The sequence below is a fragment of the Mycobacterium sp. ABE4_509 genome, from assembly GCF_056160785.1.
On the sequence record NZ_JBSWXU010000025.1, the window covers coordinates 1 to 48,416 of the forward strand.

50 protein-coding genes and 1 pseudogene are annotated in these 48,416 nt (G+C 68.6%); 28 read left to right on the forward strand and 23 right to left on the reverse strand.

Annotated features, from left to right (window positions below; genetic code table 11):
• Positions 1-87: 87 nt before the first annotated feature.
• Genes ACXAID_RS08125 through ddaH form a run of 4 tightly spaced genes read right to left on the reverse strand, consistent with a single transcriptional unit; the run spans position 88 to position 4,566 of the window.
• Positions 88-969, reverse strand: a complete 882-nt coding sequence (locus ACXAID_RS08125; protein WP_475021689.1) for a universal stress protein — start codon at positions 967-969, stop codon at positions 88-90.
• Entirely contained in the window at positions 966-2,435 is a 1,470-nt protein-coding gene (locus tag ACXAID_RS08130) for an amino acid permease (protein ID WP_475021690.1), read from the reverse strand. Before ACXAID_RS08130 ends, ACXAID_RS08125 begins: the two co-directional genes overlap by 4 nt.
• A gap of 35 nt (positions 2,436-2,470) precedes the next feature.
• A complete protein-coding gene (rocD, locus tag ACXAID_RS08135) occupies positions 2,471-3,730 on the reverse strand; it encodes an ornithine--oxo-acid transaminase (protein ID WP_475021691.1) in 1,260 nt (419 codons plus the stop codon).
• Positions 3,703-4,566: a dimethylargininase gene (gene ddaH, locus ACXAID_RS08140; RefSeq protein WP_475021692.1), complete on the reverse strand. Its 864-nt coding sequence runs from the start codon at positions 4,564-4,566 to the stop codon at positions 3,703-3,705. The genes rocD and ddaH overlap by 28 nt, the downstream gene beginning before the upstream one ends.
• A 114-nt stretch (positions 4,567-4,680) precedes the next feature.
• On the opposite strand from ddaH, the gene ACXAID_RS08145 reads away from it, so the two are divergent.
• The gene (locus ACXAID_RS08145) at positions 4,681-5,127 is read left to right on the forward strand and encodes an Lrp/AsnC family transcriptional regulator (protein ID WP_475021693.1); all 447 of its coding nucleotides are present in this window, start codon (positions 4,681-4,683) and stop codon (positions 5,125-5,127) included.
• Positions 5,128-5,195: 68 nt separating this feature from the next.
• Complete coding sequence (locus ACXAID_RS08150; RefSeq protein ID WP_475021694.1) at positions 5,196-6,380, forward strand: NAD(P)/FAD-dependent oxidoreductase; 1,185 nt, start codon at positions 5,196-5,198, stop codon at positions 6,378-6,380.
• Positions 6,381-6,544: 164 nt separating this feature from the next.
• On the opposite strand, the gene ACXAID_RS08155 is transcribed toward ACXAID_RS08150, so the two are convergent.
• The 3 genes from ACXAID_RS08155 to mftR form a co-directional block, all read right to left on the reverse strand.
• Entirely contained in the window at positions 6,545-7,855 is a 1,311-nt protein-coding gene (locus tag ACXAID_RS08155; protein WP_475021695.1) for a VOC family protein, read from the reverse strand.
• Positions 7,852-8,373: an RNA polymerase sigma factor gene (locus ACXAID_RS08160; protein ID WP_475021696.1), complete on the reverse strand. Its 522-nt coding sequence runs from the start codon at positions 8,371-8,373 to the stop codon at positions 7,852-7,854. The genes ACXAID_RS08155 and ACXAID_RS08160 overlap by 4 nt, the downstream gene beginning before the upstream one ends.
• 78 nt (positions 8,374-8,451) lie before the next feature.
• Positions 8,452-9,030: a mycofactocin system transcriptional regulator gene (gene mftR, locus ACXAID_RS08165; RefSeq protein ID WP_475021697.1), complete on the reverse strand. Its 579-nt coding sequence runs from the start codon at positions 9,028-9,030 to the stop codon at positions 8,452-8,454.
• An 83-nt stretch (positions 9,031-9,113) separates the two neighbouring features.
• Between mftR and mftA the strand changes: the two genes are divergently transcribed.
• The 7 genes from mftA to mftG all read left to right on the forward strand — a co-directional run bounded on the left by mftA (position 9,114) and on the right by mftG (position 15,626).
• Entirely contained in the window at positions 9,114-9,206 is a 93-nt protein-coding gene (mftA, locus tag ACXAID_RS08170; RefSeq protein WP_475021698.1) for a mycofactocin precursor MftA, read from the forward strand.
• Positions 9,207-9,220: 14 nt separating this feature from the next.
• On the forward strand, positions 9,221-9,520 hold the full coding sequence (gene mftB / locus ACXAID_RS08175) for a mycofactocin biosynthesis chaperone MftB (protein ID WP_475021735.1): 300 nt from the start codon (positions 9,221-9,223) through the stop codon (positions 9,518-9,520).
• The gene (gene mftC, locus ACXAID_RS08180; RefSeq protein WP_475021699.1) at positions 9,517-10,704 is read left to right on the forward strand and encodes a mycofactocin radical SAM maturase; all 1,188 of its coding nucleotides are present in this window, start codon (positions 9,517-9,519) and stop codon (positions 10,702-10,704) included. The genes mftB and mftC overlap by 4 nt, the downstream gene beginning before the upstream one ends.
• A gap of 14 nt (positions 10,705-10,718) precedes the next feature.
• On the forward strand, positions 10,719-11,894 hold the full coding sequence (gene mftD / locus ACXAID_RS08185; RefSeq protein WP_475021700.1) for a pre-mycofactocin synthase MftD: 1,176 nt from the start codon (positions 10,719-10,721) through the stop codon (positions 11,892-11,894).
• Positions 11,895-11,997: 103 nt separating this feature from the next.
• Positions 11,998-12,753: a mycofactocin biosynthesis peptidyl-dipeptidase MftE gene (gene mftE, locus ACXAID_RS08190; RefSeq protein WP_475021736.1), complete on the forward strand. Its 756-nt coding sequence runs from the start codon at positions 11,998-12,000 to the stop codon at positions 12,751-12,753.
• Entirely contained in the window at positions 12,750-14,162 is a 1,413-nt protein-coding gene (mftF, locus tag ACXAID_RS08195) for a mycofactocin biosynthesis glycosyltransferase MftF (RefSeq protein ID WP_475021701.1), read from the forward strand. The genes mftE and mftF overlap by 4 nt, the downstream gene beginning before the upstream one ends.
• Positions 14,163-14,171: 9 nt before the next feature.
• Positions 14,172-15,626 (forward strand): mycofactocin dehydrogenase MftG, encoded by a 1,455-nt coding sequence (gene mftG / locus ACXAID_RS08200; RefSeq protein WP_475021702.1) that lies wholly within the window; start codon positions 14,172-14,174, stop codon positions 15,624-15,626.
• Here the strand turns inward: mftG and ACXAID_RS08205 are convergent.
• A complete protein-coding gene (locus ACXAID_RS08205) occupies positions 15,619-16,278 on the reverse strand; it encodes an aspartate/glutamate racemase family protein (protein WP_475021703.1) in 660 nt (219 codons plus the stop codon). The two genes, mftG and ACXAID_RS08205, sit on opposite strands and share 8 nt — an antisense overlap.
• A 62-nt stretch (positions 16,279-16,340) precedes the next feature.
• Positions 16,341-17,618, reverse strand: coding sequence for a cytochrome P450 (locus tag ACXAID_RS08210; protein WP_475021704.1), 1,278 nt, complete (start codon positions 17,616-17,618; stop codon positions 16,341-16,343).
• A 119-nt stretch (positions 17,619-17,737) separates the two neighbouring features.
• On the opposite strand from ACXAID_RS08210, the gene ACXAID_RS08215 reads away from it, so the two are divergent.
• A complete protein-coding gene (locus ACXAID_RS08215; RefSeq protein ID WP_475021705.1) occupies positions 17,738-19,339 on the forward strand; it encodes a carboxylesterase/lipase family protein in 1,602 nt (533 codons plus the stop codon).
• A gap of 3 nt (positions 19,340-19,342) precedes the next feature.
• On the opposite strand, the gene ACXAID_RS08220 is transcribed toward ACXAID_RS08215, so the two are convergent.
• The 8 genes from ACXAID_RS08220 to ACXAID_RS08255 form a co-directional block, all read right to left on the reverse strand.
• The gene (locus tag ACXAID_RS08220) at positions 19,343-20,818 is read right to left on the reverse strand and encodes an amidohydrolase family protein (RefSeq protein WP_475021706.1); all 1,476 of its coding nucleotides are present in this window, start codon (positions 20,816-20,818) and stop codon (positions 19,343-19,345) included.
• Positions 20,818-21,585 carry an ABC transporter permease gene (locus ACXAID_RS08225; protein ID WP_475021707.1) on the reverse strand — a complete coding sequence of 256 codons (768 nt, stop codon included), beginning with the start codon at positions 21,583-21,585 and terminating at the stop codon, positions 20,818-20,820. Before ACXAID_RS08225 ends, ACXAID_RS08220 begins: the two co-directional genes overlap by 1 nt.
• Complete coding sequence (locus ACXAID_RS08230) at positions 21,575-22,408, reverse strand: ABC transporter ATP-binding protein (RefSeq protein WP_475021708.1); 834 nt, start codon at positions 22,406-22,408, stop codon at positions 21,575-21,577. The genes ACXAID_RS08225 and ACXAID_RS08230 overlap by 11 nt, the downstream gene beginning before the upstream one ends.
• A complete protein-coding gene (locus ACXAID_RS08235; RefSeq protein WP_475021709.1) occupies positions 22,405-23,493 on the reverse strand; it encodes an ABC transporter substrate-binding protein in 1,089 nt (362 codons plus the stop codon). The genes ACXAID_RS08230 and ACXAID_RS08235 overlap by 4 nt, the downstream gene beginning before the upstream one ends.
• Before the next feature lie 66 nt (positions 23,494-23,559).
• Positions 23,560-24,411 carry an ABC transporter permease gene (locus tag ACXAID_RS08240; protein WP_475021710.1) on the reverse strand — a complete coding sequence of 284 codons (852 nt, stop codon included), beginning with the start codon at positions 24,409-24,411 and terminating at the stop codon, positions 23,560-23,562.
• Positions 24,408-25,631 (reverse strand): aromatic ring-hydroxylating oxygenase subunit alpha, encoded by a 1,224-nt coding sequence (locus ACXAID_RS08245; RefSeq protein WP_475021711.1) that lies wholly within the window; start codon positions 25,629-25,631, stop codon positions 24,408-24,410. The genes ACXAID_RS08240 and ACXAID_RS08245 overlap by 4 nt, the downstream gene beginning before the upstream one ends.
• An 11-nt stretch (positions 25,632-25,642) precedes the next feature.
• On the reverse strand, positions 25,643-26,068 hold the full coding sequence (locus ACXAID_RS08250) for a cupin domain-containing protein (protein WP_475021712.1): 426 nt from the start codon (positions 26,066-26,068) through the stop codon (positions 25,643-25,645).
• The gene (locus ACXAID_RS08255; protein ID WP_475021713.1) at positions 26,052-26,618 is read right to left on the reverse strand and encodes a nuclear transport factor 2 family protein; all 567 of its coding nucleotides are present in this window, start codon (positions 26,616-26,618) and stop codon (positions 26,052-26,054) included. The genes ACXAID_RS08250 and ACXAID_RS08255 overlap by 17 nt, the downstream gene beginning before the upstream one ends.
• 301 nt (positions 26,619-26,919) lie before the next feature.
• Between ACXAID_RS08255 and ACXAID_RS08260 the strand changes: the two genes are divergently transcribed.
• The 16 genes and pseudogenes from ACXAID_RS08260 (at position 26,920) to ACXAID_RS08335 (ending at position 38,982) form a co-directional block, all read left to right on the forward strand.
• Complete coding sequence (locus ACXAID_RS08260) at positions 26,920-27,957, forward strand: hypothetical protein (RefSeq protein WP_475021714.1); 1,038 nt, start codon at positions 26,920-26,922, stop codon at positions 27,955-27,957.
• Between the two features lie 42 nt (positions 27,958-27,999).
• A complete protein-coding gene (locus tag ACXAID_RS08265; RefSeq protein ID WP_475021715.1) occupies positions 28,000-28,704 on the forward strand; it encodes a GntR family transcriptional regulator in 705 nt (234 codons plus the stop codon).
• A gap of 765 nt (positions 28,705-29,469) precedes the next feature.
• Positions 29,470-29,775 (forward strand): 30S ribosomal protein S10, encoded by a 306-nt coding sequence (gene rpsJ, locus ACXAID_RS08270; protein WP_003883485.1) that lies wholly within the window; start codon positions 29,470-29,472, stop codon positions 29,773-29,775.
• A gap of 13 nt (positions 29,776-29,788) precedes the next feature.
• A complete protein-coding gene (gene rplC, locus ACXAID_RS08275) occupies positions 29,789-30,442 on the forward strand; it encodes a 50S ribosomal protein L3 (protein ID WP_475021716.1) in 654 nt (217 codons plus the stop codon).
• Positions 30,443-30,444: 2 nt separating this feature from the next.
• Positions 30,445-31,092 (forward strand): 50S ribosomal protein L4, encoded by a 648-nt coding sequence (gene rplD, locus ACXAID_RS08280; protein WP_475021717.1) that lies wholly within the window; start codon positions 30,445-30,447, stop codon positions 31,090-31,092.
• Positions 31,092-31,394, forward strand: coding sequence for a 50S ribosomal protein L23 (gene rplW, locus ACXAID_RS08285; protein WP_475021718.1), 303 nt, complete (start codon positions 31,092-31,094; stop codon positions 31,392-31,394). Before rplD ends, rplW begins: the two co-directional genes overlap by 1 nt.
• Positions 31,395-31,419: 25 nt before the next feature.
• On the forward strand, positions 31,420-32,256 hold the full coding sequence (rplB, locus tag ACXAID_RS08290) for a 50S ribosomal protein L2 (RefSeq protein WP_475021719.1): 837 nt from the start codon (positions 31,420-31,422) through the stop codon (positions 32,254-32,256).
• 21 nt (positions 32,257-32,277) lie between these two features.
• Positions 32,278-32,559 carry a 30S ribosomal protein S19 gene (gene rpsS, locus ACXAID_RS08295; RefSeq protein ID WP_450022333.1) on the forward strand — a complete coding sequence of 94 codons (282 nt, stop codon included), beginning with the start codon at positions 32,278-32,280 and terminating at the stop codon, positions 32,557-32,559.
• Positions 32,560-32,593: 34 nt separating this feature from the next.
• Positions 32,594-33,058 (forward strand): annotated as a pseudogene (rplV, locus tag ACXAID_RS08300) (50S ribosomal protein L22); the annotation flags it as partial.
• A gap of 14 nt (positions 33,059-33,072) precedes the next feature.
• Positions 33,073-33,921 (forward strand): 30S ribosomal protein S3, encoded by an 849-nt coding sequence (rpsC, locus tag ACXAID_RS08305; protein WP_475021720.1) that lies wholly within the window; start codon positions 33,073-33,075, stop codon positions 33,919-33,921.
• A gap of 2 nt (positions 33,922-33,923) precedes the next feature.
• On the forward strand, positions 33,924-34,340 hold the full coding sequence (rplP, locus tag ACXAID_RS08310; RefSeq protein WP_475021721.1) for a 50S ribosomal protein L16: 417 nt from the start codon (positions 33,924-33,926) through the stop codon (positions 34,338-34,340).
• Positions 34,340-34,573 carry a 50S ribosomal protein L29 gene (gene rpmC, locus ACXAID_RS08315; protein WP_475021722.1) on the forward strand — a complete coding sequence of 78 codons (234 nt, stop codon included), beginning with the start codon at positions 34,340-34,342 and terminating at the stop codon, positions 34,571-34,573. The genes rplP and rpmC overlap by 1 nt, the downstream gene beginning before the upstream one ends.
• A complete protein-coding gene (rpsQ, locus tag ACXAID_RS08320; RefSeq protein ID WP_475021723.1) occupies positions 34,573-34,875 on the forward strand; it encodes a 30S ribosomal protein S17 in 303 nt (100 codons plus the stop codon). Before rpmC ends, rpsQ begins: the two co-directional genes overlap by 1 nt.
• Positions 34,876-35,048: 173 nt before the next feature.
• Entirely contained in the window at positions 35,049-37,400 is a 2,352-nt protein-coding gene (locus ACXAID_RS08325; protein ID WP_475021724.1) for a sulfatase-like hydrolase/transferase, read from the forward strand.
• Positions 37,401-37,406: 6 nt separating this feature from the next.
• Complete coding sequence (locus tag ACXAID_RS08330; RefSeq protein WP_475021725.1) at positions 37,407-38,105, forward strand: hypothetical protein; 699 nt, start codon at positions 37,407-37,409, stop codon at positions 38,103-38,105.
• 4 nt (positions 38,106-38,109) lie between these two features.
• Positions 38,110-38,982 (forward strand): formylglycine-generating enzyme family protein, encoded by an 873-nt coding sequence (locus tag ACXAID_RS08335; protein ID WP_475021726.1) that lies wholly within the window; start codon positions 38,110-38,112, stop codon positions 38,980-38,982.
• Between the two features lie 6 nt (positions 38,983-38,988).
• On the opposite strand, the gene ACXAID_RS08340 is transcribed toward ACXAID_RS08335, so the two are convergent.
• Positions 38,989-39,702, reverse strand: a complete 714-nt coding sequence (locus tag ACXAID_RS08340) for a YoaK family protein (protein WP_475021727.1) — start codon at positions 39,700-39,702, stop codon at positions 38,989-38,991.
• Between the two features lie 8 nt (positions 39,703-39,710).
• Positions 39,711-41,285, reverse strand: a complete 1,575-nt coding sequence (locus tag ACXAID_RS08345) for a transporter permease (RefSeq protein WP_475021728.1) — start codon at positions 41,283-41,285, stop codon at positions 39,711-39,713.
• Between the two features lie 307 nt (positions 41,286-41,592).
• Between ACXAID_RS08345 and ACXAID_RS08350 the strand changes: the two genes are divergently transcribed.
• On the forward strand, positions 41,593-42,957 hold the full coding sequence (locus tag ACXAID_RS08350; protein WP_475021729.1) for an MFS transporter: 1,365 nt from the start codon (positions 41,593-41,595) through the stop codon (positions 42,955-42,957).
• 1 nt (position 42,958) lies between these two features.
• Here ACXAID_RS08350 and ACXAID_RS08355 read toward each other — a convergent pair whose 3' ends face one another.
• The 3 genes from ACXAID_RS08355 to ACXAID_RS08365 all read right to left on the reverse strand — a co-directional run bounded on the left by ACXAID_RS08355 (position 42,959) and on the right by ACXAID_RS08365 (position 46,738).
• Complete coding sequence (locus ACXAID_RS08355; RefSeq protein ID WP_475021730.1) at positions 42,959-44,386, reverse strand: aldehyde dehydrogenase family protein; 1,428 nt, start codon at positions 44,384-44,386, stop codon at positions 42,959-42,961.
• Complete coding sequence (locus ACXAID_RS08360; RefSeq protein WP_475021731.1) at positions 44,383-45,123, reverse strand: SDR family NAD(P)-dependent oxidoreductase; 741 nt, start codon at positions 45,121-45,123, stop codon at positions 44,383-44,385. The genes ACXAID_RS08355 and ACXAID_RS08360 overlap by 4 nt, the downstream gene beginning before the upstream one ends.
• Before the next feature lie 112 nt (positions 45,124-45,235).
• Positions 45,236-46,738, reverse strand: a complete 1,503-nt coding sequence (locus tag ACXAID_RS08365; protein WP_475021732.1) for a permease — start codon at positions 46,736-46,738, stop codon at positions 45,236-45,238.
• Positions 46,739-47,320: 582 nt separating this feature from the next.
• Here ACXAID_RS08365 and ACXAID_RS08370 point away from each other — a divergent pair.
• Positions 47,321-47,956: a helix-turn-helix transcriptional regulator gene (locus ACXAID_RS08370; protein WP_475021733.1), complete on the forward strand. Its 636-nt coding sequence runs from the start codon at positions 47,321-47,323 to the stop codon at positions 47,954-47,956.
• Positions 47,957-47,964: 8 nt separating this feature from the next.
• Here ACXAID_RS08370 and ACXAID_RS08375 read toward each other — a convergent pair.
• Positions 47,965-48,416, reverse strand: a 452-nt coding sequence (locus ACXAID_RS08375) for a PucR family transcriptional regulator (RefSeq protein WP_475021734.1), incomplete at its 5' end; no start/stop codon positions are given.

The following is a 48,416-nucleotide window of genomic DNA, read 5'->3' on the forward strand; positions in this document are numbered from 1 at the left end:
CATCTGGAAGGCCCCCGCCCAAGACATCATCACCAAAGTCCAACGCGGCCGCGCCACCCTCCACCAGATCAAAACGCAGACGGACCACTAGCTCGGCAACACCAGCACCGGCACCGGGCTGTGCCGGATGATCTTGGCGCCGTGCGCTCCGAGGAACACTCCCTTGATGCTGCGTCGTGACGTCGTGCCCAGCGCCAGCAGATCCCCGTCGTCCCACTCGGTGGAATCGAGTGCGCGGTCCCAGCCGTTGCCCGCGATCACCTGCAACTCGGCCGCTTCGCCGACGATTCCGTCGGTTCGGAGCTTCGCCATCATCTCGCGAAGCTGCTCGGCCCACGCGTCGAGCACCGTGTCCTCGGCGTGCAGCCCCACTTCGGGCGGGAACATGGTCCGGCCCCGGATCGCGTAGCTGACCACCCGCAGCGGGACCCCGAGCCGGTCGGTCAGCGCCGCGACCCGTTCGACCACCCGCACCGACTCCGGCGTCCCGGAGTAGGCGCAGGTGATCCGCCGCACGACCCCGGCGCGTGAACCGCGGTAGCCGCGCGGGCTCACCGCCACCGGGATCGGGGACGCGTGCAGCAGCCAGTCCGTCGTCGAACCCAGCACCACCTGGCCGAACGCCCCGTCGGAGGACGACCCCACGACGAGAACCTCGGCACCGGTCCGGGCGACGGCGTCCATGAGTCCGTCACCGGCAGTTCGGCTGGCCACCTGCAGGCAGTCGACCGGGATCTCGGGGGCCTGGGCTTCGAGGTACCGACGTGCCTCCTGGCCCGACTCCGAGCCCAATTGATCGGCATAGGCGGCGAACTCGGCGTCCACCCGGGCCGGCGACGGAGTCATCCAGGGCTGCGGCACCACGGCGGCGACGGTCAGCGAGGTGCCCAGCGACTTCGCCGCCTCGACGGCCAGGTTCAGCGGCGCATGACCGCACTTGCCCGCCAGGTACCCGACCAGGACGGTCACTTCACCTCCTCGAGTTCGGAGCCGGCGGACCCGCCGGCGTCGTTGAGGGCACTGTGGTGCCGACTCCAGAAGAAGTAGAACAGCAGCACCGCGCCCACCCACAGGGTGAACCACAGCCAGGTCAGGGGAGGCAGGCCGATCAGGATGAACACGCAGGCCGCCACCGACAGGATCGGGGTGACCGGATAGCCGGGAACCTTGAAGGAGCGGGGCAGGTCTGGTTCGCGCACCCGCAGGATGATCACCCCGATCGACACGGTGATGAACGCGACCAGGGTGCCGATCGACACCAGGTCCCACAGGTAGTCCAGCGGGACGAAGCCCGACAAGGTGCCCGTGATGACGGCCACCACCACCGTGTTGTTCACCGGGGTCATGGTGCGAGGATTGACTTTTGCGAACCGTGACGGCAGCAGCCCGTCGCGGCCCATCGCGAACAGGATGCGGGTCTGCCCGTACATCACCACCAGGGTCACCGAGAAGATCGAGATCACCGCACCGGCGGCCAGGATGTTGCTGGCCCAGGTCTGGCCGTTGAGGATGTTGCGCAGCATCACCGACAGACCGGCTTCGGCCTGCTCGGGTGAGGCGAACTCGTCGGCGGACTGGGTGCCCAGGCCGGCGAAGGCGACCAGGATGTAGATGCTGGTGACGGCGATCAGTGCGCCGATGATGGCCCGCGGCATGGTCTTCTGGGGGTCCTTCACCTCGTCGCCGGCGGTGGACACCGCGTCCAGGCCGATGAACGTGAAGAAGATCGTGGCGGCACCGGCGGTGATCCCGGCGAAACCCTTGTCCCAGAAGCCGGCGAAGTGGTCGGTGGTGAACGCGGTGAACGCGATCGCCACGAACAGCGCCAGCACCCCGAGCTTGATGACCACCATGATCGCGTTGACCCGCGCCGACTCGCTCGCTCCGCGGATCAGCAGCACCGCGCACATCGCGATCAACAGCATGGCCGGCAGGTTCACGATCCCGGGGTTCTCACCGAACGGGGCGGCGGTCAGCGCATGCGGTATCCGGACCCCGAACACGTTGTTGAGCAGCTCGTTGAGGTAACCGCTCCACCCGATCGAGGTGGCCGACATGGACACCCCGTACTCCAGCAGCAGGCAGGCGGCCACCCCCATGGCGACCATCTCGCCCATGGTGGTGTAGGCGTAGGAGTAGGTGGAGCCCGAAACCGGTACCGAGGAAGCCATCTCGGCGTAGCAGACGGCCGACAGTCCGGCGGCGATCCCCGCGAGCACGAAGGACACCAGCACCGCGGGGCCGGCTTCGGGCACCGCTTCCTGCAACACGATGAAGATACCGGTGCCCACGGTGGCGCCGACCCCGAACATCATCAGCTGGAAGGTCCCGATGCTGCGGTGGAGACTCTCCGATGCCCCGTGTGCTGTCGGCGCACCGATCACCGGCCGGCGCCGCAGCATCTGCTCGGTCAGGCCTAGCGCTGGGGCGGGCATCGTGCCTCCTGGTCGTCCGGCTCGAGGGTGTCGGTCTAGTGTGACCCCGATTCGGCCAGAACGTGCGCTAAGCAATCAACGGCCCAGTCGATTTCGTCGGCGGTGATCACCAACGGCGGCGCGAAGCGCAGCGTCGATCCGTGGGTGTCCTTGACCAGCACGCCACGTTCGGCCAGCCGCAGGCTGATCTGTTTCCCGGTGCCGTGAACGGGGTCGATGTCGACGCCGGCCCACAATCCCCTGCCCCGTACGGCGAGGACGCCTCCGCCGATCAGCGAGTGCAGCCGCCGGTGTAGATGTGCTCCGAGTTCGGTTGAGCGGTACTGGAACTCGCCGCGGTTGAGGATGTCCACCACGGTCGATCCGACGGCGGCGGCCAGCGGGTTGCCGCCGAACGTCGAGCCGTGTTCCCCGGGGTTGAGGACGCCGAGGACGTCCCGGTCGGCGACCACCGCGGACAGCGGGATCACCCCGCCGCCGAGTGCCTTGCCGAGCAGGTAGACGTCGGGAACGACATCCCAGTGGTCGCAGGCGAAGGTGCGCCCGGTGCGTGCGAGCCCGGACTGGATCTCGTCGGCGATCATCAGGATGTTGCGCTGGGTGCACAGCGCGCGTACCTGTGGCAGGTAGTCGTCGGGCGGCACGATGATGCCCGCCTCGCCCTGGATCGGCTCGAGCAGGACCGCGACGGTGTGTTCGTCGATCGCGCCGGCCAGCGCGGCGGCGTCGCCGAATGGGACGGCGCGGAATCCCGGTGTGTAGGGGCCGAACCCGCGGCGCGCGGTCGCGTCGTCGGAGAAGCTGATGATGGTCGTGGTTCGGCCGTGGAAGTTGTTGTGCGCTACGACGATATTGCCCCGGTCGGCGGGAATACCCTTGACGTCGACACCCCACTTGCGGGCGACCTTGATGGCGCTCTCGACCGCTTCGGCGCCGCTGTTCATCGGCAGCACCATGTCCTTGCCGCACAGCCCGGCCAGCGCCGCGCAGAACGGGGCCAGCCGATCGGAGTGAAACGCGCGGCTGACCAGGGTGACCGCCTCGAGCTGCGCGTGGGCGGTCGCGATCACCTCCGGGTTGCGGTGGCCGAAGTTGACCGCCGAGTAGGCGGCCAGGCAGTCGAGATAGCGGCGGCCCTCGACGTCGGTGATCCAGGCGCCCTGCGCGCCGGCGGCCACCACCGGCAACGGCGAGTAGTTGTGCGCGACGTAGCGGTTGTCGAGCTCGATCGCCTGGTCGGTGCGGCTGGTCATGACGTTCAGGATCGTCACGGATGCACCTCCAGCGTGCAGCATTTGACGGATCCGCCGCCTTTGAGCAGTTCGGATAGGTCGACGCCGATCGGGCGGAACCCGGCGGCCCGCAGCTGGTCGGCGAAGCCCGTCGCCGCCGCGGGCAGCACGACGTTGTGGCCGTCGGACACCGCGTTGAGGCCCAGCACGTAGGCATCGGCGCTGGCCACTTCGATCGCGTCGGGGAACAGCTGGTTCAGCAACTGACGGGAGTGTGCGGCGAACGCCGGCGGATAGTAGGCCACCGTGGTGTCGTCGAGTACCGCCAGCGCGGTGTCGAGATGGTAGAAGCGCGGGTCGACGAGTTCGAGGCCGACGACGGGCAGCCCGATGTGGGCGGCGATCTCGTCGTGGGCGCGGCGGTCGGTGCGGAACCCGTAGCCGGCCAGCACCACCGCGCCGACGACCAGCAGGTCGCCCTGGCCCTCGTTGACGTGCCGGGTCTCGGCCGGCAGATAGCTGTTGGCGGTCATCCAGTCGGCGTGGGCGATCGACTCGGCGGAGCGCTCGGCGTGTGCGAAGCGGGCGACCACCGCCCGGTCGTTGACGATCAGTCCGCCGTTGGCGGCGTAGACCATGTCGGGCAGGCCCGCCACCGGCTCCACCAGATCAACGGTGTGGCCGAGTGCGAGGTAGGCCTGGCGCAGCGCCTCCCATTGGTGCAGCGCGAGCTCGGCGTCGACCGGGGTGGTGGTGTCCATCCACGGATTGATGACGTACTCGACGGCGAAGTACCTCGGAGCGCTCATGACATAGCGGCGGGGGCGGGCGGACCTGGGGCGGGCGTCGGGGAGCGAGGTCTCGGCCGCAGCCGAGGTCGAGGCGTCGGTCAACGTCATGGATTCAACGATATTTCCTGGTTGCTGTGCAATCAATCGACGAATATTGCGTGATGAGGCATGATTTATTGCAGCAATGCGCTCTTTTGCGCGTTTTGTTGCACAGGAGGAACGATGGAGCGCCTGGACGAGACCGACGAACGCATCCTGGCCGAGCTGGCCGAGCATGCGCGCGCCACGTTCGCCGAGATCGGTGCGCGGGTGAACCTGTCGGCACCCGCGGTGAAGCGGCGCGTCGACCGGATGCTCGACGCCGGCGTCATCCGGGGGTTCACCACGGTCGTCGACCGCAACGCGCTCGGTTGGACCACCGAGGCGTATGTACAGGTGTACTGCCAGGGCACCATCGCTCCGCACGAGCTGCGTGCGGCGTGGCGCGACATCCCCGAGGTGGTCAGCGCGGCGACGGTCACCGGGACCTCCGATGCGATGCTGCACGTGCTGGCCCGCGACATGCGGCACCTCGAAGATGCGCTGGAGCGGATTCGCTCGGCCGCCAGCATCGAGCGCAGCGAGAGCATCGTGGTGCTGTCCAACCTGATCGAGCGGGTGCGCGGCTGACCCGCACTCCGCGGCGCAACCTGTGGGGTGACGCACATCAGTTCGGCGCCATCGTGTAAAACCAGCACGTGACCACATCGCAGCAGCAGGGCGGAATCGTGATCGTCGGTGGAGGGCTGGCGGCCGCACGCACCGCCGAGCAGTTGCGCCGTTCGGAGTTCGCCGGCGCCATCACGATCGTCAGCGACGAGAACCATCTGCCGTACGACCGGCCGCCACTGTCGAAGGAAGTGCTGCGCGCCGAAACCGACGATGTGACGCTCAAGCCGGCCGAGTTCTACGCCGACAACGACATCACCGTGTTGCTCGGCAACGGGGCGAAGTCGGTGGACACCGTCGCCAAGAAACTGACCTTGGCCGACGGCGCCGAGCTGGGCTACGACGAGCTGGTGATCGCGACGGGGCTGGTGCCCAAACGTGTTCCCTCGTTCCCGGATCTGGCCGGCATCCACGTGCTGCGCTCCCTCGACGAGAGCCGCGCACTGCGCACCGAGGCGGGCAGCGCGTCGCGCGCGGTGGTGGTGGGGGCCGGGTTCATCGGCTGCGAGGTGGCGGCCAGCCTGCGCGCGCTGGGTGTGGACGTGGTGCTGGTCGAACCCCAGCCCGCCCCGCTGGCGTCGGTGCTCGGCGAGCAGATCGGTGCGTTGATCACCCGGCTGCACCGGGCCGAGGGTGTCGACGTGCGCTGCGGTGTGGGTGTCGAGCGGGTCGGCGGTACGGAGCGGGTCGAGACGGTCACGCTGAGCGACGGCACCGAGCTCGCCGCCGATCTGGTGGTGGTCGGAATCGGGTCCCACCCGGCCACCGACTGGCTGCGCGACAGCGGCATCACCGTCGAGAACGGCGTCGTCTGCGACGAGGTGGGCCGCACGACCGCACCCCACGTCTGGGCGATCGGCGATGTGGCATCCTGGCTGGACGTCGTCGCCGGTCAAGTGCGCGTGGAACATTGGAGCAACGTCGCCGATCAGGCACGGGCGATGGTGCCGGCCATGCTCGGCCAGGACGCGTCTTCGGTGGCCACCGTGCCCTACTTCTGGAGCGACCAGTACGACGTCAAGATCCAATGCCTGGGCGAGCCGGAGGCCACCGACACGGTGCACATCGTGGCGGACGACGGCCGCAAGTTCCTGGCCTACTACGAGCGCGACGGCGTCGTGGTGGGCGTGGTCGGCGGCGGTATGCCGGGCAAGGTGATGAAGACCCGCGGCAAGATCGCCTCGGGCGCTCCGATCGCCGACGTCCTGGGCTGAGGTCCGCCAGCCGGGCCCGGCCCGCGGCGTTCGGGAGCCGTACCGCCACGTTGGTGGTGCTCTGCGGCCCCTGGCAGCGAAATCGACCTCATGGTTGTGGGTCGACCCGTTGGGGCGCCGAACCGCAGCCACGACGTCGATCTCGCCCGCAGCATCGGAAAATGTCAGATCTCGCCCAGATAGAACCGGCTGCCCTGATCGTCGGCGCACAGTGCTGAGGTTCCGTACGGCTGCCGGGAGGGCCCGTCGATGACCGACCCGCCCGCCTCCCGGACCCGGTCGACGGCGGCGTCGATGTCGTCCACGGTCCACATCGGCACCGTGGTCGCTGTGTCGCTGCCGCCGGCAACCCCGGCCATCGGATGGCTCTGGGTGATCTGCCAGCCGTCGTCGACGCGCCCGGGCTCGAAGCCCCAGAACAGCACGCGACTGTAGAAGGCCTTGAACGCGGACGAATCCGGCACCTGGTGGGTGATGTAGGACAGCTCGCCCGGGCCGGTGCCGTTGCGCGCCGGACGTACAAGCCCGGCTGCGGGCCGGAACACGGCGAATGCGCCGCCCTGCGGATCGGTGGCGTCCAGGACCGTCCCGAAGTCGAACTCGTGAGCTTCGGCGACGTTGCCGCCGCCGGCCATGATGCTCTCCCGCGCCCCGTCGAGGTCGGTCACCGCGTAGCAGCAGAACAGAGTGGGCGGGCCGGGGACGGAGAAGACGCCGATGTGCTGGTCGGTGTTGGTGACCTGGTGGGTCGCCGGGTCATAGATCCAGCCCAGCACGTGGCCGTAGAACGCGGCCGCCCGGTCTGCGTCGGGCACCCACACCGACACGTAGCCCACGTCGCCGTGCTGGATCGGTGTCGGTGCGCCGGTGACCGGTCCGGTGAGCATCCAGCGGTGGCCGAACGGGTCCACGATGGTGGCGTTGCGGCTGCCGTGCGCCTCCCGGATCTCGGTGTGCACCCGGGCGCCGTGGTCGCGGGCACGCTGCACCGTGGTGTCGGTGTCGGGTACGGACAGCATCAGGCTCACCGAAGACTGTTGCGGAGAAGGGGCTTTCACGCCGATCTCCGGGTACTCGTCGGCCAGGTAGAACACTCCGCCGGACAGGGACAACTCGGCGTGCCCGATCCGGCCGTCGTCCATCTCGACCGGATCGCCGACCAGGGCGGCGCCGAAATTCTCGATGTACCAGGTGATTGCGGCGCGGGCGCCGGCGACGGCGAGGTAGGGGACCGCGGCGGGCCGCGGAGTGGATGTGGCGGCGGGCCGCGGGGACGATGTGTTGAGTTCGGCGATGGCAGTGTCGGTGCCGCTCATGATGACTCCTTCGGTTCGATCCGGTTGCTGCTCGAAGACTGTGGCCGCCGCCTCGAGGCGGGACCGGAGCCGGGCTGCGAAATCCGGTTCCGGCGCGACCGGGAGGTCGCCGCCGCGCAGCACGTTCAGCGGATCCGGTGCGTCCTCGTGGTCGTTCACGGCGTGCCTCCTTCCGGCTGGGGGTACTGCGCCCGGAACGCGCGGCGCGCGCGCACCAGTAGGGCCTCGGTCGCCCGGACGGTGCGGCCGATCAGTTCCGCACACTCCGGCACCGAGCAGTCGTCCATGTAGCGCAGCGCCAGCACGGTGCGGTGCTGTTCGGACAGGCCTGCCAGCACCTGCTCGGCCACGATGCGGTCGACATGGGCTTGCCAGATGTCGGCGGGTTCGGTCTGCTCGGGCGGATCGGCCACCGGTACCGAGTGCCGGTCGTGGCGCCGGCGGTAGTGGTCGGCGAGTTTGTGGCGTGCGACCCCGACCAGCCACGGAACCGTGATCGACGGCCCCGCCTGCTTGCGGGCAGCATCCATCGCCGCCAGGAAGGTGTCCGACGTCAGGTCTTCGGCCGTTCCGCGGTCACCGCAGCGCCTGACGAAGTACCCGTAGATGACCGGTAGGGCTTCGTCGTAGAGCGCGAGCAGTGCGCGCGGACCGTGGTCATCCGGTTCGACGCTCACACCCCTATCGTCGCGCCGGGGCCGGCAACTCCGACGCCCCGATCGCAGATTTTTTCGGTGAGCGTGCGTGGCGGCGGCTCAGAGTCCGTCGGCGAGGGTGTCGAACGCATCGCCGAGCGCGGCCGCCAGCGCGACCGATTCGTCGGCCAGCCAGTTCTCGTAGGCGGCCAGCGCGACACCGAGCATCGTCCAGGCCACCGTCTGCGGAACCAGATCAGCGGCCCCGCGGTCGAGCCGGGCGGCCACGAAGGCCGCCACCACGGCCCGCCAGCCCGCGTACATCGTCATCGAGTAGGCCTGCAACGTCTCGGTTTCCAGAATGAGCCGCATCCGCTCGCGGTGCCGTTCGGTGTCGTCGAACTCGTTGAACGCCAACAACGCGGTACGCAGTGCCTCGCGGATCGGCACGCTGGGGTCCAGCTCGGCGAGCAGTTCGCGCATGTGCTCCAGATGCGCGTCGAAGTCGCCCCAGGGCAGGGCGCTCTTCGACGGGTAGTAGCGGAACAGGGTCCGGCGGGCGATGCCGGCCGCCGCGGCCACGTCGTCGACGCTGACCTCGTCGAACCCCTGGGTCATGAACAGATCGATCGCGACGTCGCTGATGTGTTCCCAGCTCGTCGACCTCCGGCGGCCCACGCGCGCCTTTGCAGCGGGCATCGGACATCCACCCTTCCGTTTCGGCACCCGATGCCATATTATTGCGACCTGCATCACAAATGTCGAGAAGAAAGGCCGGATCGATGGAGCAGAATCAGCACGGCGAAACCGATGAACTGGTCGCCGAGAGCCTGGTCGAGGAAGTGTCGATCGACGGGATGTGCGGGGTCTACTGAGCGTGAGCGCGCCGATGGTGAACACCGGATCCCAGACAGGTTCGTTCGACCCGGACCGGCGCTGGCGGTTGCACCCGCAGGTGGCCGTCCGGCCCGAGCCGTTCGGTGCGCTGCTCTACCACTTCGGGACCCGCAAGCTCTCGTTCCTGAAGAACCGGACGATCGTCGAGGTGGTCAACGCTCTGGCTGACCACCCCGACGTTCGCTCCGCCTGTCGCGCCGCCGGAGTGGACGACGATGCGCAGGCGCCCTACCTCCATGCGCTGGGTGTACTCGCCCAGTCCAACATGCTTGTCGCAGAAGAGGATCAATGACTGTCGCTGTACCCGTACCACGTCTGGTCGACCAGTTCGAGAAAGGGCTGGACGCCCCGATCTGCCTGACGTGGGAACTGACCTACGCCTGCAACCTGTCGTGCGTGCACTGCCTGTCGTCCTCGGGGAAGCGTGATCCCCGTGAGCTGACCACCAGGCAGTGCAAGGACATCATCGACGAGCTCGAACGCATGCAGGTGTTCTACGTCAACATCGGCGGCGGTGAGCCCACCGTGCGGTCGGACTTCTGGGAGCTGGTCGACTACGCGACCGCCCACCACGTGGGCGTGAAGTTCTCCACCAACGGGGTGCGTATCACCCCCGAGGTGGCCGCCAAGCTGGCCGCGAGCGACTACGTCGACGTGCAGATCTCGCTGGACGGCGCCACGGCCGAGGTGAACGACGAGGTGCGCGGTCCCGGATCGTTCGCGATGGCGGTGCGCGCGCTGGAGAACCTGCGCGAGGCCGGTTTCCGCGATGCCAAGATCTCGGTGGTGGTGACGCGCCACAACGTCGACCAGCTCGACGACTTCAAGGCGCTGGCCGACCGGTACGGCGCCACGCTGCGCATCACCCGGCTGCGCCCGTCGGGCCGCGGCGCCGACGTATGGGACGAACTGCACCCCACCCAGGCCCAGCAGGTGCAGCTCTACGACTGGCTGGTCGCCCACGGCGAGGGGGTGCTCACCGGCGACTCGTTCTTCCACCTGTCCGGGCTGGGCGAACCCGGCGCGCTGGCCGGGCTGAACCTGTGCGGCGCCGGCCGGGTGGTCTGTCTCATCGACCCCGTCGGTGACGTCTACGCCTGCCCGTTCGCCATCCATGACAACTTCCTTGCCGGAAACATTCTTTCCGACAACGGATTCCAGAACATCTGGCAGAACTCCTCGCTGTTCCGGGAGCTGCGTGAGCCGCAGTCCGCCGGCGCGTGCGGCAGTTGTGGTCACTACGACAGTTGTCGCGGTGGGTGCATGGCCGCCAAGTTCTTCACCGGGCTTCCGATGGACGGCCCCGACCCGGAGTGCGTCCAGGGTTACGGCGAGCCGGCCCTGGCCCGCGAGCGCGACAAGCCGAAGCCCAGCGTGGATCATTCGCGCTCCGGTGGGCGCAAGGCCTCCGGGCCGGTTCCGCTCACGCTGCTGAGCGCTCCGCCCAAGAAATTCTGCAATGAAAGCCCGGTCTAGGACGGAGTTGTTCCATGGCACGTGACACCTGGTTCGAAACCGTCGCCATAGCCCAGCAGCGAGCGAAGAAGAGGCTTCCGAAGTCTGCCTACTCGTCGCTGATCTCGGCCTCGGAGAAAGGGGTGACGGTCGCCGACAACGTCGAGTCGTTCGGCGAGCTCGGCTTCGCCCCACACGTCATCGGTGGCACCGAGAAGCGCGATATGGCGACAACTGTTATGGGGCAGGATATTTCACTGCCCGTCATTATCTCGCCGACCGGTGTGCAGGCAGTGCACCCCGAGGGCGAGGTCGCCGTCGCGCGGGCGGCCGCCGCGCGGGGCACCGCCATGGGCCTGTCGTCGTTCGCCAGTAAGCCGATGGAGGAGGTGGTCGCGGTCAACGACCGGATCTTCTTCCAGATCTACTGGCTGGGCACCCGCGACGAGATCCTCGCACGGATGGAGCGGGCCAGGGCTGCCGGCGCCAAGGGGCTGATCCTGACCACCGACTGGAGCTTCTCGCACGGGCGGGACTGGGGCAGCCCCAAGATCCCCGAGCGGATGGATCTCAAGACCATGATCACGATGGCTCCGGAGGTGATCACCAAGCCCGGCTGGCTGTGGAGTTTCGGCAAGCATCTGCGCCCGCCGGACCTGCGGGTACCCAACCAGGGCGCGCGCGGCGAGGCGGGCCCCACCTTCTTCGAGGCATATGGTCAGTGGATGGGCACACCGCCCCCGACCTGGGAAGACGTGGCGTGGCTGCGCGAGCAGTGGGGTGGACCGTTCCTGCTCAAAGGAACCGTGCGGGTGGACGACGCCAAACGTGCTGTGGATGCCGGTGTTTCGGCCATCACGGTGTCCAATCACGGCGGCAACAACCTGGACGGCACGCCGGCGGCGATTCGCTGTCTGCCGGCCATCGCGGATGCGGTCGGCGACCAGGTCGAGGTTTTGCTGGACGGTGGTGTTCGGCGCGGCAGTGATGTCGTCAAGGCCGTTGCTCTGGGGGCCCGCGCGGTGATGATCGGCAGGGCCTATCTGTGGGGCCTGGCGGCCAACGGGCAGGCCGGTGTGGAGAACGTCCTCGACATCCTGCGCGGTGGCGTCGACTCGGCGCTGTTGGGTCTGGGCAAGTCCTCGATCCATGAACTGTCCCGTGCGGATGTCCTGATCCCGGACGGCTTCACCCGCACCCTGGGAGTCTGATACGGGCGTGGCGCAGGGGGCTGGCGTGAATTGGACTCCGGCCGCCTCGGCCGGTGCCGGGAAATCAATCCCCACGCATGCACCAACATCTGGCGCACGGCAGGTGAATTCGGCCTACCATCGTCGCGTGGCTATCCCCCGCGAGCTCGGGATCTCAACGACGAGGCAGCTGCAGAACACATCATCTCCGCTGATGCCCGCGCTGATCGTCCCGGTAGGTTCCACCGAGCAGCACGGACCTCACCTGCCGCTGGACACCGACACCCGCATCGCGGTGGCCGTGGCCGACGCGCTCGTGGGGCGCCTGGCCGCCGACGGTGGCACGACATGGTTGGTCGCACCCGCCATCGCCTACGGAGCCAGCGGTGAGCACGAGGGTTTCCCCGGCACCGTCTCGATTGGCACACCTGCACTGGCGAAACTCGTTGTGGAATTCGCCCGTTCCGCGTGTCGGTGGGCGTCGCGGGTACTGTTCGTCAACGGGCACGGGGGCAACGTCCCTGCGCTGCGTGAGGCGGTCGCGCTGCTGCGGTACGAGGGCCGCGACGCCGGCTGGTGTTCCTGCACGGCCCGGGATTCGGACGCCCACGCTGGCCATACCGAAACTTCTGTATTGCTACATATTTCGCCAGAGGCCGTCAGGCAGGATGAAATGGTGCCGGGAAACCGCGCCCCGCTGTCGGAGCTGATGCCTGCGATGCGACGCGGCGGAGTGGCCGCCGTCAGTTCGCTGGGGGTGCTCGGAGACCCCATGGCCGCGACGCCGGAAGAGGGGGGCAGAATCTTTGCTGAGATGGTGGACAGGTGCGCCGACGGCATCGGTCGATGGACACCTGACGGGGAGGGGATGTTGAGATGAGCGGGCCACGGCTACCCGACGGGTTCGCCGTCCAGGTGGACCGACGCGTACGCGTCCTGGGCGAGGGCGCCGCGCTGCTCGGAGGTTCACCGACCCGGCTGCTGCGGTTGGCGCCGGCCGCTCAGACCATGCTCAACGGCGGCAGGCTGGAGGTCCACGACGCGGTCAGCGCTCAACTGGCCCGGACCCTGCTGGATGCCACCGTCGCCCATCCGCGTCCGCTCAGCGGCCCGTCTCATCGTGATGTCACCGTCGTGATCCCTGTGCGCGACAACATGTCTGGAGTGACACGACTGATCTCGGCGGTACGCGGGGTGCGCGTCGTCGTCGTCGACGACGGCTCTGCGGTGCCGGTCAACGCATCGGACTTCGCGGCGGTGCACGGCGACGTGCGGGTGCTGCGCCATGCCCGCAGCAAGGGGCCCGCCGCGGCACGCAACACCGGCCTGGCGGTGTGTGACACCGACTTCGTGGCGTTCCTCGACTCCGACGTGTTGCCGCGGCGAGGCTGGCTGGAGGCGCTGCTCGGACACTTCTGCGACCCCGCCGTCGCGCTGGTGGCGCCGCGGATCGTCGCCCTGAACCCGTCGGACAGCGTCGTGGCCCGCTACGAGGCGGTGCGGTCCTCGCTGGACCTCGGGCTGCGGGAGGCGCCGGTGGTGCCCTTCGGGACGGTCTCGTACGTGCCGAGCGCGGCGATCATCTGCCGGCGCTCCGCGCTGACCGACGTCGGCGGATTCGACGAGTCGCTGGTTTCCGGCGAGGACGTCGACCTGTGCTGGCGGCTCAACGAGGCGGGCGCCCGGCTGCGCTATGAACCCATCGCCACCGTCGCCCACGACCATCGCACCGACCTGCGAAAGTGGTTCGTACGCAAGTCGTTCTACGGCGCCTCTGCGGCTCCACTGGCAATACGGCACCCGGGTAAGACCGCTCCGCTGGTGATCTCGGGGTGGACGCTGGTGGTCTGGATGCTGGTGGCCATCGGCTCGGGTATCGGCTACCTGGCCTCGATGGCCGTGGCCGCGATCACCGGCCAGCGCATCGCCAAGTCGCTGTCGTGCGTGCCCACCGAGCCCATGGAGGTGGCCGCCGTGGCCGCGCAGGGACTGTGGTCTGCGGCCCTGCAGCTGTCCTCGGCGATCTGCCGGCACTACTGGCCGGTTGCGCTGGTCAGCGCCGTGCTGTCGCGACGGTGCCGGCGCGTCGTGGTGGTCGCGGCCGTGCTCGACGGGGTGTTCGACTGGGTGACCCGCAACGGCAACGCCGACGAGGACACCAAACGGGTGGGGCTGGTGACCTACATCCTGCTCAAGCGACTCGACGACATCGCCTACGGCCTCGGGCTGTGGAGCGGCGTCGTCCGGGAGCGCAACGTCGGCGCGCTCAAACCCGAGATCCGCACCTGAAGCGGCACCTTGCCCGATAGTGCCGCAGCGCAGCGCAGCGCCGGCGACGTCCTCGTCGTCGGCGCGGGTAGTGCAGGATCGGTGCTGGCCGAGCGGCTTTCCGCGGACGAGCGATGCCGGGTCACCGTGGTCGAGGCTGGCCCGGGACCCGACGATCCCCGGGTGGGCACTCAGCTCACCGACGGTCTGCGGCTGCCGATCGGGGTGGCCAGCTCGGTGGTGCGGCGCTATGCGACCACGCTGACCGAGCACCCCGAACGGTCCGCCCAGATCATGCGCGGCGCTGTCGTCGGTGGTTCCGGCGCGGTCAACGGCGGATACTTCTGCCGGGCGCTGCCCGCGGACATGGACGGCTGGGACCTCGATGGCTGGCGGTGGGCCGACGTGCTGCCCCACTTCAAGGCGATCGAGACCGACCTGGACTTCGACACCGAACCGCACGGCTCGCACGGACCGATCAGGGTGCAGCGGGTCAGCGAGTTCAACGGCTGCACCGCCTTGTTCGTCGCGGGCTGCGGCGCCGCCGGCTTCGGTTGGATCGACGATCTGAACGGTTCGACGCGCGAGCACCCGCTGTCCGGGGGTGTCGGGGCGGTCCCGCTGAACATCGAGCGCGGCACCCGGGTCGGCCCGGGCGGCGCGTTCCTGCAGCCCGCGCTGCGGCGAGCCAATCTGGAGCTGCTCACCGACACCCGGGTACACCGGATCCGGCTGCGCGGTGGCCGTGCGGTCGGGGTCGACTGTGTCGGGCCGGGCGGCGCGACGACGCTGACGGCGGACCGGATCGTGCTGTCGGCCGGTGCGATCGGCTCGGCCCAGTTGCTGTTGCTGTCGGGTATCGGACCCGAAGCGGTGCTGCGCGGCGCGGAACTGGTTGTGGCGCAAGACCTTCCGGTCGGGGTGGACACCGTCGACCATCCGGAGTGGGTGCTGCCCGTCGCCTGGGTGCCGACCCACGGAGTGCCGCCGCTGGAAGCGGTGTTGAGCACGCCCGAGGGGCTGGAGATCAGGCCGTACACGGCAGGGTTCGGCGCGATGATGACCGGCAGGCACGACGATCCGACCGACCGGCCGCACCTCGGTGTGACGCTGATGCGTCCGCGATCACGGGGTCGGCTCACCGTCGCCTCCTCCGATCCGGAGGCCGCCCCCGTCATCGAGCACCGCTACGACAGCTCCGCCGAGGACGTCGAACTGCTGCGCGACGGCACTCGGTTGGCTCGTGAAATCGCTTCTGCCACAGCTGCTGACGAGGCATTCTGGGCGACTTCGCAACACCTGTGCGGAACCGCGCGGATGGGCTCCGACGGTGACGGCGTCGCCGTGGTGGACAGCCGGTGCAGGGTGTTCGGCGTCGACGGGCTGTGGGTGATCGACGGCTCGATCCTGCCCGTGATCCCCAGCCGCGGCCCCCACGCCACCATCGTGATGGCCGCCCATCGGGCGGCCGAATTCGTCAGCTGATCGCGGTGAGCGCCTCGGCGAGGGCCGTCGCCGCGACCACCCCGTCGATCACCGGCACGCCGAGCCGGCGGGTCAGCGGCGCGGCGAAGGGTGCCATTGCCGCGCAGCCCAGCACTATCGCACGGCTGGTGTCGGCTTCGAGGGCGCGACGGCACAGCTCGCCGATCGGTTCGATGCTGGTCGGGTCGGAGCCGATCTGCAGCACCGGGATGTCGCAGGCGTACACGCCGGCGCACTGGTTCGGGGTGTAGGTCTTGGCCAGCTGCCAGGCCCGCGAGATCGTCGGCGACATCGATGTGACGACCGAAAAGGTGCCGGCGGCCAGCGCCGCGGCATGCATCGCGGCCTGGGCGATTCCCAGCACCGGCGCGTCCAGCATCGTGCGGGCCTGCTCGAGTCCGGGATCGCCGAAGCATGCGATCACACAGGCGTCGGGCCGCTGCCCGCCGGGCCGCCGCGCAACCTCGGCGAGCACCTCGAGAAGGCCTGGCACGCTGCGTTGTTCGTCCTCATCGCTTTCGATGCTGGGTGGGCCGGACGCAGGGTTGAGTGCCTCGACGACAGTGCCCGGGCGTGCGACGGACGACGCGCTGGCCGCGATCGCCGCGGTCATCGATGATGTCGTGTTCGGGTTGACGAGCAGAAGGCGCACGCCTGGCGAGCTTACGTGCCTGCCGCCGACATCGCTGTGCACGGCGCCGGCGGCGGGGGCGTTCAGCGAATCGAGTACCGGATCGGCAGGTGTTTGAGCCCGCCGACGAAGGTGGTGGCCGACAGCTCCGGGCGCCCGGCGAACTCGATCGACTCCAATCGGGGGATGAGCTCGGTGAAGAAGCTGTTCATCTCCATCCGGGCCAGCGCGGCGCCCAGGCAGAAGTGCACACCGTAGCCGAATGCGAGGTGCTTGTTGGGGTCGCGTCCGACGTCGAACCGGAACGGGTCGGTGAAGATCTCCTCGTCCCGGTTGGCCGACACGTAGGCGAGGTAGACCGACTGCCCCTCGGCGATCGGGACGCCGCGGATCTCGGTGTCGGCGGTGGCGGTCCGCATGAACTCCTTGACCGGAGTGGCCCACCGGATCATCTCCTCGACAGCGGCGCCCATCAGGCCCATGTCCCCGCGTAGCCGGTCGAGCTGATCCGGGTTGGCGATCAACGCGTGCAGCCCACCCGAGATCGCGTCCTTGGTGGTGTCGTGTCCGGCGCTGGCCACGATGACGTAGTAGGAGACGGTGTCCATGTCCGACAGCGGCTCGCCGTCGATGGTGCCGTTGGCGATGGCCGAGGCCAGGTCGCCGGTGGGGTTCTCCCGACGCGAGGCGGTCAGCGCGGAAAAGTAGGTGAAGAAGTCCATCAGCACCGCCAGCAGATCCTCGGTGGTGCCCTCGCCACGCTTGTGTTCGGTGTCGTCGCCGCCGAACATCTCCTGGGTCAGGGTGAGCATCCGGGGGAAGTCCTCCTCGGGCAGGCCGAGCAGCGACAGGATCACGTAGAGCGGGTAGTTGACCGCGATCTCGGTGACGAAATCGCATTCGGGCCCGATGTCACGCATCCGGTCGACGTAGCGCTTGGCCAGTTCGTCGACCCGGATCTTGAGGTCACGCATGGCCTTGGGGCGGAACCAGTCGGCGCCGATCTTGCGCACGTCGCGGTGGTGGGGGTCGTCCATGTGGATCAACGTGCGCAGGCCGATACCGGCGTCCTGCTGCTGCTTCATCACGTCGTCGCCCTCGGCGGGCATCAGCAGCGGCCGGGGGCCGCTGACGAACAGCTCGTTGTCGCGCTCGACGGCCATGATGTCGGCGTGTTTGGTCAGCGCCCAGAACGGCCGGTAGGGCGGGTTGTCGACCCACGCCACCGGTTGGTGGGCGCGCAGGTGCGCGAGGGCGGCGTGCAGCCGTTCGTCGTCGGCGTACGCCGACGGATCGGCCAGGACCTTGGCGGCCTCCCTGGTCTGCGAATCCATCTTCAGGTCCGCTGCCGAGCTGCTCATTGCTCTCCTCGTCGGGGCTGGTGCGAAGAACTTGACGGGTGTCAACTGCCCCAGTGTATGTGACGAAGGCCACGCCGCAAAGGGGGAGGCTGCGGTTGAGCCAACTAAACTCTGGCGGCGTGGCACCCGCACGAGTCCCCGGCCGCGTCGGTTGCCTGCTGCTGGCACTGGTGCTGCTGGTCGCGGCGTGTTCGCCGGATCCGCCGCCGGCCACCCCGGGCGACAACGATGCGGCCCTGGTGCACATCGAGGCCGGCAGCGTGCGCGGCGCGACCGCCGCCGACCACCGCCTGTTCGCCGGGATCCGCTACGCGGCGGCCCCGGTGGGCCCGCTGCGGTGGCGTCCGCCGCAGCCCGCGGTGCCCTGGGACGGCGTGTTCGACGCCACCCGGTACGGGCCGCGATGCCTGCAGGACCTCAATGGGGATCTGGAGATGGGCCGTCAGAGCGACGAGGACTGCCTGAACCTCAACGTGTGGACCCCGGCGGGACCGTCGCAGAAACGGCCGGTGATGGTGTGGATCCACGGCGGTTCGTTCGTCAACGGAAGCGGTCGTGTCTACGACGCCCGGCGGCTGGTCGCGCGCGGCGACGTCATCGTGGTCACCATCAACTACCGGCTGGGTGCGCTGGGTTTCCTGGCCCACCCCGCCCTCGGTCCGCCCGGCGACGTCGGCAACTACGGTCTGGCCGATCAGCAGGCCGCGCTGCGCTGGGTGCGGGACAACATCGAGCGATTCGGCGGTGACCCGGACAGAGTGACCGTGGCCGGGGAATCCGCCGGCGGCATGTCGGTGTGCGATCACCTCGTCGCGCCCGGTTCGGCGGGGCTGTTCTCGGCCGCCGTCATCATGAGCGCGCCGTGCCAGGCGCAGGCCACGCTGCCGGTCGCGACGACCCGCAGCATCGACTACGCGGCCGCACTGGGCTGTCCGGATTCGGCGGATGCTGCGGCCTGCCTGCGCGACCTGCCCGCCAATGCCCTGCGGAAGCCGCTGTGGCTCTACAACATCGGTGAAGACGAACTGTCCGGACCGGTGACGGGTACGGCGGTGCTGCCGGTGGACCCGGTGGCGGCCATCGAGGACGGCCGCGCCGCGCGGGTGCCGGTGCTGATCGGCACCACCCGTGACGAATTCACCTTGTTCGCTGCCCTGCAGTATCTGCGGGACGGGCGGGTGTACACCGCCGGCGACTACCCCCAACTGCTGGCCGGCACCTTCGGCGACGACGCCGACACGGTTGCCGCGCGGTACCCGCTGGATCGTTTCGACAGTGTCCCGCTGGCGTACGCGGCCACCGTCACCGACAGCGCGTTCTCCTGCCCGGCGCTGTGGATGGCCCGCGGTCTGGCCCGGCATGCCGGCACACATGCCTACGAGTTCGCCGAGCAGAACCCGCCGACGCCGCAGCCGCTGCGCGAACTGCCGTTCCCGGTGGGCGCCGCACATTCCCTCGAGCTGCGGTATCTGTTCGACGTGGGTGGGGCACCCGAGCTGGACGCAGCTCAACGCGAGCTGTCCAACGACATGATCGACTACTGGAGTTCGTTCATCGCCACCGGAGCGCCCGGTTCGGCCGGACTGCCGGTCTGGCCGGCGCTGTCCGACGAGGCTGCGGCACAATGGATGTCGTTGCAGGACCGGGGGCCGGTCCTGATCGGGCAGGACCGGTTCGCCGCCGAGCACGAGTGTGCGTTCTGGGCCGGCCTGCTGCGCTGAGGCTCACCGGCCTGCCGCCGCGATCGAGCGCCACACGTCGTCCCGGCGCGTCCGTACTCCGGCGGCGGTCAGGATGCGCCGCGAGGCGGCGCGCACCCGCTCGGTCAGCGCGGCCTCGTCCGCCGGTGCCAGCCAGACCGGCTGCCGGTCCTGCAGCGCGATCACACCGTCGACGACGACGGTGTGCACCTCGGTGCCGTTGGCCTGATAGACCAGTGCCGAGGCGGTGCTCTGCAGCGGCTGCAGATGCGAGCCGGTCAGGTCGACGAGCACGATGTCGGCCCGCTTGCCCGGCTCCAGTGAGCCGATCCGGTCGGCCATCCCGATCGCGCGGGCCCCGTCGATGGTCGCCATCTCCAGGACCCGTTCGGCGGTCAGCACCGTCGGGTCGGCGCTGCGGCCCTTCTGGAGCAGCGCGGCGAACTTCATGTCCGAGAACATGTTGACGCTGTTGTTGCAGTCGCCGTCGTCGGTGCCCAGCGCGACGGTGACCCCGGCGGTGTGCAGGTCGGCGACCGGAGCGATACCGTTGCCCAGGAACAGGTTCGACACCGGCTGGGTGGACACCTTCGTCCCGGTGGCCGCCAGTGTGCGGACATCGCCGGCGTCGATCTGCACGCAGTGCCCGGCCAGCACATCGGGCGCCAGATACCCGATCGCCCCCAGGTAGCCGACGCTGGACATGCCGTGCTGGTGACGGTCGGCCGGCGATTCGGCGACGTGGATGGTGGTCATCGCGTCGTAGCGGCGCGCCAGCCGCTGGGCGCCGAGCACCGCCTCGCGGGTGCACAGCACGGCGACTCCGGGAGCCGGCCAGAACGACAGCCGTCCGCCGTGGCTGCCGTGGTGTCGCACGATCATGGCCTCGATGCGCGCCAGCATCTCGTCGAGCCGGCCGGGCTGGGCGCCCAGATCCTGGTGCAGCTCCGGCTCGATGCCGGCATAGGCGTCCATCAACTCGGCCATGTGCGCGGGCACGGTGTCGTAGAACATCTGCCCGATCACCGCGCGCATCCCGGTGCCGCCGTAGGCGGTGACCACCTCGTCGGCGATCTCGTCCCACTGGTCGTAGGGCGTTTCGATCTGGTCGACGACGGTGGTGATCCCGCTGCGCAGCGCCTCCAGCGCGAACAGCTGCACGGCCGTGCGGTGATCGTCGAGCCGGTAGCACCGTGCCGCAGGCAGGTTGACGTTGACCAGCCAGTCGTAGAGCGGGCGGTCGTCGCCGGCTCCGCCGCGCAGCAGGATGTCCAGCGAGTGGGCGTGGGCGTCGACGAAACCGGGCAGAACCGCGCTGCCGGACGCGTCGACGACCTGATCGGCCCCGTCCGGGCATTCGGTCATCGGCCCGACCGAGACGATGGTGTTGCCGCTCGCCGCCACGTACCCGTTGGCGATGACGCGCCGGTGCGGGTCCATGGTGAGCACCCGGGCATTGCGGACCAGCAGGGTCAGCGGGGTCGCAGGCGACGCGTCCATCAACTGAACCGCTGTGCGGCAGCCCATTCCAGCGCCGAGGCCACGCCGTAGAGGGTGAGCGCCAGGGCCACGGTGACCGTCATCGCCGCCCACATCTGCGGCATCTGGTAGTTGCGCATCGCGACGAGCATCAGCGGCCCGACGCCCTCACCTGCACCGAACCACTCGCCGATCACCGCGCCGACGATCGACAGCGGCACCCCGACCTTCGCGCCGGTCGCGACCACCGGCAGGCCGGCCGGGATTCGGGCCCGCACCAGGGTGGTCCACCAGGATGCCCCCAAGGCGGCGCAGACGTCGGTGACCCCGCGGGGGGTGGCGGCCATGCCGGCGACGACGGCGATGTAGAGCGGGAAGAAGGCGGTCGCGGCACCCATCGCGGCGGGCAGCTGTTCGCGGGAGAACAACGCCAGCAGGATCGGCGCCAGCGCGACGAACGGGATGGCGCTCTGGATGGTCGCGATCTGGTCGACACCGCGACGTAGCGGCCGCACCACGGTCACCAGCAGCCCGGCCACCGCGGCCAGTCCGAAGGCGACCGCGAAGCCGGTGACCGCCTCGGCGCCGGTGTTCAGCGCCGCCGACAGCAGCAGGGCCCGTTGATCGGCGTCGGCCAACAGGCCCACCACCGCCGCCGGTGGCGCCACGCTGGTACCCAGCAGCTGGGTCGCGGCGACCACCTGCCAGACGGCCACCACGATGAGCAGGCCCAGCGCGCCCAGCGCCGCGGGCCGCATACCGGGAGCAGCCGAGGTGTCAGTCGTCACCGTCGTCTCCGCTCAGCGCGTCGAGTTCGGCGGTCAATTCGTCGACCATCTCGTGGAACTCGGCGGTGCGGGTGACCTCACGGGTCCGCGGACGGGCGAACGGCACGTCCTCGATCGTCTTCACCCGGCCCGGCCGGGGCGACAGCACGATCACCCGGTCGGCCAGCAGCAGGGCCTCGTCCACGTCATGGGTCACCAGCACCGTGGTGATCGGATCGGCCATCCAGATCCGCTGCAGTTCCATGTTCAGCCTGCGGCGGGTGACGGCGTCCAGAGCCCCGAACGGCTCGTCGAGCAGCAGCACGTCGGGCTCCAGCACGATCGACCGGGCGATCGAGACCCGCTGCCGCATGCCGCCGGAAAGCTGCTTGGGCCTGGCGTTCTCGAATCCGCGCAGGCCCACCATCTCGATGAGCTGGTCGACCCGGTCGGCGTCGACGGGGCGCCGGGACACCTTGTAGGGCAGCGCGATGTTGGCGCGCACCGACAGCCAGGGCAGCAGCGCGTTGTCCTGAAAGGCCACCCCCAGCCGGTGCGCGGCGGCCAGCTCGGCGGGCCGGTCCCCGCCGACCAGCACCGAGCCGGTGCTCGGTTCCTCCAGCGAGGCCATCATCCGCAGCAGCGTCGATTTGCCGCAGCCGGACGGGCCGATCAGGGCGACGAACTCGCCGCGGCCGATCTGCACGTCGACCCCGCGGATGACCTCCACCTCGCGGCCGCGGCGCAGCGGAAACCGCTTGCTGACCTGTTCGAGCGAGATCGCTGCGCCCCGGGTGGATTCCGCGGTGGCGCACTCTTCGGCCGCGGGTACCGCCGGGCTCACCGGGATCCGCCGATCTCTTCGAGCAGCGAGGTGTCGATGACGTCGTCGACCGGGGCCGTCTTCATCCCGGCCGCCTCCATGCCCCGGTACACCGGCCCGGCGATGAATTCCTTGTCCAGCCAGAGGTAGCCGTGCTCCTCGGTGCCGGGGCTGGACGCCAACCGGATGTACTCGCGGTTCTTGGCGATCTCGTCCTCGAGGACCAATCCCGCGCTCTTGCCGTACTTGTCGACGGCCAGTCGGGGGCCGGCCGTGGGGTCGGCCACATCGTCGGAGAAGCCCTGCCGGGTGGCGGCCAGGAATCCCTTGACCGCGTCGCGCTCGTTGGCCAGCACCTCGTCGGTGGTGAACACGGCCAGGGTGTAGGCCGGCAGCCCGGCATCGGTGAAGGTCAGGATCGCCGGCTGCATCCCGGTGGCGGTCTCGTAGGCGAGCACCTCATCGGTGACGAACACCGCCAGCGTGTCGCAGTCGCCGTTGATCAGGGCGTCGGGACCGTACCCGGTCGGGATGTAGGTGTAGTCGGGTTCGAGTCCGGCCAGCGAGAACATCGCGTCGATCTTGGTCTGGATGCCCTGCGGGCCGCCGACCCTCTTGCCGGTCAGTTCGGCGACGGTGGTGATCGGCGCGTCCGGCGGGGACATCAGGACGTTGAGGTTCGACTGGTAGAGCGCGCCGACGCACTTGAGCGGATTGCCGTCGGCCGCGGCCGCGATGACGGTGGTGATGTCGGTGGCGATGCCGATCTTGGCCCGCCCGGCCGCCACGATGCCCTCGATCGCGCCGATGTCGGCGCCGCCGGGGATCAGCTCCACCGCGACACCGTTGTCGGCGTAGTAGCCGTTGGAGTCGGCCAGGAACAGCGGGGACCACTCGCTGTCGGCCACCCAGGACAGTTGGATGGGCAGGTTGGTGGTGCCGTCCGAGGCTGCGGCCGCACCCGAGGCGTTGTCGGCTCCGCACGCCGCCAGAGCGCCGCCGGCCAGTGCGGCCGCCGAACCCACGCCGGCGACGCGCAGAAAGCCGCGACGGGAGAGTGCGGTGTGCGTCAGGCGGTGGGACGTGGAGATCGAGGTGGGTGTCATTTGGGCTCCTGCGGTTTGAGGGGGACTGGGGGAGAGTGTGTTCGGGCTGTCTGGAGAAGGCCCGGATCAGTCGAACCGTTCGGTGGCCCGCCGTGCGGCAGCGGAGACCACGGTGTAGAGCGCCACCGAGATGGCGATGGCCAGCACCGAGCAGGCCCACGCCTCGGCGGTGCGGAAGGACGACTGGGCGACCACCAGGCGCGAACCCAGACCGCTGGTGCCCATCACCCACTGGGCGAGCATCGCCCCGGCCACGGCTGCCACCACCGAGACGCCGAGTGCCACCAGCAGCCGGGGTGCGGCGGCCGGCACCGCCAGCCGGACGAACCGCTGCCACCGCCGGGCACCCAGCACCGCGAACAGGTCGTCGGATCCGGGCGGGGTGCCGCGCAGCCCGGCCGAGGTGAACACCAGCACCGGGAAGAACGCGATGATCGCGGCGATCAGCACGATCGTCAGCTCGGTATAGCCGAACACCCGGGCCAGCACCGGGGTGATGGTGGCCACCGGCAGGCACTGGGTCAGCAGCACCGGGCCGCTGATGATGCCGCGCAACAGATCCGAGAACCAGGACAGCCCGGCCACCACAGCCCCGGCGACGGTGCCGAGCAGCAGTCCGCCGAGTACCACCGCGGTGGTGTCCCAGGCGTCGACCAGCAGGCTGCCCAGGTTCGCCGACAGGTAGGCCAGCACGTCGGTGGGGTCGGGCGCGACGGCCGGGGGAACCTCGGCCAGCCGCACCCACGCCGACCAGGCGCACAGGACGGCCGGCACCGGCCAGCCGACTTCCAGGGTCCGCCGGATGATCCGCCACGGTGTCACGCGGCCGCTGGTGGCCGCCGGAGCGTCCGCCGCCGCGGGTGCCGTGCGGCGGGTGCGCTCGATCCGGCGGCCGGGCACCGTGGCGGTGTCGGTCATGTCCCCACCGGGGTCATCGCCTCGGTGCCGGCGGCCGCGGCCTTCTCGGCGTAGGACAGGTAGCGCAGCGTCAGCCACCGGTTCATCTGCGGCAGCGTGCCCTCCTGCCACGAGTAGCGGCCACGTTTGGTGTAGCGCGACCGCTGGCCGGCCTGCATCCGGGTGTTGGAGTAGATGTCCTGCTCGTTGATGACCTCGTTGACGGCGTTCTGCATTTCGAACGACCACTCGAATCCCGGGGTCTTCAGGGAGCTCTCGGGGAACAGCCAGGCCATCCGCAGGGTCATGGTGCCGGCCGACTCCGGGGTGATCAGGAAGTAGAAGACCTGGTCGGGTGACAGCGCGAAGAACACCGTCGGAAGCACCGATGCGAACATCACCCGGGAACGCCGCATCTCGTTGAGCCCGGGCAGAATCGGCAGGATGGCCTTGCCGGTCGGGTTGAACCCGGCGTCGATCCACCGGTAGTTGGTGGGGTGCATGACCTGGCCGTCGGCGTCGTCCCACTCGGTGAACTCGGCCATCGAGGCCGGTGCGATGTCGTGGTAGCCCATGTGCACGAAGGAGGTGTGATAGGGCTCGAGGGCGTTCTCGTGCATGCCCTTCCAGTTCCACGGCTGGTTCTTGTACTCCAGGTGGTTGATCGCGGTGAGGCTGCCCACGTCGTAGGCCTCCATCTCCGGGGCCAGCTTGGCCAGCTTGGGGGCCAGCGGCGTAGCGGCCGGATCCATGTTGGCGAAGATCATCCCGTACCAGATCTCCACCTTGAGCTCGGGAAGTGCGGTCTCGGAACGCAACTCCGACAGCGGGCAGGTCCGGGTCATCTCCGGGGCGGCGACCAGTTTGCCGTCCAGTCCGTAGGCCCAGTAGTGGTAGGCGCAGCGGAACTGCTTGGTGTTCCCCTTGTCGCCGTCGACGGTCACCGGGTATCCCCGGTGCTGGCAGATGGAGGAGAGCACCCGCACGACGTCGTCCTTGTCGCGCACCACGATCAGCGGTTCGTCGGCGACCTGGATGGTGAAGTAGTCGCCCTCTTCGGGGATCTGGGAGACATGGCCCAGACACAGCCACTCCCGTGCGAAGATCGCCTCCTTCTCGAACTCGAAGAACGCTTCGGAGGTGTAGACGTCTGCAGGCATGGTGCGAGCCTGGGTGTAGTCGGTGGACGTGGTGTCCAGCGCGTCGAGGATCGCGCGGACCTCGGGGACCAGCGGGTTCATCTGTGTTTTCCTCAGTTCTCTTCTGGGCTGCCGACGTTGACGACGACCGGGGCCTCGCTGTCCCGGACGACGACGCACAGGCAGTCGACCTCACCGGGGTTCTGTTCGCGGTGCACCAGACCGCCCGGAATGACGGCGATCTCGCCGGCGCCGGCGGTGAAGTCCTCCACGCCCCGGGGTCCCTGCACCAGAAAACGCATCGAGCCGGAGATGATGCACACGATCGTGGTCTGCCCGTCGTGGTGGTGGAAGATCGAGTCGTGCCCGGCGGGCAGCACGCTGGTGCCCATCCACATGCCGGCGGCCGAGGTCGCGGTGCCCCGGGCCAGCGCACCGGACGCTCCGCCGGCGTCGGCCGCGCTGTCGGCGGTCATCGCGCCCGATCCGACGACTCGGCAGCCGCTGGCGTAGGTGGTGTGTTCAGCCGATGAACTCATCGGTGTCCTTTCCTGTCTCGGTGGGGTGGGAGGGGAGCTGCCACATCGGGGTCCGGAACCAGCCGTCGTCGAACGGGGTGCGGAAGTCCATGGCCAGCCGCAGATGGGCGATGCGCCACACGCCGTGGCGGCGGGTGAACGTGTCGGTGTAGACACCGGCCTGCCAGAACGCCGGTCCGCCGGTGGCGGTGCAGGTCTGCAGCAGCTTCCAGCGGCCGATCGCGCTGTCGCCGTCGACGGTGATGTCTTCGTTGGTCAGAAAGTGCGCGGTGAACGACATCGCTTCCGCAGCGCCCTCGAACGACGCGGCGATCGCGTCGCGCCCGACGGTTCGCTGCGCCGGGCCGGCGGCCGGCCCGGCGTCTGGGGTGCGGTCGGGCAGTGCTTCCCAGATCGCGTCCGGCCAGAACAGTTCCGCGACGGCGCCGCGGCGCCGGTCGTCGAGCCCCTGCATGTAGGCGGCCTTGAGCTTGCGGATCTCGTCGCGGGACTCGATGCGGTCCAGACGGGCTTCGAGTCCGGGTCCCGAGAGGGCTGGATCATGCAACATCTCCGGAACCCAAACATGATCCTGCATGGTTAGTCCACTCAAGTAAGTGATTGTCCGTCAACGTTTACATGCCCGAAATTGCCTTAACACCTGCGACATTAGGTGCCGGTCAATGTGTTCGGCGACACATCGCCAGGTGCTCCAGCGGCTGTTAGCGTCGGCAGAAGTTATATGATCCGCGGTCGCGTCCCGCCGGATGGTCCCCTCGCCCCCGACAGCCGGAACCAGGTGGTCTCTCTTGTCTTCTGTCGATGCAACTTCTTCCAGGTCTTGCAGCCACGCCGCAGTCCGCTTCACCGACGTGCTCGACCCGCTCACCGGTGAGCGGGCGGACCTGGAGTTCGACGCGCCGGCCCCGGCGGGTGGGAAACGAACCGTCGACGGCAGTCGCTGGTGGCGGCTGCCCGCCCTCTACGACGCCGACGCACACCTCCCGGTGCTGCAATACGGCCTGCGCGAACAGGACCGCTGGCGGGCGCTGGCCGGTGGGGCCGGCGCCGTCAACACCGCGGTGCCCTGGCACCTGATCGCCGACGCCGACCTCGACGGACTGACCGCGTTCTTCGCGGCCACCTCGTTCCCCCGGGTGCTGCCGATCCTGTCGGTGTCCGACCAGCCCAGCAGCGAAGGATTCGCGGCCTGGCTGGACAAGTTCGGTGAACAGATCCGCCAGACCTGGATGCCGACGATCAAGCTGTACTCCAACGACCCCTTCTTCTGGCCCAACCTGGAGGCCATCTGGCAGGCCGGGTGCCGGGCGGCGATCTACTTCTACGATCAGCAGGCGCTGGACGCGGTGGCCGACTCGGCAGGCGGTCCGGTGCACTTCCGGCACGTCATCTCCGAGCAGATGTACCGGCAGGTCAGCGCCCGCCCCGACTCGACCTGCCAGACGTCACCGCATTTCCTGGTCGAACTGCCGCCGAACCGGCCGGCGGAGCTGTTCGTGCTTCCGCCGGTTCCCGGCCCGGACGAGCGCGAGAGCCTGCGCAGCATCGTCGCCCAGGTCGGCCTGATCGCCAGCGACCACAACGCCCCGGTGCCGGGTAACACCGGGCCGGGCCTGGACAGCGAGCAGTACCTGCTGCCGGCGCTGCTGAGCCTCGTCGCCGACGGAGTGCTCGATCTACCGACCGCGCTGGACAAGGCCGGAGCTGCGGCCGCGCGGGTGTTCGCCCCGGCGCCCGACATCCCGGCCGCGGTTGCGGTTGTCGACCCGACACCCGGCCCGGTACAACTATGGCCAGGTCAAGAGCCGCGGCGTGCACCGTTCAAGGATCTGCAGATGGGTGGCACGGTGCTCGCCGTCGCTTCCGGCGGTCGCGGCCTCTGCCTGTGAACCGTGGGTCCCGTCAGCACCGGCCGTCGAGAGTGAGGCGAAGTGTCGTCCGAGCCCGTCCTGGCGAAGCTCACCGTGGGTTCGGGGCGTACGGCTCATCGTGAGGTGGCCGACCATCTGCGGCACCTGATCATCTCCGGTGCGCTGCCTGCCGAGACCCGGTTGGTGCAGGCCGACCTCGCCGATCGGCTCGACGTCAGCATCACTCCGGTTCGCGAGGCGCTGCGTGAGCTGGAGAACCAGGGTCTGGTCGACTTCGACCCGTTCCGCGGTGCGAGCGTGCACTCGGTCAGCCTTGCCGAGCTCGAGGAGATCTACGAACTGCGCCGGGTGTTGCTGCCGCTGGCGATCCGGGAGCGGGTGCAGACGATCACCGATGAGGAACTCGACCGCGCCGAAGCTGTGCAGCAGCGGATGTCGCTGGAATCCTCCGACAGCCAGTGGGTCGAGGACAACCGGGAACTGCACTGCATACTCGACGGCACCTCGAGCCGGCCCCATCTGCGCTCCTTCCTGCGTCGGCTGTCCGACATCTCGGCGCTCTACGTCGGCATCTCGGTCACCGGGGATCCCGAGCGTCGCCGCCGGGCCCGCGACGATCACCGCGCGTTGGTCGCTGCCTATCGGGCCCGGCAGGCCGAGGTGGCGATTGCGATCACGATCAGCCACCTCGACGACACCGCCGCGACCGCGGCCTCTGCGCTGGACCCGACAAGAGGCACGGGCGGGCGGTCCACCGCGGGCTGACGAGCAAAACCGCGGATCCCGCATTCCGCCCGATCGCCGGACTTATTCTCGACTTCTCTCGTCACGCAGGTCGCACGATCATCCGGGGGGATGATGAACCACGCTTGGTTGAATCGCACTGGCAGTATCGCCGGAATCGCATACGTGGTCGCCGCCGCAGTGGCCGCGCTTCTCACCGGCCGTCCGCCGGGACCGGCCGCCAGCAACGAGGCCGTTCAGCTCTTCTTCATCGACCATCGCGCAGCGGTGGTGGCCCAGGGCTGGCTCTACGCACTGGCCACCGGACTGGTCATCTGGTTCGCGGTCGCCGTCCGGCGACTGCTCCATCTGTCCTCGAGTGGTCGCTGCCACCGCTTGTACGATTCCTGCTACGGTCGCTGCGCGGGAATGCGGTCACTGCGCCCAGGCTCTGGGCACACCGAACACGTCGAGCGACACGTTCGAACTGACCCACCACCGACCACGACCAGGGATTTGGATCATCCGCCCGGTCTGGGGCATACTGTTCAGGTTGCCTTGAGCCGGACGGTGCCCTCACGGACCCCCGGACTGGGCATGCGACCGGCGCCCCCTGCGGGCGCATCCGGTCCCCACCTCGATCGCGACGAATTCCGCCGCGAACGAGTGTGCGCGAGGGTGACACACCCGACCGCGGGGGTCGGTGAACCACAGACAGATAAACAGCGGCGGCACAGCCAGGCCCATCGAGGTCTCGAAGGTTTCGATGGACTGCGCGTGGCCCGGAAGTAGTGAGGTAGGAGAAGCGTGGCGGGACAGAAGATCCGCATCAGGCTCAAGGCCTACGACCATGAGGCGATTGACGCCTCGGCGCGCAAGATCGTCGAGACGGTCACCCGGACGGGCGCCAGCGTGGTCGGCCCGGTGCCGCTGCCGACCGAGAAGAACGTGTACTGCGTCATCCGGTCCCCGCACAAGTACAAGGACTCGCGGGAGCACTTCGAGATGCGCACGCACAAGCGGCTGATCGACATCCTCGACCCGACGCCCAAGACCGTTGACGCCCTGATGCGCATCGATCTGCCGGCCAGCGTCGACGTCAACATCCAGTAGGAGCTCAACAGAAATGGCACGTAAAGGCATTTTGGGCACCAAGCTGGGCATGACGCAGGTGTTCGACGAGAACAACAAAGTCGTGCCGGTGACGGTCGTCAAGGCCGGGCCCAACGTCGTGACGCGCATCCGCACCCCGGAGCGCGACGGATACAGCGCGGTCCAGCTCGCCTATGGCGAGATCAGCCCGCGCAAGGTGAACAAGCCGGTCTCGGGCCAGTACGCCGCTGCCGGCGTCAACCCGCGCCGTCACCTCGCCGAGCTGCGCCTCGACGACGAGTCCGCGGTCGCCGACTACGAGGTCGGTCAGGAGCTGACCGCCGAGATCTTCGCCGACGGCAACTACGTCGACGTGACCGGCACCAGCAAGGGCAAGGGTTTCGCGGGCACCATGAAGCGCCACGGATTCCACGGCCAGGGCGCCAGCCACGGCGCCCAGGCCGTGCACCGCCGGCCCGGCTCGATCGGTGGCTGCGCCACCCCGGCCCGGGTGTTCAAGGGCACCCGCATGGCGGGCCGGATGGGTACCGACCGGGTCACCACGCAGAACCTGAAGGTGCACAAGGTCGACGCCGAGAACGGTGTGCTGTTGATCAAGGGCGCCATCCCCGGTCGCAACGGTGGACTGGTGGTCGTCCGCACCGCAGTCAAGCGAGGCGAGAAGTAGATATGACTCTCAAGATTGATGTATACGCACCGGCCGGCAAGAAGGACGGCAGCGTTGAGCTGCCCGCCGAACTCTTCGACGTCGAGCCCAACGTCGCGCTGATGCACCAGGTGGTCACCGCGCAGTTGGCGGCTGCCCGCCAGGGCACCCATTCGACGAAGACCCGCGGTGAGGTCTCCGGTGGCGGCAAGAAGCCCTACCGGCAGAAGGGCACCGGTCGTGCCCGCCAGGGTTCGACGCGTGCCCCGCAGTTCGCCGGCGGTGGCACCGTGCACGGCCCGAGGCCGCGCGACTACAGCCAGCGCACCCCGAAGAAGATGATCGCTGCCGCGCTGCGCGGCGCGCTGTCGGACCGGGCCCGCAACGAGCGCATCCACGCCGTCACCGAGATCGTCGAAGGGCAGTCGCCGTCGACCAAGAGCGCCAAGGCGTTCCTGGCCACGCTGACCCAGCGCAAGCAGGTCCTGGTCGTCATCGGCCGCGCGGACGAGGCCGGCGCGCTGTCGGTGCGCAACCTTCCCGGCGTGCACGTGATCTCGCCGGACCAGTTGAACACCTACGACGTGCTCAAGGCCGACGACGTGGTCTTCAGCGTCGAGGCCCTCAATGCATTCATCGAGGCCAACAAGAAAGTGGAGGTGTCGGCCTGATGGCGACCGTGACCGATCCCCGCGACATCATCTTGTCCCCGGTGATCTCGGAGAAGTCCTACGGGCTCATCGAGGACAACGTGTACACGTTCATCGTCGCTCCCGACTCGAACAAGACCCAGATCAAGATCGCCATCGAGAAGATCTTCAAGGTCAAGGTCGCGTCGGTGAACACCGCCAACCGGCACGGGAAGCGCAAGCGCACCCGCACCGGCTACGGCAAGCGCAAGGACACCAAGCGCGCCATCGTCACGCTGGCCGCGGGTAGCAAGCCCATCGACCTGTTCGGAGCGCCGGCGTAGTCCGGCAGAGGAATCCAAGGGAATCATGGCAATTCGCAAGTACAAGCCGACGACCCCCGGCCGTCGCGGTGCCAGCGTCTCCGACTTCGCCGAGATCACTCGCGATCACCCGGAGAAGTCGCTGGTTCGCCCACTGCACGGTCGGGGCGGACGCAACGCACACGGACGGATCACCACCCGGCACAAGGGCGGTGGCCACAAGCGCGCCTACCGGGTGATCGATTTCCGTCGCCACGACAAGGACGGTGTCGACGCCAAGGTCGCTCACATCGAGTACGACCCGAACCGCACCGCCAACATCGCACTGCTTCACTACCTGGACGGCGAGAAGCGCTACATCATCGCCCCGTACGGCGTGAAGCAGGGTGACACCATCGAGGCCGGCGCCAACGCCGACATCAAGCCGGGCAACAACCTGCCGCTGCGCAACATCCCCGCGGGCACCGTGATCCACGCGGTCGAACTGCGGCCCGGTGGCGGCGCCAAGTTGGCCCGCTCGGCCGGTTCGTCGATCCAGCTGCTCGGCAAGGAAGGCGCCTACGCCTCGCTGCGTATGCCCAGCGGTGAGATCCGCCGGGTCGACGTGCGCTGCCGCGCCACCGTCGGCGAGGTCGGCAACGCCGAGCAGGCCAACATCAACTGGGGCAAGGCCGGCCGCATGCGGTGGAAGGGCAAGCGCCCCACCGTCCGCGGTGTCGTGATGAACCCGGTCGACCACCCGCACGGCGGTGGCGAGGGCAAGACCTCCGGTGGCCGCCACCCGGTCAGCCCGTGGGGTCAGCCCGAGGGCCGCACCCGCAAGCCAAACAAGTCGAGCGACAAGCTCATCGTCCGACGCCGGCGCACCGGCAAGAAGCGCTAGGCCGGGAAGGAAAGAGCAGCGATGCCACGCAGCCTGAAGAAGGGCCCGTTCGTCGACGACCATCTGCTGAAGAAGGTCGACGGGCAGAACGAGAAGAACACCAAGCAGGTCATCAAGACCTGGTCCCGTCGGTCGACCATCATCCCTGACTTCATCGGGCACACTTTCGCCGTCCACGACGGTCGCAAGCACGTCCCGGTGTTCGTCACCGAGGCCATGGTCGGGCACAAGCTCGGCGAGTTCGCCCCGACGCGGACCTTCAAGGGTCACATCAAGGACGACCGGAAGTCCAAGAGGCGATGATGAGCGCTCGCGCGAAGATTAGAGGACACCGCCAATGACTACAGCCATCGAGTATCCGTCTGCGACTGCCAAAGCGCGGTTCGTGCGTGTCTCGGCCAGCAAGGCCCGGCGCGTCATCGACCTGGTCCGCGGCAAGACCGTCGAGGAAGCCCTCGACATCCTGCGGTGGGCACCCCAGAGCGCCAGCGAACCGGTCGCCAAGGTGATCGCCAGCGCGGCGGCCAACGCACAGAACAACGAAGGTCTCGACCCGGCGACGCTGGTGGTGGCCACCATCACCGCCGACGAGGGTCCGACCGCCAAGCGCATCCGGCCGCGCGCGCAGGGTCGCGCCTACCGGATCCGCAAGCGCACCAGCCACATCACGGTGATCGTCGAAAGTCGGCCACAGCGTAAGCAGGGTGCCTCGGCCAGTGCCGCGCGCGCCCGCCGGGCTCAGGCCAGCAAGGCGGCCTCCAGCAAGGCGGCCTCGACCACAGATGCTTCGAGCGAAGCGAAGGAGGGCTCGGAGTAGTGGGCCAGAAGATCAATCCGCACGGCTTCCGCCTCGGCATCACGACCGACTGGAAGTCGCGGTGGTACGCCGACAAGCAGTACGCCGACTACATCAAGGAAGATGTCGCCATCCGCAAGCTCCTGGCCACCGGCCTGGAGCGCGCCGGCATCGCCGACGTGGAGATCGAGCGCACCCGTGACCGCGTGCGGGTGGACATCCACACCGCACGCCCGGGCATCGTGATCGGTCGCCGCGGCACCGAAGCCGACCGCATCCGTGCCGACCTGGAGAAGCTGACCGGCAAGCAGGTCCAGCTCAACATCCTCGAGGTGAAGAACCCGGAGAGCCAGGCGCAGCTGGTGGCCCAAGGTGTGGCCGAGCAGCTGAGCAACCGCGTGGCGTTCCGGCGGGCGATGCGCAAGGCGATCCAGTCGGCGATGCGCCAGCCCAACGTCAAGGGCATCCGGGTGCAGTGCTCGGGCCGCCTCGGCGGCGCCGAGATGAGCCGCTCGGAGTTCTACCGCGAAGGTCGGGTCCCGCTGCACACGCTGCGCGCCGACATCGACTACGGCCTCTACGAGGCCAAGACCACCTTCGGCCGGATCGGTGTGAAGGTGTGGATCTACAAGGGCGACATCGTCGGTGGCAAGCGTGAGCTGACCGCCGCCGCACCCGCCGCGGACCGTCCGCGTCGTGAGCGTCCCGCGGGCCGGCCGCGCCGTAGCGGCTCCTCGGGTACCACCGCGACGAGCACCGACGCCGGCCGGGCCGCTTCGGGTGAACCCCCCGCCACCCCGGCAACCAGCGAGGCTGCGACCGCCGAGGCGCCCGCAGCCGAGAGCACGACGCAGAATTCAGGGAGCTGATCATGCTTATCCCTCGCAGGGTCAAGCACCGTAAGCAACACCACCCCAAGCAGCGCGGAATCGCCAGCGGCGGGACCTCGGTGAGCTTCGGTGACTACGGCATCCAGGCACTGGAGCACGCCTACATCACCAACCGGCAGATCGAGTCCGCTCGTATCGCCATCAACCGGCACATCAAGCGTGGCGGCAAGGTGTGGATCAACATCTTCCCGGACCGCCCGCTGACCAAGAAGCCGGCCGAAACCCGGATGGGCTCGGGCAAGGGCTCGCCGGAATGGTGGGTCGCCAACGTCAAGCCGGGCCGGGTGCTGTTCGAGTTGAGCTACCCCAACGAGCAGATCGCCCGCGAGGCTCTGACCCGCGCGATCCACAAGCTGCCCATCAAGGCACGCATCGTCACCAGAGAGGAGCAGTTCTGATGGCTGTCGGAATCACGCCCGGCGAACTGCGCGAGCTCACCGACGACGAACTGACCGACAAGCTGCGGGAATCCAAGGAAGAGCTGTTCAACCTGCGCTTCCAGATGGCGACCGGCCAGCTTGCCAACAATCGCCGGCTGCGCACGGTTCGGCAGGAGATCGCGCGTGTCTACACCGTGCTGCGCGAACGTGAATTGGGTCTGGCCGCCGGACCCGGAGGTGAGGACCAGTAATGGCTGAAACAGGAACCAAGGGGCCCAAGCGCACGCCCCGCAGCGAGAAGCCGCGCGGTCGGCGCAAGACCGCCATCGGCTACGTCGTCAGCGACAAGATGCAGAAGACCATCGTGGTCGAGCTCGAAGACCGCAAGATGCATCCGCTGTACGGAAAGATCATCCGGACCACCAAGAAGGTCAAGGCGCACGACGAGAACGGCGATGCCGGTGTCGGCGACCGGGTTTCGCTGATGGAGACCCGCCCCACGTCGGCCACCAAGCGCTGGCGCCTCGTGGAGATCCTCGAGAAGGCCAAATAGGCCCAGCACAACCGCATTCACGCGAAGGCCCCCGGCGCCGCCTCGGCGACGGGGGCTTTTCCGTGTCCCCGGCCGCCGGGGTCGCCGCGTTTGGCCGACCTGGGCAATCAGGCCGGTGTAGTGTCTGCCGCGATCACCGCTGACGGCGGCACCACCGATCGGAACGGGGCGTAATGGCGACCGAGTTCAACGGCAGAATCGAACTGGACATCCGCGATTCCGAGCCGGACTGGGGTCCCTACGCGCCGCCGACGGCGCCGCCGGACGCCCCCAACGTCCTGTACCTGGTGTGGGACGACGTGGGCATCGCAACGTGGGACTGCTTCGGCGGCCTGGTCGAGATGCCCGCGATGAGCCGCATCGCCGAACGCGGAGTCCGGCTTTCGCAATTCCACACCACGGCGCTGTGCTCGCCGACCCGGGCCTCGCTGCTCACCGGGCGCAACGCCACATCGGTCGGCATGGCCATCGTCGAGGAGTTCACCGAAGGCTTCCCCGGCATCAACGGCCGCATCCCCGCCGACACCGCGCTGATCTCGGAGGTCCTCGCCGAACAGGGATACAGCACCTCCTGCGTGGGCAAGTGGCATCTGACCCCGCTGGAGGAAGCCAACCTGGCGGCCTCGCGGCGGCACTGGCCGCTCTCCCGTGGCTTCGACCGGTTCTACGGATTCATGGGCGGCGAGACCGACCAGTGGTATCCCGAGCTGGTCTACGACGGCCACCCTGTCGAGGCGCCGGCCACCCCGGAGGAGGGCTACCACTTCTCCAAGGACATGGCCGACAAGGCGATCGAGTTCATCCGCGATTCGACGATGATCGCACCGGACAAACCGTGGTTCTCGTATGTGTGCCCCGGCGCCGGACACGCACCCCACCACGTGTTCAAGGAGTGGGCGGACCGCTACGCTGGCTCCTTCGACATGGGATACGAGCGCTACCGCGAGATCGTGCTGGAGAACCAGAAACGGATGGGCCTGGTGCCGGCCGACACCGAGATGTCGCCGGTCAACCCCTACGACGATGTGACCGGGCCCGACGGACAACCCTGGCCCGAGCAGGACACCGTCCGGCCCTGGGATTCGCTCGACGAGCAGGAGAAGCGGCTCTTCGCCAGGATGGCCGAGGTGTTCGCCGGTTTCCTGTCCTACACCGACGCCCAGATCAGCCGGATCCTGGACTATCTCGAGGAGTCCGGACAGCTGGACAACACCGTCATCGTGGTCATCAGCGACAACGGAGCCAGCGGCGAGGGTGGGCCGAACGGTTCGGTCAACGAAGGCAAGTTCTTCAACGGCTACATCGACACCGTCGAGGAGAGCATGCGCTTCTTCGACGAACTGGGCGGGCCGACCACCTACAACCATTATCCGATCGGCTGGGCGATGGCGTTCAACACGCCCTACAAGCTCTACAAGCGCTACGCCTCCCATGAGGGGGGCATCGCCGATGCGGCGATCATCTCCTGGCCGAACGGGATCGCCGCCCACGGACAGGTCCGGGACAACTACACCAACGTCTGCGACATCACCCCGACGGTGTACGACCTGCTGCAGATCGTGCCGCCGGCCACCGTGAAGGGAATTCCGCAGAAGCCGTTGGACGGAGTCAGTTTCAAAGTGGCCCTGGATGATCCGGAGGCGCCGACCGGCAAGGAAACCCAGTTCTACACCATGCTCGGCACCCGGGGAATCTGGCACAAGGGCTGGTTCGCCAACGCCGTGCACCCGGCCTCTCCCTCGGGCTGGTCGCACTTCGGCGACGACCGCTGGGAGCTCTACCACATCGAATCCGACCGCAGCCAGTGCCGCGACCTCGCCGCCGAGCACCCGGACAAGCTTGCCGAACTACAGGCGCTGTGGTTCTCGGAAGCAGAGAAGTACAACGGGCTCCCGCTGTCGGATCTCGGGGTGTTCGAGATGCTCGGCCGTTGGCGGCCGTCACTGGCCGGCGACCAGACCAGCTTCGTCTACTATCCGCACACCGCGCCGGTGGCGACGGGAGGCTGCGTCAACATCGCCGGTCGGTCGTTCTCGATCCTGGCCGATGTCGACATCACCAGCCCGGATGTGCGCGGGGTTCTGCTCAAACAGGGTGCCGGCCACGGAGGGTACGTGCTGTACGTCGACGAGGGTCGGCTCGAGTTCGTGTACAACTTCTTCGGCGAAGAAGAGCAACACGTCGCCGCCCCCGAACCGCTGCCATCGGGTTCCCACGTCCTCGGCGTCGGCTACGCCCGCACCGGAACCGTCGAAGGCAGCCACACCCCACTCGGCGACGTGACCCTGTACGTGGACGGTGAGGCGGTAGCCACCCGGTCCGGGGTGAAGAGCCACCCGTTCGTCTTCGGCCTCGCCGGAGGTGGAATCAGCGTGGGCCGCAATGCCGGGCAACCGGTTTCGGCCGCCTACCGGGCGCCGTTCGAGTTCACCGGAGGCGCCATCGCCCGCGTCGTGGTCGACGTGTCGGGTGCGGCGTACCTCGATGCCGAACGTGACCTGGCCCGAGCGTTCGCCAGGGACTGAAAATCCATGCTTCGGAACACTGTCGGCGCCGTGGCGGCCGTCGCGCTGCTGGCCGTGGCCTGTACCCGCGTCAGCGATGGCGAGCCCGTCGCCGCCGACGGCGCGTGGGAAGCAGACACCCCGTCGGCATCGTTGCCGGCACCGTTGACTCCAGGCCTGCCCGACAACGATCCGGGAGCGCCGATGCCCGGGGTCCTGCCGGACGCCACCGTGCCGGTGCTGCCCGGGGAGGTGTGCGCACCCGAGGTTCTGCCCTCGGTGCGCATCGTGGCGCGGGTGCCCGATCCCGGGGCGCCCACCGCCACCGTGGCCGTCCCGGAGGGCTGGTCGATGACCGGCGGCAGCGGAGATATCGGTGCGCGCCTGCAGGGGCCGGACGGCATGCAGGCCACCGTGGCGATCACCGAGACCGGCCCTGACCCAGAAGCGGCGTTCCGCCGCTACACCGACCAGCTCACCGCAGGCAAGTCCGTCACCACGGTGAGCACGCTGCCGGGCGAGATGTGCGGGCTGTCCGGCCAGCTGCTGATCGGCATCCTGTCCGACGGGGTCGATTCCGTGCAGTACCAGGACCGCATCGTCTACGTTCCGACCCTGGACGGCCCGTACCTGATCGCCGTGCACGTCGTGGCGCCCGCCGACACGTCCGGGTTCGACGACCCGGCGGCCGTGCTGACCGAGGACTTCGAGATCCGCCTACCCTGAACCTATGCTCACCGACCTCGTCGACGTCGACGGTGGCACCTTCCGGATGGGGTCGACACGCTTCTATCCCGAAGAGGCGCCCATCCACACGGTCACCGTCGCCCACTTCGCCATCGAGCGACACCCCGTCACCAACGCCCAGTTCGCCGAGTTCGTCGCCGCGACCGGATACCGCACCGTGGCCGAGGTAGCGCCGGATCCGGCGCTGTTCCCGGGCGCGGCACCCGAGGACCTGGTGCCCGGCGCGCTGGTGTTCCGTGCCACCAGCGGGCCGGTGGACCTGCGTGACTGGCGGCAATGGTGGCAGTGGGTGCCCGGCGCCGACTGGCGACACCCCTTCGGCCCGGGAAGCTCGGTGGACGACAAGGCCGACCACCCCGTGGTACAGGTCTGCTACACCGATGCGGCCGCCTACGCCCGGTGGGCCGGACGCCGGCTGCCGACCGAAGCGGAGTGGGAGTTCGCCGCGCGTGCCGGCGCGACGTCGACCTACGCCTGGGGGGACGACCCCACCCCGGACGGGCAGCTGATGGCCAACACGTGGCAGGGCCACTTCCCCTACCGCAACGACGGTGCACTGGGCTGGGCGGGTACCTCACCGGTCGGTACGTTCCCGCCGAACGACCTCGGCCTGGTCGACATGATCGGCAACGTGTGGGAGTGGACCACCACCCGCTTCGCCGGGCACCATCAGCCCGGTGCGGCCAAGAGCTGCTGCGCACCCCCGGCGACCGCCGACCCGACAATCATCCAGGCGCTGAAGGGCGGGTCGCACCTGTGCGCACCGGAATACTGTCACCGCTACCGACCGGCGGCTCGTTCCCCGCAGTCGCAGGACAGCGCCACCACCCACATCGGGTTCCGCTGTGCCGGCTGACCTGTGCTACCCGACCGCAGCCGGAGTCTGGCCCGCCCGCGGTGACAGCCGTCGGTGACCGAGCCATGCGGTCGCGGCCGTCAGCACAGCCGCCAGCCCGAACGGCAGTGCGATGTGCACGTGGAGTAACAGCGCACCCAGTAGTGCTCCGGCGAAGATCGCCAGGATCGCACCCAGCCGCCGGTTCAGCACCGCCCCGGGACCGCCGCGCGACCAGGTCTCGCCGGCCAGCGAGGCCAACGTCGAGGTGACGACGACCGTCGTCATGTCGGCGACGGCCAGTGCTCTGGCGGCCACGGCCTGCTGACCCATCACCGCCGCCGTCGTCGCCGCCAGTGTGATCTGCAGCACCGGAGCGGGATTGGTGCCGACGGCAGCCGCCGTGACCGTCAGCGCGGTCAATGCGACGGCACCGACGCCCAGCAGTACGGTCACCCGGTGGTGCCATCCCGGCGGGTCTGTGGCCCGCGGCCGGCGCAACACCAGCCCGGCCACCCAGGCCGCGGCAGTGAACGCGACGAGCGCCACGGCCGGGCCGAGAACCGGCAGGTCGTCCGCGCCGGCCACGCCCATGCCGAGGATGACGATGTTGCCGGTCATGTTGCCGGTGAAGACGCGATCCAGGGCGAGGAAGCCCACGGCGTCGACGACCCCGGTGACGAAGGTCAGCGTGACCGTGGCCGTCAGCGCGACGCGTTCACGGGACAGCGACTCCGGCATCGATCGTCTCAGAAGACCAGCAGAGCGAACACGGTGCTGGCGATGAGGCCGGCCATCACCGGTACGAAACACTTGCGGGCCAATGTGAGCACCGGCACCCGTGCGAAGCCGGCCACCGCGATCAACGACGACCACGCGACCAGCGTGCCGCCACCGGACCAGATGTTGCCCATCTGGCCGATCGCCGCGAGCGTCGAGGGATCCATGCCCGCGGCCGGTCCCAGCGCGCCGGCCAGTGAGCCGGTCAGCGGAAGGCCGCTGAACCCGGAGCCGTCGAGCCCGGCGACGATTCCGACGACCAGCACACCGAAGGCCAGCACCACCGGGCTGGGGGTGATGTGCGACTGGGCGGCGGCGATCAGGTCGAACAGGAACGCAGGTCCGGCGGTGCCCTCGGGCAGGCTCAGGATCCGGGCGGAGAAGTCGCCGTTGCCGATGAAGAAGAACCCGGCGATCGGCAGCACGATCCCCATCGCCTTGAACGCGAACACCAAGCCGTCGGTGATGTGCGCCGACGAGCTCTCCAGGAAGTTGCGTTTGTCGTTGGTCAGGCACGCCGCGAACAGCAGCAGCGCGGCGATGCCGCCGACGATGCCCGCCGCGTCCCCACCCTGCAGCGGCGGGACCACCGAGGTGAACTTGCCCAGCAGCAGATATCCGATGAAGACGAAGTACGCCGTCGGAACCAGGACTGCGAAAGCCTTGGCGGAGTGCGACGTCGGCGGATCCGTCGTCGCGTCCACCGCCGTCGCCTCGCGGACCAGGGTCGCTGCGACGGCCGGCCGGGAGTCACCGTGCGACGGTCCGGAACCTGCGGGTGCGCCGCCGGCCGGAAGATCGGGCTGCGACTGTGGGCTGCCGCCGGAGCCGGACTCCTCGCCGCCGGTCACCCCGAACTTGTCGGCCTTGTTCTCCCAGGCGACCAGCAGTTCCGGCGAGGGCTTGCTCCAGGTGCGGCGCTGCATCACGTAGGTGACCACCAACGCCACCACGCCCACGATGAGCGACAACACCAGCGACTTGTCGGCCACGCTGTCGGCGTCGACGCCGGCCGAGGTCGCCGAGATCCCCGGCGCGACCTTGATGATGTAGTCCGAGGACAGGGCCATGCCCTGCCCGGCGATCGCGATGACCATCCCCACCGACAGGGGAGTGAGCCCGGCGCGGATGGCGACCGGGATGAGCACCGCACCCACCAGCGGTACCGCCGGTGTCGGCCAGAAGAACAGCGAGATCACATAGGTGACGAGCGCGAGTACGACGAAACTGCTTGTGCCTGCGCGCATCACGCGGCGAAAGGGCGTCACCATGAGCCGGTCGGCGCCCATTTCACGCAGCGCTCCGAGCATCGCGGTGACCAGCGCGATGATCAGGAAGATGTTGAACAACTCCTGGGCCGCGACCAGGCTGGCGTTGAAGATCGAGGACAGCCCCGTCACGATGCCGCCGGAGAAGGCCCACGCCGTCAGCATCGTTGCCGCCACCGCGGGAACCACGATGTTCTTGCGCATCGCCATCGTGATCAGGATGACGACGATGCCGGCCAGGTACACCCAATGGGCGGTGGTGAGTTGAACGTCCATAGGCAGGATCCTTCGTCGCAACTGCTCGTGGGCTGTGCAGCTTGATGGTGGAATGCTCGGCGCGCTGAGGGGTGGGGTCAACGCTCACAGTGCACACCGGTGCGGGGTCACCTCTGTGCAATATGCTCCGAGCGTGTCGGCGGTGTGTCCTGACGTTTCGGCCCTGTAACAATCGCGCGGTCGTTCGCCCGGGATACCTCGACGCGACCGGTGGTGTGCACTGTGCACACCACCGGCTCTCATTGCCATGCAGCTTCGGCGACCCCGACCGCCCCGCCCGGGCCGAATGGGTGAGAGAGTGGTGGCGATGACCGAGTTAGATTCGGCCGCAACGAGTCCCATTCCGGACGGCGGCGACGGGACGCCGTTAGGGTTGGCGGCGCTGCTGGCAGGAACCCTGGTGGGGACCCTGAGCAACAACATCGTCAATGTTCCACTGCAGGCCATCCTGGACGAGTTCGACGCACCCCTGGGCAGCGGGGTGTTCGTCGCGGTCGGATTCCTGGTGTGTTTCGCCGCGACCCTGCCGATGGCGGGGTGGCTCGGGGACCGCTTCGGCCGTCGCCGGGTGTACTGCATCTCACTGGTCGCCACCGCGTGCTGTGCGGTGGGCGCGGCAACCGCCCCTACGCTGGGAATCCTGGTCGCGTGGCGGTCGGCCGGGGGTGTCGCGGTGGCGGCGCTGTCCCCGCCGGTGATGGGGCTCATCGCCTGGATGTTCCGCGGTGATCGCCGCGGCCGTGCGATGGGCAGCTGGGCCTCGGTGAACGGACTCGGGCAGGCCATCGGGCCGACCCTGGGCGGCGTGGTCGCGGGAACCTGGGGGTGGCGCTGGGTGTTCGTGCCGTTGGTGCCGGTGGCCCTGGCCGGGCTGATCGGCACGTTGCGGCACGTCCCGCGTTATCCGGGCGCGGCAATCCCGTTCGATCGGGGCGGGGCCGTGGCCCTGACGATCGGATCGGCGCTGCTGATGGGCGCTGTGGCGGTGCTGCCGCAGCCCGATATCGAGATCTGGATGGTGGCCGCGGGTCTGGCCGCCGCCGTCGCCGTGCTCGGCTGGTTCATCCGGCACTGCCTGCGGGTGGCCGATCCCTTCGTCGACGTCCGGCTGGCCGCCGAGTCGCGTTTTACCCGCAGTTGCCTGGCCGCCTTCGCGCAGATGTTCTGCCTGAGTGCGACGCTGCTGGCGGTCCCGCTGTATCTGATCGGCGGGGCGGTGCCGGTGTCGGTGGCCGGTCTGGTGTTGTTCGCGGTGCCGGCGACGATGGTGGTGCTGGCCCCGGTGGTGGGCCGGTGGCTGGACCGTCTGGGCCCGCGCCGGATCATCCGCACCGGTCTGGGCGTGCTGGTCGGCGCGCAGGCGGCCCTGATCGCGGTGGTGGCACAACCGGCGCCCGGTATCGCCGTCATGGTGGCGGTGCTGCTGCTCACCGGGGTCGGCATCGCGCTGGTCCAGACCCCGGCGGCCACCGGGGCGACCCGTTCACCGGCCGGAGCATCGGGGACCGGGCTGGGCCTGTTCAACCTGATCCGGTTCGGCGGCGCGGCCATCGGCGCGGCAGGTGTGGCCATCGCCATCGAGTACTCCGGCATCCCCGCCGTATTCCTGGTCGGGACGGTCGTCGCGGTGCTCGGCCTCGCCGGGTCCTTCCTCGGCTCCGATCCCCGGTGACTCACCGGGGGACAGAAAAGTGCAGGCTCTTGATCTCGGTGAATTGTTCGAGCCCCTCGATCCCGCGGGTCCGGCCCAATCCCGACATCTTCCATCCGCCGCTGGGCATTTCGGGATACGAGCGGTTGTACCCGTTGATCCATACGGTGCCGGCGGAGATTCCCGACGACACCCGCCATGCCCGCCCGACGTCGCTGGTCCACACCGATGCGGCGAGGCCGAACGGTGTGGCATTGGCGAGTTCGACTGCGTGGTCCTCGTTGTCGAACGGTTCGATGGTCAGCACAGGGCCGAAGATGTCGTCCTGCACCACCGGGGACTTCGCGGCGATGTCGGTGATCACGGTCGGCTCGACGAAACCACCGGCGAGCCCCTGCGGGTGGAGGGTGCGCCCGCCGGTCAGGATCGTCGCCTCATGCCGGGCTCGGTCGATGTAGCCGCGGACCCGATCCGCCGAGCCGGGCGTGATCAGCGGGCCGACCCGGGTGTCGCCATGGTGCGGATTTCCCACGGTCAGTGCTGCCGTGGCCCCGACGACGGCCTCGCGTACCTGTGGGTAGCAGTCCCGCGCAACAAGGAGCCGGGTGCACGCCGTGCACATCTGACCGGCTGTGATGAATGCCGACGCAACGATGTCGGCGCAGGCCCGTTCGATGTCGGAGTCGCCGAACACGATGGCAACGCCCTTGCCGCCCAGCTCGAGCAGCGGCCTGGTCAGGTCATCGGCTGCGGTCTTCATGATCTGGCGACCCACCTCGGTCGACCCGGTGAACGATACGGCCCGGATCAACGGGTGGCGAACCAGCGCCTCGCCGACCCGGCGATCGCCGATGACAACACTGAGCGCCTGCTCGGGAATCCCGCACTGGTGGGCCAGTTCCACGATGCGCGCCGTGACGATCGCCGTCTGCGGCGAGGGCTTGACCACCGCGGTCACCCCGGCGGCCAGAGCGGGCGACATGTCGCGGAGCAGCAGCAATACCGGCCAGTTCCACGGCGCGATGAAGGCCGTCGGTCCGACGGCGTCACGAACCACGTGCATGACGTTTCCGTCGGTGAGCGTGCCTGCCCGTCCCCCGACGTGGCGGCACAGTCCGGCGTTGTAGCGCAGCGCCTCTGACGCTCCGCCAACCTCCATCCGTGCCTCTGAGATCGGCTTGCCGGTCTGTCTGACGAGGGCGTCGGCGAGCTCGTCGGTGTGGAGGTCGATCCGCTCGGCCCAGCGCAGCATGGCCTGTGCCCGTCGGCGATGGTCGCGCGACCAGTCAGCCAATGCGGCGTCGGCCGCGGTGACGGCTTCATCGACCCCGGACGGGCTCGTCGCGCACAGCTCGCCGAGTGGGTGCAGGGACGTCGGATCGACAGGTCGGGCGTTCTCCTCGTCACCCCACGCAGGGGCGCTGTGCGACGAGATGACCTCGGTGCTCACGAGAACACCTGTCCGCCGTCGACGAGCACCGTCTGCCCGGTCACGAAACCACTTGCCCGACTGGCCAACCACAGCACCGCGCCCACCAGGTCCGTCGGCGACATCTCCCGGTTCAGCGCCCGTGTCTGCGCCGAGCGGGCCGCGTAGCCGGCGGGGTTGATGGCTTCTGTCGCAGAATCCGATACCAGACCGGGGGCTACCCCGTTGACGCGGATGTTGTCGCTGCCCAACTCGCGGGCGGCAGCCCGGGTCAGGCCGTCGACCGCGGCCTTGGAAGCGACATAGTGGGCGAAGCCAGGAACTCCGGCGCGCGCAACGGTCGAGCTGATGTTCACCACCCGACCACCGCCACGCTGGGCGAAAGCAGGTACCGCTGCTTTGATCGCCTGCCAACACCCGCGCACGTTGACCTTCAGCACCAGGTCCCAATCCTCGGGCTGCAATTCGGTCAGGGGTCGTTTGGGACCCAGCCCCCGATAGATGGCCGCGTTGTTGACCAGCGCATCCAGACCGCCGAACTCGTCCCGCGCGATCTCGACCGCCTTGGTGAGATCCTGGTCGGATGTCACGTCGCCGGCGCTGAAAAGGGCTCGGCCCGGACCTATCGCGCTGGCCTTCTCGGCGAGGGCATGCCCTACCTCAGCGGTTCCGGCGACATCGGTGAGGACGACATCGGCACCGGCCGAAACCAGGGCGTACACGTATTGGGTCCCGATGTCCCCGGTTGCGCCGGTCACGAGGACGACGTCTCCGCCGAGGTCGAATGTTGATCGAGAACTGTTGTTGGACAAGTATTTTTCCTTCCTGAATGGGCTGACTCTTGCCTGCGCGGCGCCGGGCGGCCGGCTGTCACCAGATCATCGCCGCTACCAGCACGCTGAGGATCAGCCCGACGAATACCGGGATGAACAGACGCCGTGCCAGCGTGGACACCGGTACACCCGCCACGCCGGCCACTGCGACCAGTGACGACCAGATGATGAGTGTGCCGCCACCGGTCCAACCGGCGGCGTTCTGCGCGATGGCGGCCAACGTCGCGGTCGTCTCCGGTCCCGCGGAATGCCCCAACGCATCGGCGAGCCCACCGGTGAAAGGCAGTCCTGTCCAACCAGATCCGTCGAGTCCGATCAGCATGCCGGCGATCATCATCGAGAACATGATCACGATCGGGTTGTCCGGGATGTAGGGCTGTGCGCTTCCGATGAGGTCGAAGAGGAACGCCGGTGGTTCGACATCGTCGGGGAGCGTCATGATCTGGCCTGCGAAGTCGGCGATGCCGATCAGGACGAATCCCGCGACCGGTATGACCACACCCATGGTGCGGAACGCGAACACCAGGCCGTCGACGAAGTGCTCGCCGGTTCGTTCGGTACGGTTGTCGCCGCCCGTGGTCAAGCTGATGGCCAGGGTCAGCACAAGTGCCATCCCGCCGACCAGAGCGGCACCGTTGCCGCTCGGCACCGACGGAACCCACTCGGTGAGCTTGCCCGCCAGCATGATCGCAACCACCGCGATGAAGGCGACCGGGACCAGGACAGCGAAGACCTGGGAGGCCGATCGGTGCGAGCTCGCGTCCACCGGTTCCCCGGCGAGAAACGTGTCGATCCCGTCGCTCGCCGGCTCCGGAGCATCGCCGTCGTCGCATGGGGCTGGGCTGCTCGCGGGCCCGGTTGCTGGAACTGTCTGGGGAACAGACGAATGCACCTGCCGACGGCTTCGGCGTTGGGATCTGACGTGCAACACGTAGGTGATGGAGACGGCGACTCCACCGACCACCCAGCTCATCACCAGAGCACGATTGGCGATCAGATCGGCAGCTACGTTGGCGCCGCTCGCAGACAGGCTGGGCGCGACTCCGATCACGTAGTCGGACGCCAGGGCCATACCCTGGCCGGCAATCGCGATGGCCATGGCCGCTGCCAGCGGTGACAGGCCTGCACGGATCGCCGCGGGCAGCAGAATCGCGGCGATGAGAGCTAGCGAAGGGGTTGGCCAGAACACCAGCGAGAGCAGATAGGTGACCGCGAAGAGCACCACGTAGGACACGGTGGCGTTCTTCATCAACCGCGCGAGCGGAGAAATCATCCGCTGTTCGGCACCGATCGTTCTCATCGCGCCGAGCATCGCGGTGACCGCGGCCAGGACGAGGAAGATGCTGAGAAACTCGGTGGTGGCTACCGCGGCCGCGCTGAACACGCTGCTGATGCCTGTGACGACGCTTCCGGTGTAGACCCAGGCCGTCAGCAGGGTCGCCGCGATCGCCGGCACCACGACGCTCTTGCGGGCGACCATGCAGCCCAGCAGCGAAAGTACCCCTGCCAAATAGACCCAATGGGCGGCGGCAATATGCATTGTTCTCCTTCTTACGAAGCCGCCACAGCGATGTGTCGGTCAGTTCATTGCTTTTCATTCGGGTCGGATTGGCCCGAAGTTCCTGAAAAGGTAAGGGGCAAAATCCGCCACTGCAAAGGACACTATGCCTGATCAGAGGGCACGTTGGTGTGCACATCCACAGCGAGATGAGCACATCCGTTCAAGACCGAACCGTGTTGGCAAAGTATTTTTGACTCGGTGAAATGGGTCCTTTTGCAATCGCCTAAATGGTTAACGCCGACTTCTGGCGGATAAGGAGAATCGACAATTGCATTCCGAATTCCGGCACGTAGTCGACCGGCTGCGCTATGCCCAGCGCCGGGTGTCGGGGCAGGCTCGTCGGCGCCCCGCGTGCGCGGTCATCCCAGCGGAACTACCGTGAGCAGGATCGGTCACGGTCCGGTCGCCGAAACCCTGGGCAGGGGAGAACACATGGCGCACTCGCATTCACACGCGGTATCAGTCGAGTCGTTTCGATGCCTGTCACACTCCGTTGGTTGGGCCCGCGATCAATTGGGCTCCGAATCAGCGTGTCTGGTGCTTGCCACCGGCGGGGCGTGGATGGAACGCGACCCAGACGAAGCGCCGGTTGCGGTGGATACCCAGACCGTCTCGTTCCGGTCGGTTCGCTCGGAGCTCTGGGTGCGACACGCTGCGGGGCATCACGACCATCTCGAAATCATCCGCCTCGGCCGGCACGCGGAGCTACCTGCCCCGCTGACGAGGACAGGCCATGCGACCGCCCGGCTGTCCATGGACTGCATCCTGGCGCAGGCGGATGTGATCGCAGCGCGGTCGCGGGCCGGTTCGCAGGCGGTGGTACAGGATCGGCTACAAAGGCTGACCCAACTCCTGCTTCGTGATCTGGCGGCGGCGACGCAGCGACCCGACTTGCGCCCGTCGCATCACCACTTGGCCGAGCGGGTTCGGTTCAGTGCCGACGGCGATGCCGATGCCGGCGCCTCGCGAAGTCACACGAGCCGGGTGTTCAAGCACGCCAACGGCATAACGCTGTCACATTATCGGCAACGAGGGCGGGTTGCCGCGGCGGTCCGGCGGATCGCCAGCACCGACGCCAACCTGGCCGACATCGCCTCGGATGTGGGCTTCGCTGACCAGGCACACCTGTGCCGGTCGCTGGTCCGCGCCACCGGTTGCACCCCGACAACTCTCCGGAAGCGATTCCACACCTTCTGAACCGGTTCTCAGCGAAAGCTGGTCTCGCGGTCGACCGCCGCGTCGACCTCGTCGAGCAGGTCCAACCGCAGCGCGAGCCATGCGGTGAACTGGTTGTCGGGCACCCGGATGTCCATGCCCAGTGCCCGCGAGATCCGGTCGAGCTTGGCGAGCATCGTGTTGCGATGGACGTTCAGCGCCCGTGCGGTCGCGTTGATGTTGCCCCCCTCGCTGAGGTAGACGCCGAGTGTGTCGAGCAGGTCGGGCATCGACCGCAGCGGCTCGAGCACCTCGCGAACCAGGTTGCGGCCGGGCTCGGTGTCCACGACCCCGGCCAGTACGGTGAAGCTGCGCAGCTCCTGATAGGACGTCGCCCCGTCGCGGCGCAACCGGCGTGCGATGCCCAGGGCGACCCGGGCCTGTCGGTAGGCCTCGCGAACCTCGCCGGCACCCGCTGCCGGCCGGCCGAAGGCCGCCGGGG

Bases quoted from the DNA above. Each gene is read 5' to 3' on its own strand.
- ACXAID_RS08130 (WP_475021690.1), bottom strand. From the start codon at position 2,435: ATGCCCGCCCCAGCGCTAGGCCTGACCGAGCAGATGCTGCGGCGCCGG.
- rocD (WP_475021691.1), bottom strand. From the start codon at position 3,730: ATGCTGCACGCTGGAGGTGCATCCGTGACGATCCTGAACGTCATGACC.
- ddaH (WP_475021692.1), bottom strand. From the start codon at position 4,566: ATGACGTTGACCGACGCCTCGACCTCGGCTGCGGCCGAGACCTCGCTC.
- ACXAID_RS08145 (WP_475021693.1), top strand. From the start codon at position 4,681: ATGGAGCGCCTGGACGAGACCGACGAACGCATCCTGGCCGAGCTGGCC.
- mftR (WP_475021697.1), bottom strand. From the start codon at position 9,030: ATGCCCGCTGCAAAGGCGCGCGTGGGCCGCCGGAGGTCGACGAGCTGG.
- mftA (WP_475021698.1), top strand. From the start codon at position 9,114: ATGGAGCAGAATCAGCACGGCGAAACCGATGAACTGGTCGCCGAGAGC.
- mftB (WP_475021735.1), top strand. From the start codon at position 9,221: ATGGTGAACACCGGATCCCAGACAGGTTCGTTCGACCCGGACCGGCGC.
- mftC (WP_475021699.1), top strand. From the start codon at position 9,517: ATGACTGTCGCTGTACCCGTACCACGTCTGGTCGACCAGTTCGAGAAA.
- mftD (WP_475021700.1), top strand. From the start codon at position 10,719: ATGGCACGTGACACCTGGTTCGAAACCGTCGCCATAGCCCAGCAGCGA.
- mftF (WP_475021701.1), top strand. From the start codon at position 12,750: ATGAGCGGGCCACGGCTACCCGACGGGTTCGCCGTCCAGGTGGACCGA.
- ACXAID_RS08210 (WP_475021704.1), bottom strand. From the start codon at position 17,618: ATGAGCAGCTCGGCAGCGGACCTGAAGATGGATTCGCAGACCAGGGAG.
- ACXAID_RS08220 (WP_475021706.1), bottom strand. From the start codon at position 20,818: ATGGACGCGTCGCCTGCGACCCCGCTGACCCTGCTGGTCCGCAATGCC.
- ACXAID_RS08235 (WP_475021709.1), bottom strand. From the start codon at position 23,493: ATGACACCCACCTCGATCTCCACGTCCCACCGCCTGACGCACACCGCA.
- ACXAID_RS08240 (WP_475021710.1), bottom strand. From the start codon at position 24,411: ATGACCGACACCGCCACGGTGCCCGGCCGCCGGATCGAGCGCACCCGC.
- ACXAID_RS08245 (WP_475021711.1), bottom strand. From the start codon at position 25,631: ATGAACCCGCTGGTCCCCGAGGTCCGCGCGATCCTCGACGCGCTGGAC.
- ACXAID_RS08250 (WP_475021712.1), bottom strand. From the start codon at position 26,068: ATGAGTTCATCGGCTGAACACACCACCTACGCCAGCGGCTGCCGAGTC.
- ACXAID_RS08255 (WP_475021713.1), bottom strand. From the start codon at position 26,618: ATGTTGCATGATCCAGCCCTCTCGGGACCCGGACTCGAAGCCCGTCTG.
- rplC (WP_475021716.1), top strand. From the start codon at position 29,789: ATGGCACGTAAAGGCATTTTGGGCACCAAGCTGGGCATGACGCAGGTG.
- rplD (WP_475021717.1), top strand. From the start codon at position 30,445: ATGACTCTCAAGATTGATGTATACGCACCGGCCGGCAAGAAGGACGGC.
- rplW (WP_475021718.1), top strand. From the start codon at position 31,092: ATGGCGACCGTGACCGATCCCCGCGACATCATCTTGTCCCCGGTGATC.
- rplB (WP_475021719.1), top strand. From the start codon at position 31,420: ATGGCAATTCGCAAGTACAAGCCGACGACCCCCGGCCGTCGCGGTGCC.
- rpsS (WP_450022333.1), top strand. From the start codon at position 32,278: ATGCCACGCAGCCTGAAGAAGGGCCCGTTCGTCGACGACCATCTGCTG.
- rplP (WP_475021721.1), top strand. From the start codon at position 33,924: ATGCTTATCCCTCGCAGGGTCAAGCACCGTAAGCAACACCACCCCAAG.
- rpmC (WP_475021722.1), top strand. From the start codon at position 34,340: ATGGCTGTCGGAATCACGCCCGGCGAACTGCGCGAGCTCACCGACGAC.
- rpsQ (WP_475021723.1), top strand. From the start codon at position 34,573: ATGGCTGAAACAGGAACCAAGGGGCCCAAGCGCACGCCCCGCAGCGAG.
- ACXAID_RS08325 (WP_475021724.1), top strand. From the start codon at position 35,049: ATGGCGACCGAGTTCAACGGCAGAATCGAACTGGACATCCGCGATTCC.
- ACXAID_RS08330 (WP_475021725.1), top strand. From the start codon at position 37,407: ATGCTTCGGAACACTGTCGGCGCCGTGGCGGCCGTCGCGCTGCTGGCC.
- ACXAID_RS08335 (WP_475021726.1), top strand. From the start codon at position 38,110: ATGCTCACCGACCTCGTCGACGTCGACGGTGGCACCTTCCGGATGGGG.
- ACXAID_RS08340 (WP_475021727.1), bottom strand. From the start codon at position 39,702: ATGCCGGAGTCGCTGTCCCGTGAACGCGTCGCGCTGACGGCCACGGTC.
- ACXAID_RS08345 (WP_475021728.1), bottom strand. From the start codon at position 41,285: ATGGACGTTCAACTCACCACCGCCCATTGGGTGTACCTGGCCGGCATC.
- ACXAID_RS08350 (WP_475021729.1), top strand. From the start codon at position 41,593: ATGACCGAGTTAGATTCGGCCGCAACGAGTCCCATTCCGGACGGCGGC.
- ACXAID_RS08365 (WP_475021732.1), bottom strand. From the start codon at position 46,738: ATGCATATTGCCGCCGCCCATTGGGTCTATTTGGCAGGGGTACTTTCG.
- ACXAID_RS08370 (WP_475021733.1), top strand. From the start codon at position 47,321: ATGGAACGCGACCCAGACGAAGCGCCGGTTGCGGTGGATACCCAGACC.